The 56815-nt window shown below is 66.6% G+C and carries 53 protein-coding genes, 1 tRNA gene and 1 riboswitch (2 of these 55 cut by a window edge); of the genes, 24 read left to right on the plus strand and 30 right to left on the minus strand.

Features of this window, described 5'->3' with window-relative positions; translation table 11 throughout:
- The 4 genes from blaOXA to MFF01_RS12075 form a co-directional block, all read right to left on the minus strand.
- Window positions 1–285: the beginning of a class D beta-lactamase gene (gene blaOXA, locus MFF01_RS12060; RefSeq protein WP_238225650.1), read on the minus strand. 546 nt of this gene lie to the left of the window's left edge; the window shows 285 of its 831 coding nt (coding positions 1–285); the start codon lies at window positions 283–285; its stop codon lies beyond the left edge, outside the window.
- A complete protein-coding gene (locus MFF01_RS12065; protein WP_238225651.1) occupies window positions 282–557 on the minus strand; it encodes a hypothetical protein in 276 nt (91 codons plus the stop codon). Before MFF01_RS12065 ends, blaOXA begins: the two co-directional genes overlap by 4 nt.
- Before the next feature lie 150 nt (window positions 558–707).
- A complete protein-coding gene (locus MFF01_RS12070) occupies window positions 708–1172 on the minus strand; it encodes a response regulator (RefSeq protein ID WP_238225653.1) in 465 nt (154 codons plus the stop codon).
- The gene (locus MFF01_RS12075; protein ID WP_373319738.1) at window positions 1169–2302 is read right to left on the minus strand and encodes a sensor histidine kinase; all 1134 of its coding nucleotides are present in this window, start codon (window positions 2300–2302) and stop codon (window positions 1169–1171) included. The genes MFF01_RS12070 and MFF01_RS12075 overlap by 4 nt, the downstream gene beginning before the upstream one ends.
- A gap of 154 nt (window positions 2303–2456) precedes the next feature.
- On the opposite strand from MFF01_RS12075, the gene MFF01_RS12080 reads away from it, so the two are divergent.
- From MFF01_RS12080 to MFF01_RS12090, 4 genes are all read left to right on the plus strand, one after another.
- On the plus strand, window positions 2457–2852 hold the full coding sequence (locus MFF01_RS12080) for a hypothetical protein (protein WP_238225655.1): 396 nt from the start codon (window positions 2457–2459) through the stop codon (window positions 2850–2852).
- A gap of 138 nt (window positions 2853–2990) precedes the next feature.
- Entirely contained in the window at window positions 2991–3863 is an 873-nt protein-coding gene (locus tag MFF01_RS12085) for a DUF4336 domain-containing protein (protein WP_238225657.1), read from the plus strand.
- 313 nt (window positions 3864–4176) lie between these two features.
- A complete protein-coding gene (locus tag MFF01_RS22165; protein ID WP_353959553.1) occupies window positions 4177–4689 on the plus strand; it encodes a DUF4365 domain-containing protein in 513 nt (170 codons plus the stop codon).
- A 95-nt stretch (window positions 4690–4784) separates the two neighbouring features.
- On the plus strand, window positions 4785–5831 hold the full coding sequence (locus tag MFF01_RS12090; RefSeq protein WP_238225658.1) for a hypothetical protein: 1047 nt from the start codon (window positions 4785–4787) through the stop codon (window positions 5829–5831).
- A gap of 397 nt (window positions 5832–6228) precedes the next feature.
- Here MFF01_RS12090 and MFF01_RS12095 read toward each other — a convergent pair.
- The 3 genes from MFF01_RS12095 to MFF01_RS12105 form a co-directional block, all read right to left on the minus strand.
- A tRNA-Leu gene (locus tag MFF01_RS12095) sits at window positions 6229–6315 on the minus strand.
- Between the two features lie 37 nt (window positions 6316–6352).
- A complete protein-coding gene (locus MFF01_RS12100) occupies window positions 6353–7543 on the minus strand; it encodes an FAD-dependent monooxygenase (protein WP_238225660.1) in 1191 nt (396 codons plus the stop codon).
- 5 nt (window positions 7544–7548) lie between these two features.
- A complete protein-coding gene (locus tag MFF01_RS12105) occupies window positions 7549–7803 on the minus strand; it encodes a zinc-finger domain-containing protein (RefSeq protein WP_238225662.1) in 255 nt (84 codons plus the stop codon).
- A 195-nt stretch (window positions 7804–7998) separates the two neighbouring features.
- Here MFF01_RS12105 and map point away from each other — a divergent pair, with 195 nt between their 5' ends.
- From map to MFF01_RS12135, 6 genes are all read left to right on the plus strand, one after another.
- On the plus strand, window positions 7999–8829 hold the full coding sequence (map, locus tag MFF01_RS12110; RefSeq protein WP_238225664.1) for a type I methionyl aminopeptidase: 831 nt from the start codon (window positions 7999–8001) through the stop codon (window positions 8827–8829).
- Window positions 8830–8839: 10 nt separating this feature from the next.
- Window positions 8840–9574: a RadC family protein gene (radC, locus tag MFF01_RS12115; RefSeq protein WP_238225666.1), complete on the plus strand. Its 735-nt coding sequence runs from the start codon at window positions 8840–8842 to the stop codon at window positions 9572–9574.
- A 207-nt stretch (window positions 9575–9781) separates the two neighbouring features.
- A complete protein-coding gene (locus tag MFF01_RS12120; protein ID WP_238225668.1) occupies window positions 9782–11221 on the plus strand; it encodes a circularly permuted type 2 ATP-grasp protein in 1440 nt (479 codons plus the stop codon).
- Between the two features lie 127 nt (window positions 11222–11348).
- Entirely contained in the window at window positions 11349–12293 is a 945-nt protein-coding gene (locus tag MFF01_RS12125; RefSeq protein WP_238225669.1) for an alpha-E domain-containing protein, read from the plus strand.
- 36 nt (window positions 12294–12329) lie between these two features.
- A complete protein-coding gene (locus MFF01_RS12130) occupies window positions 12330–13157 on the plus strand; it encodes a transglutaminase family protein (RefSeq protein WP_238225671.1) in 828 nt (275 codons plus the stop codon).
- Window positions 13158–13195: 38 nt separating this feature from the next.
- Complete coding sequence (locus tag MFF01_RS12135; RefSeq protein WP_238225673.1) at window positions 13196–13948, plus strand: proteasome-type protease; 753 nt, start codon at window positions 13196–13198, stop codon at window positions 13946–13948.
- Between the two features lie 127 nt (window positions 13949–14075).
- On the opposite strand, the gene MFF01_RS12140 is transcribed toward MFF01_RS12135, so the two are convergent.
- The 9 genes from MFF01_RS12140 to MFF01_RS12180 form a co-directional block, all read right to left on the minus strand.
- Window positions 14076–14636: a thiamine phosphate synthase gene (locus MFF01_RS12140; protein ID WP_283207185.1), complete on the minus strand. Its 561-nt coding sequence runs from the start codon at window positions 14634–14636 to the stop codon at window positions 14076–14078.
- 317 nt (window positions 14637–14953) lie between these two features.
- Window positions 14954–15745 carry a thiazole synthase gene (locus tag MFF01_RS12145; protein ID WP_238225675.1) on the minus strand — a complete coding sequence of 264 codons (792 nt, stop codon included), beginning with the start codon at window positions 15743–15745 and terminating at the stop codon, window positions 14954–14956.
- A gap of 4 nt (window positions 15746–15749) precedes the next feature.
- Window positions 15750–15962 (minus strand): sulfur carrier protein ThiS, encoded by a 213-nt coding sequence (gene thiS, locus MFF01_RS12150; RefSeq protein WP_238225677.1) that lies wholly within the window; start codon window positions 15960–15962, stop codon window positions 15750–15752.
- Window positions 15959–17188, minus strand: a complete 1230-nt coding sequence (gene thiO, locus MFF01_RS12155; protein ID WP_373319739.1) for a glycine oxidase ThiO — start codon at window positions 17186–17188, stop codon at window positions 15959–15961. The genes thiS and thiO overlap by 4 nt, the downstream gene beginning before the upstream one ends.
- A 73-nt stretch (window positions 17189–17261) precedes the next feature.
- A riboswitch (TPP riboswitch) is annotated at window positions 17262–17390 on the minus strand.
- Between the two features lie 48 nt (window positions 17391–17438).
- Window positions 17439–18689: an adenylate/guanylate cyclase domain-containing protein gene (locus MFF01_RS12160; protein WP_238225679.1), complete on the minus strand. Its 1251-nt coding sequence runs from the start codon at window positions 18687–18689 to the stop codon at window positions 17439–17441.
- A 145-nt stretch (window positions 18690–18834) separates the two neighbouring features.
- Window positions 18835–20832 carry an RNA polymerase sigma factor RpoD gene (gene rpoD / locus MFF01_RS12165; RefSeq protein ID WP_238225681.1) on the minus strand — a complete coding sequence of 666 codons (1998 nt, stop codon included), beginning with the start codon at window positions 20830–20832 and terminating at the stop codon, window positions 18835–18837.
- A 198-nt stretch (window positions 20833–21030) separates the two neighbouring features.
- Entirely contained in the window at window positions 21031–22941 is a 1911-nt protein-coding gene (dnaG, locus tag MFF01_RS12170) for a DNA primase (protein ID WP_238225683.1), read from the minus strand.
- Between the two features lie 100 nt (window positions 22942–23041).
- Window positions 23042–25042 carry a methyl-accepting chemotaxis protein gene (locus tag MFF01_RS12175; RefSeq protein WP_238225685.1) on the minus strand — a complete coding sequence of 667 codons (2001 nt, stop codon included), beginning with the start codon at window positions 25040–25042 and terminating at the stop codon, window positions 23042–23044.
- A gap of 410 nt (window positions 25043–25452) precedes the next feature.
- On the minus strand, window positions 25453–25914 hold the full coding sequence (locus tag MFF01_RS12180) for a GatB/YqeY domain-containing protein (protein ID WP_238225687.1): 462 nt from the start codon (window positions 25912–25914) through the stop codon (window positions 25453–25455).
- A 218-nt stretch (window positions 25915–26132) separates the two neighbouring features.
- On the opposite strand from MFF01_RS12180, the gene carA reads away from it, so the two are divergent.
- Window positions 26133–27380, plus strand: coding sequence for a glutamine-hydrolyzing carbamoyl-phosphate synthase small subunit (gene carA / locus MFF01_RS12185; RefSeq protein WP_238225689.1), 1248 nt, complete (start codon window positions 26133–26135; stop codon window positions 27378–27380).
- A gap of 170 nt (window positions 27381–27550) precedes the next feature.
- A complete protein-coding gene (locus MFF01_RS12190; protein ID WP_238225691.1) occupies window positions 27551–27928 on the plus strand; it encodes a hypothetical protein in 378 nt (125 codons plus the stop codon).
- 52 nt (window positions 27929–27980) lie between these two features.
- Here the strand turns inward: MFF01_RS12190 and MFF01_RS12195 are convergent, their stop codons facing one another.
- Window positions 27981–28406, minus strand: a complete 426-nt coding sequence (locus MFF01_RS12195; protein WP_238225693.1) for a type II toxin-antitoxin system VapC family toxin — start codon at window positions 28404–28406, stop codon at window positions 27981–27983.
- A complete protein-coding gene (locus MFF01_RS12200) occupies window positions 28406–28663 on the minus strand; it encodes a type II toxin-antitoxin system Phd/YefM family antitoxin (protein ID WP_238225695.1) in 258 nt (85 codons plus the stop codon). Before MFF01_RS12200 ends, MFF01_RS12195 begins: the two co-directional genes overlap by 1 nt.
- Before the next feature lie 259 nt (window positions 28664–28922).
- Here MFF01_RS12200 and carB point away from each other — a divergent pair, with 259 nt between their 5' ends.
- From carB to trxB (MFF01_RS12230), 6 genes are all read left to right on the plus strand, one after another.
- Window positions 28923–32408, plus strand: a complete 3486-nt coding sequence (gene carB, locus MFF01_RS12205; RefSeq protein WP_238225696.1) for a carbamoyl-phosphate synthase large subunit — start codon at window positions 28923–28925, stop codon at window positions 32406–32408.
- A 125-nt stretch (window positions 32409–32533) separates the two neighbouring features.
- Window positions 32534–33010 carry a transcription elongation factor GreA gene (gene greA, locus MFF01_RS12210; RefSeq protein ID WP_177232445.1) on the plus strand — a complete coding sequence of 159 codons (477 nt, stop codon included), beginning with the start codon at window positions 32534–32536 and terminating at the stop codon, window positions 33008–33010.
- A 7-nt stretch (window positions 33011–33017) separates the two neighbouring features.
- On the plus strand, window positions 33018–33530 hold the full coding sequence (locus MFF01_RS12215) for a hypothetical protein (protein WP_238225698.1): 513 nt from the start codon (window positions 33018–33020) through the stop codon (window positions 33528–33530).
- A 44-nt stretch (window positions 33531–33574) separates the two neighbouring features.
- Window positions 33575–34609 (plus strand): mitochondrial fission ELM1 family protein, encoded by a 1035-nt coding sequence (locus MFF01_RS12220; protein ID WP_238225700.1) that lies wholly within the window; start codon window positions 33575–33577, stop codon window positions 34607–34609.
- A 9-nt stretch (window positions 34610–34618) separates the two neighbouring features.
- Window positions 34619–35554, plus strand: coding sequence for a thioredoxin-disulfide reductase (gene trxB, locus MFF01_RS12225; protein WP_238225702.1), 936 nt, complete (start codon window positions 34619–34621; stop codon window positions 35552–35554).
- A gap of 46 nt (window positions 35555–35600) precedes the next feature.
- On the plus strand, window positions 35601–36605 hold the full coding sequence (gene trxB, locus MFF01_RS12230; RefSeq protein WP_056378856.1) for a thioredoxin-disulfide reductase: 1005 nt from the start codon (window positions 35601–35603) through the stop codon (window positions 36603–36605).
- A gap of 217 nt (window positions 36606–36822) precedes the next feature.
- On the opposite strand, the gene MFF01_RS12235 is transcribed toward trxB (MFF01_RS12230), so the two are convergent.
- The 11 genes from MFF01_RS12235 to MFF01_RS12285 all read right to left on the minus strand — a co-directional run bounded on the left by MFF01_RS12235 (window position 36823) and on the right by MFF01_RS12285 (window position 51888).
- Window positions 36823–39138 (minus strand): AAA family ATPase, encoded by a 2316-nt coding sequence (locus MFF01_RS12235; protein ID WP_056378854.1) that lies wholly within the window; start codon window positions 39136–39138, stop codon window positions 36823–36825.
- Window positions 39135–39635: a hypothetical protein gene (locus tag MFF01_RS12240; RefSeq protein ID WP_238225704.1), complete on the minus strand. Its 501-nt coding sequence runs from the start codon at window positions 39633–39635 to the stop codon at window positions 39135–39137. Before MFF01_RS12240 ends, MFF01_RS12235 begins: the two co-directional genes overlap by 4 nt.
- Window positions 39635–40273 (minus strand): hypothetical protein, encoded by a 639-nt coding sequence (locus tag MFF01_RS12245; RefSeq protein ID WP_056378850.1) that lies wholly within the window; start codon window positions 40271–40273, stop codon window positions 39635–39637. Before MFF01_RS12245 ends, MFF01_RS12240 begins: the two co-directional genes overlap by 1 nt.
- 2 nt (window positions 40274–40275) lie before the next feature.
- Window positions 40276–43857, minus strand: a complete 3582-nt coding sequence (locus MFF01_RS12250; RefSeq protein WP_162245226.1) for a site-specific integrase — start codon at window positions 43855–43857, stop codon at window positions 40276–40278.
- Between the two features lie 689 nt (window positions 43858–44546).
- Complete coding sequence (locus tag MFF01_RS12255) at window positions 44547–46007, minus strand: tyrosine-type recombinase/integrase (RefSeq protein ID WP_162245225.1); 1461 nt, start codon at window positions 46005–46007, stop codon at window positions 44547–44549.
- A 185-nt stretch (window positions 46008–46192) separates the two neighbouring features.
- Window positions 46193–46438, minus strand: coding sequence for a hypothetical protein (locus MFF01_RS12260; protein ID WP_056378844.1), 246 nt, complete (start codon window positions 46436–46438; stop codon window positions 46193–46195).
- A complete protein-coding gene (locus MFF01_RS12265; RefSeq protein WP_238225706.1) occupies window positions 46431–48431 on the minus strand; it encodes an AAA family ATPase in 2001 nt (666 codons plus the stop codon). Before MFF01_RS12265 ends, MFF01_RS12260 begins: the two co-directional genes overlap by 8 nt.
- Before the next feature lie 481 nt (window positions 48432–48912).
- Entirely contained in the window at window positions 48913–50436 is a 1524-nt protein-coding gene (locus tag MFF01_RS12270) for a DUF2326 domain-containing protein (protein WP_238225708.1), read from the minus strand.
- Window positions 50361–50693: a hypothetical protein gene (locus tag MFF01_RS12275; RefSeq protein ID WP_238225710.1), complete on the minus strand. Its 333-nt coding sequence runs from the start codon at window positions 50691–50693 to the stop codon at window positions 50361–50363. Before MFF01_RS12275 ends, MFF01_RS12270 begins: the two co-directional genes overlap by 76 nt.
- Window positions 50690–50944, minus strand: a complete 255-nt coding sequence (locus MFF01_RS12280) for an ABC-three component system middle component 6 (protein ID WP_056378839.1) — start codon at window positions 50942–50944, stop codon at window positions 50690–50692. The genes MFF01_RS12275 and MFF01_RS12280 overlap by 4 nt, the downstream gene beginning before the upstream one ends.
- On the minus strand, window positions 50941–51888 hold the full coding sequence (locus tag MFF01_RS12285; protein ID WP_056378837.1) for an ABC-three component system protein: 948 nt from the start codon (window positions 51886–51888) through the stop codon (window positions 50941–50943). Before MFF01_RS12285 ends, MFF01_RS12280 begins: the two co-directional genes overlap by 4 nt.
- Window positions 51889–52158: 270 nt before the next feature.
- Between MFF01_RS12285 and MFF01_RS12290 the strand changes: the two genes are divergently transcribed.
- Window positions 52159–52713 carry a metallophosphoesterase gene (locus MFF01_RS12290; protein WP_238225711.1) on the plus strand — a complete coding sequence of 185 codons (555 nt, stop codon included), beginning with the start codon at window positions 52159–52161 and terminating at the stop codon, window positions 52711–52713.
- 39 nt (window positions 52714–52752) lie between these two features.
- Here MFF01_RS12290 and arsH read toward each other — a convergent pair whose 3' ends face one another.
- A complete protein-coding gene (gene arsH / locus MFF01_RS12295; RefSeq protein WP_238225713.1) occupies window positions 52753–53505 on the minus strand; it encodes an arsenical resistance protein ArsH in 753 nt (250 codons plus the stop codon).
- Window positions 53506–53555: 50 nt separating this feature from the next.
- On the opposite strand from arsH, the gene MFF01_RS12300 reads away from it, so the two are divergent.
- The 5 genes in view from MFF01_RS12300 to MFF01_RS12320 are tightly spaced (at most 36 nt apart) and all read left to right on the plus strand, a layout consistent with a single transcriptional unit that may run on beyond the window.
- Entirely contained in the window at window positions 53556–53915 is a 360-nt protein-coding gene (locus MFF01_RS12300; protein WP_181017412.1) for an ArsR/SmtB family transcription factor, read from the plus strand.
- Window positions 53908–54435, plus strand: coding sequence for an arsenate reductase ArsC (locus tag MFF01_RS12305; RefSeq protein WP_238225716.1), 528 nt, complete (start codon window positions 53908–53910; stop codon window positions 54433–54435). Before MFF01_RS12300 ends, MFF01_RS12305 begins: the two co-directional genes overlap by 8 nt.
- Window positions 54435–54860: an arsenate reductase (glutaredoxin) gene (arsC, locus tag MFF01_RS12310; RefSeq protein ID WP_238225718.1), complete on the plus strand. Its 426-nt coding sequence runs from the start codon at window positions 54435–54437 to the stop codon at window positions 54858–54860. The genes MFF01_RS12305 and arsC overlap by 1 nt, the downstream gene beginning before the upstream one ends.
- Window positions 54861–54896: 36 nt before the next feature.
- Entirely contained in the window at window positions 54897–56192 is a 1296-nt protein-coding gene (locus tag MFF01_RS12315) for an arsenic transporter (protein ID WP_238225720.1), read from the plus strand.
- A 7-nt stretch (window positions 56193–56199) separates the two neighbouring features.
- Window positions 56200–56815 carry the 5' portion of an MFS transporter gene (locus MFF01_RS12320; RefSeq protein ID WP_238225721.1) on the plus strand. The gene runs 548 nt beyond the window's last position, so 616 of the gene's 1164 nt are visible here — the first part of the coding sequence; it begins with the start codon at window positions 56200–56202; its stop codon lies off the right edge, out of view.

Raw genomic sequence — 56815 nt, forward strand, 5'->3', positions numbered from 1 at the left:
TGGATCGGTGGGCACGTGCCACGCCGCTCCGCCCCAATCGGGATAGCCCGCCTTGAAGGTGTGAACCGGATGGTGGGCGTCCCTGAGGAGGCCCGCTTCGAAGGCGATCACCGCCAGGGGAATCTTGAACGTCGAGGCCGGCGTCACCCGCGTGCGGCAGTCGCCCTCCTCCAGCAGGACGGCGCCATCGGTCGCTTCCGCCACGATGGTGCACAGGCTCCGGGCGGCCACGGGCGTCGTGACGGTCAAACCGGCCAGGAGCGCGAGACCGAGCGGGCGTCTCATGGGCTCGGACGATCGCAGCGATAGGCGCGCCCGTCGGCCGAGGCGTGGACGATCCGGCCCCCCGCCGCCCGGCACTCGGCGGCGCGCGCCTCCATCACCCACTTGTCGGCCAGGGCGAGACTGAGGGGCACGAGGGTCACGAGACCGAGGAACACCGCCACGGCGGTGATGGCCCAGCCGGTCCCGCGGGGCGGATCGGGAAAGGCCGGCCGTTCCGCCGGGGCGGGGAACAGGAACGCGAGGGTCGTGGCCCCGAGGAGGGTGACGCTCATGGGACATCCCGTGCTGCCGAGCCGGGATCATAGCAACCGACGCCGGCCTTTGCAGCGGGGCGGGCGGGCGACCGAAGGAAGCGCCGGTCTCCTGCCGATCCCGTGCGCATCGTGAACCGACAGCCGGAATCCCGCTTCGGTGACGGGACTCTACGCCGGCGAATCGGCGCGGAACGTCGGCCCCGCGGGCGGCACCGGGGCCCCGCAGGTGCAGCCGGTGGCGACGGAGGGAACGGTCCGCTTGCGGGGCGGCACCTCGCAGGTGAGCAGATGGTGGAGCATGTGGCCCATCGGCCGCTGCTGGTAGGGCTTCTGCAGCACCGGAACGTCCTGGTAGGTCGGCTCGAGCCCCTGCACGCCGTAGCCGGTGGCGAACAGGAATGGCAGGGCGCGCTCGAACAGCACATCCGCCACGGGATAGCTGCGCGCATCGCCGAGGTTCACGTCGAGCACGGCGGCGTCGAACGTCCCCGTGCGCGCCAGGGCGAGGGCCTTGTCGAGGCGCATGGCGATGACGACCTCGCAGCCGAGTTCCGTCAGCATGTCCTCGGCGAGCATCGCCACCAGGCTCTCATCCTCGACGAGGAGGACACGGCGTCCGTGAAGCATCGTCATCGGGACACGTGCCCGGTCATCGCGTCCTGTCCCATCCACCCCAACGCCGTCAGGGGGATCCGGAGCCTGCACACCACCCCTGCGCTGCGGTAATCGATCTCCGCCGTGCCGTCGAACTCGAGGGGCAGCTGACGTTCGATCAACCGCGAGCCGAATCCCTTTCGCGTCGGAGGAGCGACCTCGGGGCCGCCGGACTCCTCCCAGGTGAGGGCGAGCTCCTGCCGCTCGTCCGCCATGGCCGTGAGGGTCCATGTGACCGCAACGCGGCCCTCGGGCACCGAGAGCGCACCGTATTTCGCCGCGTTGGTCATGAGTTCGTGCAGCGCCATGGACAGGGTCACCGCCACCTTCGGATGCAGCCGGGCATCGGGACCGTCGATCCGGAACCGCTCCGGATCGATCTCGGCGAGGTAATGCGGTGCGAGAGTGCGCTCGACGACGCTGCGCAGGCTGGCGCTCTCCCAATTGTCCGCCACGAGGACGTTGTGGGCCGTCGACAGGGCCGCCATCCGCGCATCGAACACCTCGCGCGCGGCCACGTCGGTCTGACCACGGAAGGTCTGGGCGGCGATGGATTGCACCGTCGCCAGGGTGTTCTTCACCCGGTGGTTCAGCTCGTTGAGGAGGAGGCGCTGCCGCTCGGCCGCCGCCTTCTCCTCGCTGATGTCGCGCACCTCGATGATCGTGCCGATGATGTTCGCCGCGTCGTCCCGGATCGGGCTCGCCGTGAAGCCGACGGGATAGAAATGTCCGTCCGCGTGGACGAACACCTCCTCGCCCCGCTCATGATTGTTCTGCGGGAAGGCCCGGTCGATGGCGCATTCCTCCAGGGGGAACGGCCGACCGTCCGGATAGGTGTGGTGCACGATGTCGTGGAGCGGGCAGTCGCGCTCGATCACCTCGGCGAGGGTGAAGCCGGTAAGATGCTCGGCCGCGCGGTTCATGTAGATGCAGTGCTGCCGGTCATCCATGAGGAAGATCGACACCGACGCGTTGTTCAGAACTGCATTGAGCCGGCGCTCCGTCTCGAACAGCTGGTCGCCCCGGCGCAGGGTCGCCAGGGAGGCCGCGGCTTCGGCGGAAGAACGCAGGGGTTGCCGGGAGTGCGGCACGGCGGTGATCCTTCCCATGAAGCCTCCCCCATGCCCGTGCACCGGCGGAAAGCCGGCGTCAACGCCCGGTTGCGCGTTCCCGATCCCGTGATCGTAGCCGAATGCCGTTAACGGAACGGTCCTGGCTCTGAACGGTTGGTGAGACAATCGTCACAACAGCAGGAGATACCGAATGCGGACCCTCGCACTCGTCTCGACGGCCGTTCTCGGCCTTGGCATCCTCGCCTCCGCCCCGGCCGAGGCCCGTGGTTACGGCTACGGCCACGGTGGTTACGGACACGGCGGTTACGGCTACGGCCACGGTGGTTACGGTCGTGGCTACGGACGCTTCGGTGGCGGATATGGCCGTGGCTATGGACGTCGCGGCATCGGCACGGGCGCCATCGTGGGTCTCGGCATCGCCGGCCTCGCGGCAGGCGCCATCGCGGCGAACTCCTATGGCGGCGGCTACGGCGGTTACGGCTACCCCGCTTACGGTGGATACTCCTACGGCGGTCCCCGGGCCGTCGGCTACGGCTACGCCCCGGCCTACGGGTACGGCGGTGGTTATTACGGCTACGGCTACTGAGCCGGGTTCACCATAGCGTTGCGAAGGGGGTCGCCGAGGGGCGGCCCCTTTTGCATTCGGGTCCCCGGCGCATCGGTCCGCAGACCCGGACGCTTCTTTTCGAGACGAAGCCCTGAGCAGCGAGGCGAGAGGTTCGGCATGGCGCACGCAATCAGCTATCCACCCCTGAACGTGCCGAAGCCCGTCGCCGACGGGGTCTGGATCGTCGATGCACCGCCCCTCCATGCGGGCGGGATTCCCCTGCCCCTCCGGATGACGGTCCTGCGCTTGGCGGGCGGCGAGCTGCTCCTGCATTCGCCGATCCCGTACGAGCCCGGCCTCCAGCGCGCCGTGGAGCGCCTGGGCCGCATTGGCCATCTCGTCGCGCCGAGCGTCGGCCACTGGCTGTTCCTGCGCGACTGGCAGGCCGCCTGCCCCAACGCCATCACCTGGGCGGTGCCGGGGTTGAAGGATCGGGGCCAGGTTCGCCGCTCCGGCGTGCGGATCGACGCCGAGCTCGGCGACCACGCCCCCCGCTCCTGGGCGGACGAGATCGAGAGCGTGCTCGTGGCGGGCCCGGTGTTCCGGGAGGTGGCCCTGTTCCACCGCCCCAGCCGGACGCTGCTCCTCACGGACCTCGTCATCAACCTCGAAGGCGACCTCCTGCCGCCGCCCGCCCGCGCCCTCGCCCGGCTCCTCGGCATCGTCGCGCCCGACGGCAGAGCCCCGCTCTACCTGCGGCTGCTCCTTCGTCTGAACCACCGGGCGGCGGCCGACGCGGCGCGGCGCCTGATTGCCCTCGCGCCCGACCGGGTGATTTTTTCGCACGGTCAGTGGTTTGACCGCGATGCGGCGGGGGAGTTACGGCGGTCGTTGGCGTGGTTGGTGGGACCGGACGAGGAGACTGCCGGCCGGGCGTCCCACCCGAACCATCGGGCGCCCGCCGCGCCGCGTGCTTCGACGGCGCTGGCGAGCGTCGCCGTCGTGGGCGTGATCGCGGCTCTAGCCTATGCGGGGAGACGGCGGCGATAATAGCTTTGGTGCGGACGATGGGAGACTCTCGGAACCACTGCAAATCTTCGTGATATCGAGCATTTTTCTGGCGCTGGCGGGGGGGCGGTCTTTGTAGCGGCAGGCGAGGGGAAACGCGGAGGTCCCTATCTCGCTCCGGCCGAGTTGCGCACAACTTGGTCGAACACCGTCTGCGATCTGGCAGTTCAGAACTACGGGACTCAACCTTAGCCGAGTCTTCTGGTAGCTTGCCCTCCCAGGCTCTTGGCCTGCACCGAACCCGGCATGAAAAGTCAGTGATTCGACGCCGCTCTGAACAACGCCGAAGCGTGTGATGAAGACGGTCCAGCACACGCAGGAAAGTCTCTCGGTCGCGTATGTACACGCGTTAGCCGGCATGGCGGGGGTGAACCTCGTGGACTCACGAGCGCATGATTGCGGGGTCGATGGTTCCTTCAGGCCCGTAATCATCAGGGCAAATGGACGTCGCGTTGAGTCAGGTGAAGCTTTAGATTTCCAACTAAAATCCAGCACTCGTTGGCGGGGCAGCGATACTCATATCGCTTATGATTTAGAGGCGGAAACTTTCAATGATTTTGTAACAAGGTCGCCGGCTGCGGTTCCGTTTGTTCTTTTGCTTCTTTGTTTGCCCAAAAGTGAAATGTTTTGGTTTCGGGCGACTGAGAGGGAAACGTCAATACGACATGGGTGCTACTGGTTTAAGCCGTCCGGAGCATCGACCGTCAACTCGCGCACAGTCACGATACAAATTCCTCGCACCAACTTGCTTTCGGTTGGTAGTTTATTGAATCTTTTGTCTGAGGGAAGAGCGGGGGCTGGGCTATGACCAATCCAGTCGAGCCCCCTACAGCCATCTTACCCTACTTGCGGCGCTATCTTCGCTCTCGTGGCTGGCAGCAGAGAAGCCTAGCAAGAGAGGGCGTGATCCTCTTTGTATTCACTGAAGCTGACTCTCCAGATGTTACTATCGTACTACCTGATGTTCCCCAACGGCAGGACGCTTCTAAACGTATTCACTTCGCTCTGCGCACCCTCTCTGATCTCGATGGGATTTCTATAAACGAAGTGCTCGCGGCTGTACGCAGGATCGGCTCCGATGTGATTCGCACGCGTTTGCCTGACTCAGTTGTTTGGCGAGGGGAAAGCATCAATCTGAAAACTGCAGAAGCATTTATCCGAAGGATGCGGCGATTACTTCTCACTGCAGCGGCAACTGAAGTCAGGCCAGAACGAACGGTTCAAGTTATTACATCTGACTGCGAAGATTTTGTTGATCGATGCCGATTTGCCCACACATTTGAGGGCAGCTTTGGCTTTGTCGTGGAGGCACCGGTTGGCGCCCCACCAGACGTCACGCTCCTATCGGAGGAGGAGCATCCTGCACCGTTTGAACGGGCGGTTGTTCGACGCATCGCTACGGGCTTTCGTTCTGTGAGGAGGGCCGAAGTCGCACAAAACTCACGGCCACTGCAGGCAACCTTTCAGGGGGGCTGGAGCGCTGACATGTGCGATCAAGTCGTTGGGATGTACGAGGAGATCGGCGCTGAAAGTCTTAGCTTTGGTATAGAGCTTTCAACGGAATGGACACTGCCGGAAGACCACCTGGATATGTGGAGCTTTACCCTTAGACCTGTAAATATACGTATGATAAAAGAAGCTTCTGAGATTTTGAAGGAGCGCCAGGAAGAAAATGAAGTTCCAGTTATCATCTCTGGACCTATAGTCAGGTTGGCCTCTAAGGAAAACCCCGCAGACCTGCTGCATAACGTGAGCCCACGTGAGGTGGTGATAAGGTGGGAGTCGCCAGATAGAGGCGACATATCAGTTTCAACCCGAGTTGCGCCAGAGGATTATCTTGCCGCCCTCGAAGCGCATAGAGCTGGACGGGCCGTTCGCGTTTCTGGGAACTTAGTGCGGGCTGGAAAGCGATGGATACTATATCCCATTACTTCCCTGAAGGTTGAATGAATCCTTCCCCATTGCCCTTGTAAGAGCTATTCGCGAGGTCAATCGACGGATTGCCCATGATCGTCGAAGCCGCCCCCAAGGCCCTCGTATCGAACAGGTGGGGGAACCCCGTGAGGTCCGCCCCGCTGTCCAGCACCCTGGGCAGGATGGACGACCACTCGCCTCTCTGGATCCACGCCGCAGCAATGGCCTTGAGCGACAGGCGCTCCTTCAGGACCTTCTCACGGTGGCTTCGGCCAAGCGCGTCGAGGGGCTGTTGGCCGATATGGACCCCTCGGTTAACGACATGACCCACGTGAGGAACGTCGAGAAGTCCACTTGTGAGCCTTCTGCGACAAGCGCCGAAAAACAAAGGATTGCCAGCATCTCGCTGGCACCGCTCACGATTTCAATGGATTGGTGCGGACGGCGGGACTCGAACCCGCACAGCCTTGCGGCCGCAAGATTTTAAGTCTCGTGCGTCTACCGGTTTCGCCACGTCCGCATGCCGATCCCTGCGGTAGCGGGGGCGGGCCGCGAGATCAAGGCGTCCAGCCGTAGAGCCAGCGGTAGCGGCGGGTCATGCCGGATGGGCCGAGGCGGTGCATCACGGCGTTGCGGACCCGGCCGACGAGGGGGCCGGCGTGGTAGGTGCGGCCGTTGGCGCGGGCGGCCGCGCGGACCTTTCGCGCGCGGCCGGCGCGGGCTTTCGCGTAGGCGGCCAGGGCCTCGGGTACGGAGCCGGTGCCGAGGGCGTCGGCGAGGACGGCGGCGTCCTCGATGGCGAGGGCCGCCCCCTGCGCCAGGAACGGCAGGATCGGGTGGCCGGCATCACCCAGGAGTGCGAGGCGCCCGCGGGCCAGGGGCCGAGCGGGGGCGCGATCGACGAGGGACCAGACCAGCCACGAATCCGGTTGGTTCAGCAGGGCGGCGAGCGGCGGCGCGGCATCGGGGAAGCGCGCGCGCAGAACGGCGGTCTCGCCGAGTTGGCCCCAATCGTCGGTGCCGGCGCGCTCGGGCACCACCGCGACGACGTTGAGGTGGCTGCCGCCCCGGATCGGATAGTGCACCACGTGGCGGTCGCGGCCGAGCCACAGGCCCGTGGCCTCGGCGTCGAGGTCGGGCGGCACCGCCTCGCGCGGCACCAGGGCCCGCCACGCCGCCGCGCGCCAGGGCCGCAGGGGTGCCGCGTCGAGGTGCCCGCGCAGGCGCGAGCGCACCCCGTCAGCCCCCACGGCGAGATCGGCCGTGAAGGTCTCTGACCGGGCGCCCTGATGGCTCTCCAGGGTGAGGCTGACGCCGTCCGCCGCCTCCACGAGGCCGACGACGTCGCGGCCCATGAGGAGGCGGATGCCGGCGCGGCCCCGCACGGCGTCGAGGAGCAGGGTCTGCAGGTCGGCCCGGTGGATCACGTAATAGGGGGCGCCGAAGGCCTCGCGGTGCGCGGCCCCGAGGGGAATGGCGCCGAGCGTCCGCCCGGTGGCCATGGCCCGCACCACGACGCCCGGCGGCTCGCTCGCCGCCCGGCGCAGGGCCGCGCCGAGGCCGAGATCGATGAGGACCCGGCTCGCGTTGGGGGAGATCTGGAGCCCCGCCCCGACCTCGCTGAAGCCCGTGCGGCGCTCGATGAGGGTGACGGTGTGCCCCGCCGCGTCGAGGGCGAGGGCCGCCGTGAGGCCGCCGATCCCGGCGCCCACGATGGCGACGTGGCAGCCCGTCGAGGGGGGAGGCACGGGGCTCAGGCGGCGGCCGTGGTCCGGTCGTCCCAGACGCAGGCCGCCGGATCGGCGGTCCCGGCCTTCAGGCTCGGCCGATACCGGTAGAGCGTCGAGCAATACTGGCAGATGATCTCGTCGTCCGTGCCCATGTCGAGGAACACGTGCGGATGATCGAAGGGCGGCCGGGCGCCGATGCACATAAATTCCCGCGATCCGACATGGATCACGGCCACGCCCGCATCGTTGTGGAAGTGCGGCACCGCCTTGTCAGCCATCGTCCCGTCCTGCCTGCCGGCCCGGCACTCACCCGCCCGGACCTCCGTCGTCGCCTAGCTGTCTAGCCCCTCCCCGCCCCGGCGCCTAGCCCGGACCGCCTCCGCGCCCGGTGCAGGGCCCGCGCGGCCAGGGTTGGCCTCGCGCGCGCGGGGTCGTACAGAGGGCCTTTCCGGCCAGCCACGAAACGCCCGCCCATGACCCAGAACGATCAGGCCGTCTCCGACAGCGGACGGCGTTCGCCCGAGCCGCCCATCCACGGGCCGGAGGGGTTCGAGGGCATGCGCAAGGCGGGCCGTCTCACGGCCGAGGCCCTCGACGTGCTGATGGAGGCGACGGCCCCTGGGGTGACGACCGAATACCTCGACCGGCTCGCCTACACTTTCGCCATGGACCACGGCGCCTATCCGGCCTCGCTGCTGTATCGCGGCTATCCAAAGTCGATCTGCACCTCCATCAACCACGTGGTCTGCCACGGCATTCCCAACGACAAGCCCCTGCGCGAGGGCGACATCGTCAACCTCGACATCTGCCTCATCGTCGACGGCTGGCACGGCGATTCGAGCCGCATGGCCTATGTCGGCGAGGTGTCGCGCAAGGCCCAGCGCCTGTGCGAGATCACCCACGAATGCCTCATGCGCGGCATCGCGGCGATCAAGCCCGGCGGCTCGACCACGGATATCGGCCGGGCGATCCAGGCCTATGCGGAGGCCGAGCGCTGCTCCGTGGTGCGCGATTTCTGCGGCCACGGCCTCGGGCGGACCTACCACGACGCCCCCACGATCCTGCACTATGCCGAGCCGAGCTACGACGTGACGTTCAAGCCCGGCCAGTTCTTCACGGTCGAGCCGATGATCAATCTCGGGCGCCCCGCCGTGAAGGTACTGTCCGACGGCTGGACGGCGGTGACGCGGGACCGCTCCCTCTCGGCCCAGTTTGAGCACACGGTGGCGGTGACGGAGACGGGCGCGGAGATCTTCACCTTCTCCCCCAAGGGGCTGCACCAGCCGGTCAATCCGGCGGCCTGAGGCGTCCGCCGTGCCGCGCCGTGCCGCACCCGCCGCGAGCCCGTCCGCCGACGGAGACGCGCCGTCCGAGGCCGAGCCGCACTATCTCGGCCACCGCGACCGCCTGCGCGCGCGCTTCGCACAGGCTGGGGCCGATGCGCTGCCGGACTATGAGCTTCTTGAACTTGCCTTGTTTCGCGCCATTCCCCGGCGCGACGTGAAGCCTCTCGCGAAGGCACTGATCCGCCGTTTCGGCAGCTTCGCCGAGGTGATCTCCGCCGAACCGGCCCGTCTTGCCGAAATCGAAGGCATCGGCGGCGGCGTCATCGCCGATCTCAAGCTCATCGAAGCGGCAGGCCAGCGTCTCGCCCGTGGCGCCATCGCCGACCGGCCCCTGCTGTCGTCGTGGAGCGCGGTGCTCGAATATTGCCGCGCCACCATGGCGTTCGCGGCGCGCGAGCAGTTCCGCGTGCTCTTCCTCGACCGGCGCAACCACCTCATCGCCGACGAGGTGCAGGGCCGCGGCACCGTCGATCACACCCCGGTCTATCCCCGCGAGGTGGCGCGCCGGGCGCTGGAACTCTCCGCCACCGCCATCATCCTCGCCCACAACCACCCGTCCGGCGACCCGACTCCGTCGGCGGCCGATATCCGGATGACGCGCGAGATCGTCGACGTCCTCGATCCCCTCGGCATCGTCGTCCACGACCACGTGATCCTCGGCCGCGAGGGCCATGCGAGCTTCAAGGGCCTGAAGCTGATCTGACCCGGTGCCCGCGCGACGGGCCTGCGCGCCTGGCGTGAACACGCAGACGTTTTCTCTCCGCCCGCGTGTTTCACCAGAGACCGCGTGTCGGCGTGCGCCCGGCGTGTTAGCGTACGCTCCAAGGGGTCCGGCCGAGACCTCGAACGGCCTGCCGGCCCGCCCCTGGCGCGCCTCTTGCCTGGAACCTGGCGTTTAAGGGAGGCGCGTATGGCGCTCGCTGCGTTCGACGAGATGACCGGTTTGCCTGACGGGGCGCTCGACGACGCCGCCGTGCGCGAGGCCTACAGCAGCCTGAAGTCGTGGCTGGAGACCACGCCGCCGGAGCATTTCAACACCCGCCGCAGCCAGGCCGAGATGCTGTTTCGGCGCATCGGCATCACCTTCGCGGTCTACGGGGCCAACGAGTCCACCGAGCGGCTGATCCCGTTCGACATCATCCCCCGGGTCATCACCAAACCGGAATGGGGCTTCCTCGAGCGGGGCCTGAAGCAGCGCGTCACCGCCATCAACGCGTTCCTGAAGGACATCTACGGCGCGCAGGACTGCATCAAGGCCGGAATCATCCCGGCCGACCTCGTTTACCGCAACCCGCATTACCGCATGGAGATGCGCGCCTTCCGGGTGCCGCACGACCTCTACGTCCACATCGCCGGGATCGACATCGTCCGCACGGGCGAGAACGATTTCTTCGTGCTGGAGGACAATGCTCGCACGCCGTCCGGCGTCTCCTACATGCTGGAGAACCGCGAGGTGATGCTGCGGCTGTTTCCGGAACTGTTCTCGCGCCACCGCGTGGCGCCCGTCGAGAATTATCCCGATGCTCTGCTCGCCACCCTGCGGTCCCTGGCGCCGGCGAGCGCGACGCGCGACCCCACCGTCGCCCTCTTGACGCCCGGCCGCTACAATTCGGCCTTCTACGAGCACTCGTTCCTGGCCGACAAGCTCGGCGTCGACCTGGTGGAGGCGTCCGACCTCTTCACCAAGGACGACGTGGTGTACATGCGCACCACGGAAGGCCCGCGCCGGATCGACGTGCTCTATCGCCGCCTCGACGACGACTTCCTCGACCCCCTGGTGTTCCGCCCCGACTCGGTGCTGGGCGTGCCGGGCCTCATGAACGCCTACGAGCGCGGCACCGTGACCCTCGCCAACGCGGTGGGCACCGGCATCGCCGACGACAAGGCGGTCTACAGCTACATGCCGGAGATCGTGCGGTTCTTCACCGGCGAGGATCCGATCCTGCACAACGTGCCGACCTATCGCTGCCGCGAGAAGGACGCCTTCGCGTACGTCATGGACAACCTGAAGGACCTCGTGGTGAAGGAGGTCAACGGCTCGGGTGGCTACGGCATGCTCGTCGGCCCGCATGCGACCAAGCGCGAGATCGAGGAGTTCGGGCGCAAGCTCCGCTACGCGCCGGACGGGTTCATCGCCCAGCCGACGCTCGCGCTCTCCACTTGCCCGACCTTCGTGGCCTCCGGGGTGGCGCCCCGCCACGTCGACCTGCGCCCCTTCGTCCTGTGCGGCTCCGACGAGATCCGCATCGTTCCGGGCGGCCTCACCCGCGTCGCCCTCAAGGAGGGTTCCCTCGTCGTCAACTCGAGCCAGGGCGGCGGCACCAAGGACACCTGGGTGCTCGACGCCTGACGACGCGCGCCGTTCGCTGCCGGACCGGGCCCTCGCGGCCCGATCCGGCGCCGCCTCCACAGACTTCCCCCTTCAGCCCAACGGCCCCGTCGCGTCTCGCGGGTGTCCGGCGTCTCAACGGAAGCCCATGCTGTCCCGGACCGCAGACAACCTGTACTGGCTCTCGCGCTACGTCGAGCGGGCCGAGTTCGTCGCCCGCATCCTCGACGCGGCGCATCGGCTCGCGGCCCTGCCGTCGAGCTACGGCGGCGGCGAGACCAACGAATGGGCCTCGGCGCTGGCCTCCGCCGGAGACCCGGAGGTGTTCAAGCCCCTCTACGGTGGCGTGACCGAGGCCACGGTCTGCGACTTCCTGGCATTCAGCCCGCACAATCCGTCCTCGATCCGCTCCTGCATCGAGACGGCCCGGGAGAACGCCCGCAGCGTCCGCACGGCCCTCACCACGGAGATGTGGGACGCCATCAACGGCGCGTGGCTGGAACTGCGCAACTACGAGGGGCGCGAGCTGAACCGCGACGAGTTCTCCCGCTTCCTCGAATGGGTGAAGGGCGTGTCCCTGGCCTTCGACGGCTCGGCCTACCGGACGATGCTGCGCAACGACGCCTACTGGTTCACGCGGCTCGGCACCGCCATCGAGCGGGCCGACAACACCGCCCGCATCCTCGACGTGAAGTACCGCATCCTGCTGCCCGCCACGGAGCGGGTGGGGGGAAGCCTCGACTACTTCCAGTGGACCACGATCCTGCGCGAGGTCTCGGCCTTCAACGCCTATCACTGGGTCTACCGCGAGAGCGTGAAGCCCCTGCTGGTGGCCGATCTCCTCATCCTCAACCGGCAGATGCCGCGCTCCCTCGCCAATTGCTACGGCATGCTCGTGGAGAACCTCGACCTCATCGCCGACGCCTACGGCCGGCGCGGTGCGAGCCAGAGGTTGGCCAGCAACACCCTGGCGCGCCTGGAGGGCGAGAACATCAATCGGATCTTCACCTCGGGCCTGCACGAGTTCGTCACCGCCTTCATCGCCGAGAACAACCGCCTCGGCGCTGCGGTCATCGCGCAATATCTGGTGTAGGGGCTTTCGGGTCGGAACCCGCGAAAAGGTCGCCGCATGCGAATCCGCGTCTTTCACGAGACCAACTACACCTACGAGCAGCCGGCCCGGAACCTGATTCAGGTCCTGCGCCTGCGCCCCCGGGACCATGACGGGCAGTATGTCCGGCGCTGGCGCATCGAACCCTCCGTCGACGGACGCATCAGCGAGCGTGAGGACGGCTTCGGCAACGTGGTGCACTGGTTCACCGCCGACGAACCGGCCGAGGCCCTGACCATCCGCGTCATCGGCGAGGTCGACACCAACGAGATGCACGGCGTGGTGCGCGGCACCGTCGAGCGCCTGCCCGATGAGTTCTACCTGCGCGATTCCGATCTTGCCCTGGCGAGCGAGCCGATCCAGGCCTTCGCCCAGGAGGTTCGCGGAGCCGGCGACGCCTCCGCCCTGCCCTGCCTGCACCGTCTCCTCGCCGCCGTGCACGAACGGGTGGTGTTCGAGCCGGGGCCGACGAGCGCCAGCACCACGGCGCCCCTGGCGTTCGAGGCGGAAAAAGGCGTCTGCCAGGACGTCGCCCACGTCTTCATCGCCGCCGCCCGCCACCTCGAGATTCCGGCGCGCTACGTCTCGGGCTACTTCCATCACGCCGACGGGATCGTCGGCCAGGAGGCGGGCCATGCCTGGGTCGAGGCCCTGGTTCCGAATCTCGGCTGGGTCGGCTTCGATCCGGCCCACGGCATCGCCACCACGGAGGCCCATGTCCGCGTCGCCGTCGGCCTGGATTACCGGGGCGCCGCCCCGATTCGCGGCAGCCGCATGGGTGGCGGCACGGAAACCCTCGACGTGACGCTCCGCGTCGAGCAAGCACAGGCGACGGTCCAGTCCTGATCCCCCGGGGTGATCGGACGTGAGGAAAGCTTGAGACGATGACCTACTGCGTCGGTGTCCTGGTGGAGGACGGCCTGGTGATGATCGCCGATACCCGCACGAATGCGGGCCTCGACGACATCTCCACCTACCGCAAGCTGCATCATTTCAACGTGCCGGGCGAGCGGGTGATGATGCTGGCCTCGGCCGGCAACCTCTCCATCACCCAATCGGTCCTCAGCCTGCTCTCGGAGGGCGTCGAGGGCGAGGCCGGCGAGCCGAAGATGCGCCTCGTCGAGGCGCCGACCATGTTCCAGGCGGCGCAGCTCGTGGGCCGGGCCATCCGCCGGGTGCGCGAGATCGAGAAGGCCGGCTTCGAGGCGGCGAATCTCCGCTTCTCCGTGTCGCTCCTGTTCGGCGGACAGATCGGCACGGACCCGATGAAGCTCTATCTCATCTATTCGGCCGGCAACTTCATCGAGTGCAGCGGCGACGCGCCGTTCCTGCAGATCGGCGAGCACAAGTACGGCAAGCCGATCCTGGACCGGGCGGTGAAGTACGAGACCGATCTCTACGACGCCCTCAAAGTCGGCCTCGTGTCCATGGACTCGACCATGCGGTCCAATCTCGGCGTCGGCCTGCCCATCGACATCGCGCTGGTGCGCCGCGACGCCCTCAACCTCGAGGTCAACCACCGCATCGAGGCCGGCGAGGGCTATTTCCACGATCTGCGCGAACGCTGGTCGGCGGCCCTGCGCGCCGCCCACCGGGCGATTCCGCGCCCGCCCTACGGCCCGGCCGACCCGAAATAGCTTTTTCGCCGTTCAAGTCCGTCGCCGGGCGAACAGTTGGATCGCTATCGAGCGCGGGTCCCCTCTCCTTCCAAGAGAGGGAGCCTGGCGCGCTCGCTCGACCCGAAGCGATCATCCGGACCTGAGATCAGCCCGAGAGCAGGGCGCGAAGCGTCGGTGCGGGATCGGGGCTGCGCATGAGATCGCCCATCACGGCGATCCCGCCGGCCCCCGCCTCCCGGCAGGCGCGGGCCGTCGCCGGGGTGATGCCCCCGAGGGCGAGGACCGGCAGGCCGTGGACGCAGGCCGCCGCGATGGCCTCAGGACCGAGCGCCGGACCGTAGCCGGGCTTGCTCGCCGTGGCGAAGATCGGGCTCAGGGTGGCGTAGTCCGCGCCGTATCGCGCCGCCGCCGCGACCTCCGCCACGGAATGGGCCGAGACGCCGACGAGTCCGTCCGGCAGGAGTCGGCGCGCCTCCTCGATCCCGGCGGGTGGCGTGCCGCCGGGCAGGTGAACGCCATCTGCCCCGAGGTGGGCGGCCAGGGCGGCGTCGCCGCCGAGGGTGAAGGCCGCCCCCCGGGCATGGGTCCGTTCCAGTACCGCGCGGGCCAGGACCGCGCGGGGCTCCGGCGCCATGTCGCGCTCGCGGAACCACACCCAACGGGCGCCCTCCGCCAATAGGGTATCGATGCGGGCGAGGAGAGCGATGTTTCGGGGCTCGGATTTATCGAACCCATCATTTGCACTGCCGGCCGCGAAGTCGGGTCGATGACCCGATCGAGCCTCGACGGGCTCCCTCTCCTGGAAGGAGAGGGTTGGGGTGAGGTGTGGTCCCTCTCCGGACAAGTCACACACCTTACCCTGGCCCTCTCCTGGAAGGTGTGGGGACCCGTGCTGTCCGGGCGGTCGGGCGAAAGGGTCGCCTTTCGAAGCGGGACATCCACCGTCGCCGTTGCCCGCATCGTGTGCGACGTGGGCGACAGACGCCTGGTCCGTCACCACCAGCAGCCACGACGGCAGCGGCCTCACGAGCCGACGAGGCCGAGCTGAGGACTCGACGGCTCGGCCCGGCCCCGCCTCGGGATGCGGCCGGCCCGGTGCGCGAGGCGGCCGGCTTCCACGGCGTGGCCCATGGCGCGGGCCATGCGCACGGGGTCGTCGGCCTTGGCCACCGCCGTGTTGAGAAGGCAGCCAGAGGCCCCCAGTTCCATGGCGATCACGGCGTCCGAGGCCGTTCCGATGCCGGCATCGACGATGACGGGGACGGGCGAGCGCCGGCAGATGAGTTCGAGGTTGGCGGGGTTGGCCACCCCCATGCCCGAGCCGATGAGCGAGCCCATGGGCATCACGGCGGCGCAGCCGAGATCGGCCAGCCGCTGGCACACCACCGGATCGTCGTTGCAGTAGGGCAGCACCGTGAACCCGTCCTCGACGAGGTGGCGGCAGGCTTCGAGCAACTCGGCCACGTCGGGATAGAGCGTCTCGCGGTCGCCGATGACCTCGACCTTGATCCAGGTGGTGTCGAGGGCCTCGCGGGCGAGTTCGGCGGTCATGATCGCGTCGCGTGCCGTCTCGCAGCCGGCGGTGTTGGGCAGGAAGCGGTAGCCCTTGAGCTTCTGCACCGTGTCCGAGCCGTGGCCCTGCAGCGAGACCCGGCGGATCGAGGCCGTAACCACCTCCGCGCCTGAGGCCGCCACGGACTCGGCCATGATGCTTTGCGTCGGATAACCGGCGGTGCCGATGAATAGACGCGAGGCGAGGGTCACGCCGGCGATGACGAGGGCATCGTCGTGCCGATCGTCTTGGGGTTCGGTCATGGCGTCAGCCTCCCTGCATGGCGCGGACGATCTCCACGCGATCGCCGTCGTTGAGTGGTGTCGCGGCCCAGTCGCGGCGGCGGATCACCGCGCCGTTGAGGGCGATGGCGATGCCCTGCGGCCCTTCGATCCCGGTCTCCTCGGCTTCGCGGCGGAACAGGGTGTCGAGGTCCGGCGCGTCGCTCTCGTGCGGGCGTCCGTTGAGGACGAGTTTCATGCGGACGCCCTCTTGGACACAGGGGGGACCTTGGGCACGGGGGCGAAGCGGGCGCGGCCGAAGGCACGGGCGTAGTCCGGCAGGGTGCCGTCGGCGAGGAGGCTGGCCACGGCCTCGGCGGTGGCCGGCGCCAGGAGGTAGCCGTTGCGGTGGTGGCCCGTCGCCACCACGAGGCCGGGGGCCAGGGTGTCGATGATCGGTGCGTCGTCGTCCGAGGTCGGGCGGTAGCCGCTCCACACGGCCTCGACCGCCATCTCCTCGATGCCCGGCAGGACGCGGCGCGCGCCCTCCAGCAGGGCGTAGAGCCCGCCCGCCGTGACGCCTGGGGTGAAGCCGCAATCCTCCACCGTGGCGCCGACGATGAGATGGCCGTCGCTCTTCGGGGCCATGTGGACCTGCTCGGTCCAGACCATGTGGCTCAGCGTCCCCGTGCGGGCGGTGGTGCGTAGCGCCAGCGACTGTCCCTTGAGCGGCCGCACCGGCAGGCCGAGGTGATCCGGCAGGAGGCCCGCCTGCCCGCTCCAGGCCCCGGCGGCGAGGATCACCGTCTCGGCGGCAATCCGGCCCTGGGCGGTCGCCAGACCCGTGACCCGGCCGCCCGCCCAGTCGAGGGCCTCGACGGGACACGCTTCCACCAGAGTGACGCCCGCCCCCTCGCAGGCACGCACGAGGGCGGCCATCACGCAGGCGGGATCGACCTGATGATCGTGGGGGCAGAACAGGCCGGCGGTGACGGCCGGGCGCAGGGCCGGCTCCCGGGCGCGCACCTGCGACCCGCTGAGCCACGTGGCATCGAGGCCGGAGCGGACCTGCAGGTCGTGGCGGGAGCGCAGGCGCTCGACCTCGTCACGGCCGATGGCGAGCACCAGGGTGCCTTCCTCCCGGTAGTCGATGTCGAGGCCGGACGCGGCCTGGAGCGCGTCGCGGAACCCCGGCCAGCGGGCGAGGCTCGCGAGCGCCAGGGGCAGGAGGGGATCGGAGCCGGGTTCGTGTTCGGCGGCGGGCGCCAGCATGCCGGTGGCGGCCAGACTCGCGCCCGCCCCCACGGTCTCGCGCTCGACCACCGTCACGGTGCGTCCCCCCCGCGCGAGGTGCCAGGCGATGGACAGGCCGATGAGGCCGCCGCCGACCACCACCACGTCGCTGCGCGCCGGCAGGGCGGAGGGCGCGCGCGGGGCGGCGGGCGAGCGCCTCAGGTCGATGGGTTGGGTGGGGCTCGGGGCCAAGGCAACCTCCGCGACGGGCGCTCGGGGTTGGCGGGCCTGTGCGCGTCGGTTGCGCAAAGTGCCGGGTCCTTGCGGAACGCGGCGGTCCAATCCCTACGCCGGTATGAACCGGTTCAGGTTCGAAGGATTTCCGCGCCGCCGCCCGGCATCGGGCGACTCATCGGTTTCTCAGCCCCTTGCCGGGGATCTCCCTTGAACACCCCCGATGTGGGCCCGGATGGCGCCGGGGTCAACACCCCGCCGGTCCGGCTCAGGCCGTCGTGGGCGGGCGGCCGGGGCGAAACACGCCCATGGGCTCGGTAAAGCCGTCGAGGGGATGGGTTCCGAGGGAAACGGGGTCGCCCCACAGGAAGTCCACGAACGGCTTCGACATGAGGAGCGGTTCGCCCAGCGTCCGGTTGAGGCGGGCAAGGCGGCTCGCGAGGTTCACGTCGCGGCCGATGACGGTGAAGTCGAGGCGCGCGCCCGAGCCGACATTGCCGTAGGCGGCCTCGCCGTGGTGGAGGGCGATGCCCGCCGCCACGGGCTGGGCGAAATGCCCGAGGGCATTGGCCTCGTCGAGGGCCGCCAGCGCGCTCTGGGCCGCCGTCAGCGCCCCCTTGGCGGCACCGCCGAGGTCGTCGCCCCGTTCGCGAAAGATCGCCAGGAGGCCGTCGCCGAGATACTTCAGCACCTCGCCGCCCTCGCGCTCGATGGCCGGCACGAGGCAATCGAAGAAGATGTTGAGGAGGTCCACGGCCTCCTCCGGGGTCATCTCGGCGGAGATGCGGGTGTAGTCGCGCATGTCGGCGAACAGAATCGCCGAGCGGATGCGCTGAACGTGGCCGCGCCGGATCGAACCCGCCAGGATCGCCTTGTGCGGCTCGTCGCCGACATAGATCCGCAGAACGTGGTCGAGCTGCTTGTTGATGCTGCGCATCTCCATCACGGCGGCGAGCGTCGGGATGACGAAGCGCAGGATCGCCACGTCCTCGTCGCGAAACCCTTCCTCAGACCTGGTGGCGAAGGTGATGCCGTTGCGGGTGCCGTTGGTGAAGAACAGGGGCGCCACGATGTAGTGGCGGTAGCCCTCGGCCTTGAGGTCTGGGATCACCGCGAAGGCGGCGTCGGGCGTCTCGGAAAGGTCGAGGATCAGCCACTCCCCGGTCTCGTGGACGGTCTGGAACGGGCTCTCGCGATAGGCCTTGTCGGACGCCTCCCCGTGCGGGAACAGCCGCACCGTCGAGCCGGTCTCCCGGGTCCAGAACCGGCCGACCCCGGAATACTCGGAGTGCAGGGCGTCGATGGCCGTGGTCGCGCGGTCCACGGGGACGCCGAGGTCGATGAGGCGTTCGGCGAGGCCCGCCAGCAGGTCCTCGGCGTTGGGCATCCGCGCGCCCTCGCTCAGCAGCCAGTCGCGCAGGGCCACGCATTGCTGCAGGGCGCCGAAGGGCACGTCGTTGGCCTCGGAGCCATCGGCTTCGGCGGTGGGCGCGGATTGGGGCGGACCGCGATCGAGCATGAGGCCTCGGTGAGTCACAGGGCCGGGCGGGCCGCCGGGTCTTCTGCATCGCCCGCGAACCGGGGTCGGATCATGGCGTCGATCGGTCTCGTGGGCGAGCCCTCCGCGGCGCCGTGGTGCCGCGAAGGATCTTGGGTGGGGGTCTTCAGTTGTCGAGGAAGCTGCGGAGCTTGCGCGACCGGCTCGGGTGCTTGAGCTTGCGCAGGGCCTTCGCCTCGATCTGACGGATGCGCTCGCGGGTCACCGAGAACTGCTGGCCGACCTCCTCGAGGGTGTGGTCGGTGTTCATGCCGATGCCGAAGCGCATGCGCAGGACGCGCTCTTCACGGGGCGTGAGCGAGGCCAGCACCCGGGTCGTGGTCTCGCGAAGATTGCTCTGGATCGCCGCGTCGATGGGCAGGACGACGTTCTTGTCCTCGATGAAGTCGCCGAGATGCGAATCTTCCTCGTCGCCGATGGGCGTTTCGAGGGAGATCGGCTCCTTGGCGATCTTCAGCACCTTGCGCACCTTCTCCAGGGGCATGGCCAGCTTCTCGGCCAACTCCTCCGGAGTGGGTTCACGCCCGATCTCGTGCAGCATCTGACGCGAAGTACGGACGATCTTGTTGATCGTCTCGATCATGTGCACCGGGATGCGGATGGTGCGGGCCTGATCGGCGATGGAGCGGGTGATCGCCTGCCGGATCCACCACGTGGCGTAGGTCGAGAACTTGTAGCCGCGGCGGTACTCGAACTTGTCGACCGCCTTCATCAGGCCGATGTTGCCCTCCTGGATGAGGTCCAGGAACTGCAGGCCGCGGTTGGTGTACTTCTTGGCGATGGAGATCACGAGGCGCAGATTCGCCTCGATCATCTCCTTCTTGGCCTGACGGGCTTCGCGCTCGCCCTTCTGCACCATGTTAACGATCTTGCGATACTCGCCGATCTCGAGGCCGGTCTCGGAGGCCAGCGTCAGAATCTGCTCGCGCAGGCGCACCACCTCCTTCTGACCCTTCTCGACGAGGTTCTTCCAGCCGCGCCCGCCAAGGGTGCCGACACGCTCCATCCAGTTCGGATCGAGTTCCCAGCCCTGGTAATGACGCAGGAACTCGTCGCGGGCGACACCGTGGGTCTCGGCGTAGCGCATCAGGCGCCCCTCGTGGGAGATGAGGCGCTTGTTGATGTCGTAGAGCTGCTCGACCAGGGCCTCGATGCGGTTGGCATTGAGGGAGAGCGACTTCACGTCGGTGACGACGATGTCCTTCAGCTCGTCGCGCTTGGCGCTCTGCGCGTCCGTGAGCGCGCCGCCGCCGGCCTTCACCTCGGCATGCTCGCTCTGGATCTTGCGCAGCTTCTTGTAGTTGTTGGCGATGTTGTCGAACGTCTCGAGGACGCGCGGCTTGATCTCGGTCTCCATGGCCGCCAGGGAGACGTTGTTCTCCATGTCGTCCTCGTCGTCGCCTTCGGGCGCCGCCGGCGTGTCGCCCTCGCCGTCTTCCGTTTCCTCGGCGCCCTCCGCGATCTGCATCGCGTTCTTGGCGTCGGGACCCGCATAGGTGGCCTCGAGGTCGATGATCTCGCGCAGGAGCACCCGGCCGTCGACGAGTTCGTCGCGCCAGATGATGATGGCCTGGAAGGTGAGCGGGCTCTCGCACAGACCGGCGATCATCGCCTCGCGGCCCGCCTCGATGCGCTTGGCGATGGCGATCTCGCCCTCGCGCGACAGGAGCTCCACGGAGCCCATCTCGCGCAGGTACATGCGCACGGGATCGTCCGTGCGGTCGGTGGGCTCCTTGGCCGTGGTCTCGCGGACCGCCGGGGCCTTGGTCGGCGCGATCTCGGCGACCTCGGTCCCCTCGGCGCCGTCCTCGTCGTCGCCGGCCTCGCCGTTGGCCTTGGCCTCCGTCGTCTCCTCGGTCTCCTCCGCCTCGACGACGTTGATGCCCATCTCGGAGAGCTGGGACAGCACGTCCTCGATCTGGTCGGGATCGGACTGGCCGTCGGGCAGGACCTCGTTGATTTCCTCGTAGGTGATGTAGCCGCGTTTCTTCGCCAGCTTCACCATCCGCTTGACGGAGGCATCCGTCAGATCGAGGAGCGGCCCGTCCGTCTGTGCCTCGGGGGCAGCATCGGTCTCGTCCCGTTCCGTTGCCTTCGTCGCCATGATCCGCCTATGGTTGTCGTAGCCGTGTCGCGCGGGAGCGTGTGGCCCACTCCGCGTCGCCGACGCTGCAATACATATGGTGTGCGGAGCGCCGGAAAGCGCCCGCGTCGATCTCAGATTCCGGTATGCAAGCGAGACGCTTGACCGAATGTTAACCATGCGCCGTTTCCGACGCGCGAATTTGGTGGCCTCGAGGACCTACCCCGCCGCCTCGTCCGCGGCCGGCTCGTCCTCTTCCGCTCCGGCGACAACGGCCATACGTTGCTTCACGTCACACAGCCAAGCGAAGTTCGCCTCCGTGAAATCCTCCGCGAGCGCCCGTTCGGCGAGGCGAAGTTCGCTATTTAGCGCGCCCGACTTGCGGTGCAAGATCACGGCCTGCCCCAACGCATCTTCGAGACGCATAGGATCGGCATGCGCGTCAAGGGCTTTCGGATCCTTCCGGCGCCCGAGGGCGCAGACGCGCTCGGCCGCCGCCGTCAATCGGGCGCGCTCCAGCCGCGCGGCCAGAACCGTCGCGTCGATGGGCGCCGCATCCGCGACGGTATCGAGGAGAAACGTCTGGATCACCCGCGCATCCTCGGTCTCGAAATCGAGTTCGGAGAACGGCTCCGCCCAGTCCTCGAGGAGGGCGGGATGCGTGAGGAGGGTGCCGACGATCATCCCCTCCCGCAGGGCCTGCGCCCCGGTGAAGCCGGCCGATTGCGCCAGATGGTTGCTGGCCTTGCCGTGGAAGACCGGCGACGGCGGCGGATCGCCGGGGCGCGGCGCGCGCTGGAAGGCCGGGCGGTTTGCACCGCCCTGGCGCGGTTCCCACGGCCCCCGGCGGCCTTGGGCCCCCTGCGGGGACAGGGCGCGCAGGCGCCCCTCGATCTCGTCGCGGTAGAAGCCCCGCACGGTCTCGTCGCGAATGCCGCTCACGAGCTCGCGCAGGGTCTTGGCGAGGCCCGCGCGGCGCTCGGGGGTGTCGAGGGGGGCGCCCTCGGTGGCGCGCGACCACAGGACCTCGACGAGGGGGCGGGCCCCGTCGAGCACCCGGTCGATGGCGGCCTTGCCCTCGGAGCGCAGTAGATCGTCCGGGTCCTGTCCCTCGGGCAGCATGGCGAAGCGGAGCGACTTGCCCGGCGTCAGCCCCGGCAGGGCGACGTCCAGCGCCCGGAACGCGGCGCGCTGGCCCGCGCCGTCGCCGTCGAAGCACAGGATCGGCTCGTCGCCGTGGCGCCAGAGCAGTGCCACCTGCTCCTCCGTCAGCGCCGTGCCGAGGCCCGCCACGGCGTTGGGATGCCCGGCGAGCGTCATGGCGATGACGTCGACGTAGCCCTCCACGGCGATGATGGTGCCGCGATCATGGGCGGCCTTGCGGGCACCGTGGAGGTTGTAGAGCAGCTGCCCCTTGTGGAAGAGCGGAGTCTCGGGCGAATTCATGTACTTCGCCTTGGCGTCCTTCTGCATCGCCCGGCCGCCGAAGGCGATGACCCGCCCCCGCGTGTCGGTGATGGGAAACATCACCCGGTCGCGAAACTTGTCGTACGGGACCTTGATGTCGTCGCCGGTCACCAGCAGGCCGAGTTCGGCCATCATCTCCTTCGGGACGTCCTTGGCGGCGAGATGATCGCGCAGGGCATAGCGGTCGTTCGGCGCGTAGCCGAGGCGGAAGCGCGCCCGGGTGTCGAGGCCGAGCTGGCGCCCGTCGAGATACGCCCGGGCTTCGATCCCGGCCCGGCCCGTGAGCTGCGCCTCGTAGAAGGCGGCCGCCATTTCCATCACCTCGAGGGCGCCGGCGCGCTTCGTCTCCATCTCGCGGGTGTCGGCGCTCGGGGTGGGCAGGCTCACCCCCGCCTCCGAGGCGAGCCGCTCGACGGCCTCGGGGAAGCTCAGGCCCTCCGTCTCCATGAGGAAGGTGAAGACGTCGCCGTGCTTGCCCGACGAGAAGCAGTGATAGAACTGCTTCTGGTCGTTGACGTAGAAGGACGGCGACTTCTCCGCGTTGAACGGCGACAGGCCGCGCCACTCGCGCCCGGCCTTCTTCAGCCGGACGCGCCGCCCGACCACGTCGGAGGCGGGCAGGCGCGCGCGGATCTCTTCGAGGATATGGGGCGGATAACGCATGGGACCTCTGCGGCCGCCCACTCTAGCCCAGGGGGCTTAAGGAGTCCCGAACCGGGCGATCGGCGTCGCCCGGTTCCGCCTACGGACCCATCGGCGCGGATCAGGCCGCCCGGATCTCACCGAGGAAGCCGTCGATGTCGCGTTTGACGTTCAGGGACTGGGCCGCCACTTCGCCCGCGGCGGCCAGGACCTGCGAGGCGGCAAGGCCGGTCTGATCGGCCGAGCCGAGGACACGGGCGACGTTGGCGGAGACGTCCTGGGTGCCGTGAGCGGCCTCGCTGGCATTGCGGGATATCTCGCTGGTGGCGGCGGTCTGCTGCACCACCGTCTCGGCGATCAGGCCGCTGATCTCGTTCATGGTCGCGATGGTGTGGGCGATCTGCCGGATCGCCGCGCTCGCCCGCTCCGTGCCGGCCTGGATCGCGACGATTTGGCCGCCGATCTCTTCCGTCGCGCGCCCGGTCTGGGTCGCGAGTTCCTTCACCTCGGCGGCGACGACGGCGAAGCCGCGTCCCGCTTCCCCGGCCCGGGCCGCCTCGATGGTGGCGTTGAGCGCCAGGAGGTTCGTCTGGCTGGCGATGGCGGCGATCGTCGTCACCGCCGCTCCGATCTGGTTGGCGGCAGCACCCAGGCTCGTCATCGCGGTGTTCGTGGCCTCCGCCTCGCGGGCGGCTTCGATCGCGACCTTGCGGGAATGAAGCACCTGACGCTCGACCTCCTGAAGAGAGGAGACCATCTCTTCGGCCGCCGCCGCCACGGTCTGGACGTTGGCGGAGGTTTCCTCGGCGGCGGCGCTCGATGCGACGGCCTGGCTGTTGGTGCTGCCGGCGACCTGGCTCATGGACCGGGCCGTGGCGTCGAGTTCCGCCGTCGCGGACGAAACGATCGCGAGGGAACCGGCGACCTTCTCCTGGAAGCTCCGCACGAGCTGGTCGACACGGTCGGCGCGGCGCTGCCGGGCACTCTGCTGATTCGCCTGATCTGCCTCCAGTTCGTCGCGGGCGATGGCGTTCCGCCGGAAAACCTCCACCGCCTTGGCCATCTCGCCCATCTCATCCACGGCGTCCTGGGAGGGAACGGTCAGGGCCGTCTCGCCCGCCGCGAGGCGGCTCATGGCCTGGGTCATGCCGGCGATTTGCCGGATGATGCTGCGCGCGATGAGGACCGCGCCGGCGACGCCGATGACGAGGATCAGCGCGAGCAGCCCGGACTGGACCGTGCGTGCCATCGACATCGTGCTCCGGCCCTGGGCGATGATCTCCTCGACGGCATCCTTGAGCTTGCCGCGGGTCAGCAGGCCTGTCTGGTAGATGGCGTTGGCCTTGCTCTTGAGAGTGCGCTCGAAGAGTTCCTCGCTCTCCACCATGGCGCCCGAGGCGGCCTTGAAGCTCGCATCGAGGTTCTTCAACGCCTCCTCGACGGCCTGCACGCCCTGGCGCTGGGCCGCCGAGAGGGGGGCGGTCTTGAGGGTGTTGACGGCGGTCTCGGCGTTCGCGAACGCCGTCGCCGACAGGCCCCGACCCTTCGGATCGCGGGTCGCCAGGAAGCGCCAGTTCATGACGCGGAACAGGAGGACGGTCCGCTCGACCTCCGCGGCCGGCGGCGCCAGCACGGATGCGTTCTCACTGGAGCGGAGCTGGGTCGCGAGGGCCGTGGCGGCCTGTGTCAGCTGGTCGCCCCGCGCGAACACACCAGCCTTGTTGTCGCGGATCCGCGTACCGAGTTCGATGAGGGCCGGCACCTGTGCGCCCAATTCGTCGGATTGCGTGCGAAGCTGGGCATAGAGCGCGCGCCGCTCCTCGCTGACCGCCGTGTTGTGAAGCTCGTTCGCCAGAGCACGCATCTCGCTCAGGCTCGCCTTCATGCCGGCCGTGGTTTCCGGTGTCGGATTCGTCCGGTAGTCGCTGCTCTGAGCGATAAAGCGCTCGGTCAGAGCATTGAAGGTATAGAGGTTGAGCGCGTTGCGCTCGATCCGGTCCTTGAGGTCGCTTTGGTCGCTCAACTGGCCGAGCTGTATGTTCGAGAATCCGCCGAGCATCCCTGCCAACACGACCAGCGCCGCGAAGCCGCCGTAGAGCCGGAACCGAATACCGAGTTTCATGAGTGTCGACCGTAATGTCTTAGAATTACACTTGTTGATGCTATAATATATTTAAAACACTGTTAAAATTTGAGCTTCTCATCCAGGATTTGCCATGGAGGGCGGCATCGAGCCCGGCAAGCCGCGTAAGATGTTGAAGTTTGCCCGTGTATCCCAAGAGCAGTCATCGCATGATCGGAACGATCTCGCTGATGCAATGATTCGAGTGTCGTCTGGTCTTGGCGGGGAAAGTCGACCCGCATTCCGATCTGGTCGTCTTTAGCGGAGACAAGTCTTCTGCTGACGTGGACCGGGTCTCTGCGACGATGAAACAGCCTTCGACCCCCATCCGCTCTCCTGGCGCGCACGGGGCTCGATCCTCTTCGACCGCCGCGCGCTGGTCGGTTTCGTCCTCGCGCGGCGGTGGAGTGTCACGCCTTGGCGTTGAGCACGTCCTTCACAAGCCCGCTCGCCTTGCCGAAATCCATCCGGCCGGCATATGCGGCCTTCAGGGCGGCGATGACCTTGCCCATGTCCTTGGGACCGGCCGCACCCGTCTCGGCGACGGCGGCCTCGATGGCGGCGCGGGTCTCGGCTTCGTCCATCTGCTGCGGCAGGTAGCCGGCGATGATAGCGGCCTCGGCCCGCTCGTTCTCGGCCAGTTCGGGGCGGCCGCCCTGGTCGTAGACTCCGGCCGATTCGTTGCGCTGCTTGATCATCTTCTGCAGGAGCGCGAGGATGTCCTCCTCGGAGGGCTGCTCCTTACCGAGGCCGCGGGCCTCGATGTCCTTGTCCTTGAGGGCGGCCTGGATCATCCGCACGGTGGCGAGCTTCGCCTTGTCGCCGGCCTTCATGGCCTCCTTCATGTCGGTAGTGAGGCGTGCGCGTAGCATGGGGGACTCCTGAATCGGATCGGTCTGAGACTTGCTGGGCTGTGAAAATGCCGAGTGGTTCGCGCAGCTTGAGCCGGACGGCGCCCGAGGCCACATTGACCCCGTCGCCGCCCGCTCGGTATGAGCGGCGCACGACAAGCCACCCGCGTGCGCCGTGTCGCACGGTATGCGCCGTGTCGCGGCGCCGGGATCGGCCGGACATAAGCGAGATCACGCCGATGCTGCAAGATGAAGGCGCCCGCGCGCCCGCCGCCAACCCCGCCGCACCCCCTGCCCCTTGGGCCGAGCCCATCGCCACCGCCCTCCTCGTCCTCGCCGACGGTACGATCCTCGAAGGATTCGGCATCGGCCGCACCGGGGCGGCGGACGGCGAGGTCTGCTTCAACACGGCGATGACGGGCTATCAGGAGATCCTCACCGATCCGTCCTATGCCGGTCAGATCGTCACCTTCACCTTTCCGCATATCGGCAACACCGGAACCAACGACGAGGATCTCGAAAGCCTCGACGCGGCTCCGGCCTCCGGCGTGCGCGGCGCCGTCATCGCCTCGGCGGTGACGAACCCATCGTCCTGGCGCTCGTCGAGCCACCTCGACGCCTGGCTGAAGGCGCGCGGCATCGTCGGCATCACCGGGATCGACACGCGGGCGCTCACCGCCCTCATCCGCGACCACGGCATGCCCAATGCCGTCATCGCCAACAGCCCCGACGGCAGCTTCGACCGCGATGCCCTCAAGGCCCGCGCCGCGGCCCTGGCCCCCATGGAGGGCCTCGACCTCGTGCCGCCGGTGACCAGCCGCGAGACCACCGCATGGTCCCAGACGGCCTGGGGCGTGAAGACCGGCTACGGTAGCCGGCCGGCCGGCGATGGCCTGCGGGTCGTGGCCATCGATTACGGCGTGAAGCGCAACATCCTCCGGCTCCTGGCAGAGGCCGGCTGCGACGTGACCGTGGTACCCGCCACCACGAGCGCCGCCGAGATCATGGCGATGAAGCCCGACGGGGTCTTCCTCTCGAACGGTCCCGGCGATCCGGCCGCCACGGGCGAATACGCCGTGCCGGTGATTCGCGAGCTGCTCGCCGAGAAGGTGCCGACATTCGGCATCTGCCTCGGGCATCAGCTCATGGGCCTCGCGCTTGGCGGGCGCACGGTGAAGATGGCGCAGGGCCACCACGGCGCCAACCATCCGGTGAAGGACAAGACCACGGGCAAGGTCGAGATCGTCTCGATGAACCACGGCTTCAGCGTCGATCCGGAGAGCCTGCCGGAAACCGCCGTCGAAACCCATATCTCGCTGTTCGACGGCTCGAATTGCGGCCTGACCCTCACCGACCGCCCGGCCTTCTCGGTGCAGCACCACCCCGAGGCCTCGCCGGGCCCGCGCGACAGCCATTACCTGTTCGAGCGCTTCGTCGCCCTCATGCGGGCGGGCAAGCCCGAGACCATTCACGCCGTGGTCGACTGACGAAACGGAGCCTCCCTGCTTTCGCCCCGCCCCCGCCCCGATTGAGGCAGGGGCGGGTCACAAAAAGTCCGGCATTCCCGGGCATTTCCGAACCGTTGACGGCTCACGCGAACCGGCGTTCGGCGCCGTGTCGCGGGAGCAGCGCTCGAGACGGTTTCGGGGATATCCACATGACCTTCGACGACGCGCGCGACGATTTCTCGCGCCTGCATCGCCTCTTCACCTTCCATTTCGGCGTCGCCGTCGGCCTGTCGTGGATGACGACCCTTTATGCGGCCTGCTACGCGCCGTGGGTGCGCAACATCCGCCCCCTCATCGATCCCGCCGGCGGCCTCGATCGGGTCGAGAGCACGTGGTCGTTCCTGTTCGTCCTGCCCATCCTCCTCACCGTCGCCTGGGTGAGCCTGTTCTTTGGCCGCGAGCTCCTGCGCCGCAGCCAGACGCTCTCCAGCGCCGCCCTCGAATTCGCCGCCGCTGCCGTCGTGGCCTTCGGGGTGTTCACCCTCTCCATCGACCGGGCCGTGGCCGCGCTCTACGCCGGGATGTGAGCCAGGGAGCCGACGATAAGGACACCGTCCGCTCCAGGCGGATTGGCTTCCGTCAGGAGACGGCGATCCACGGATTGAGAATTGGAACCTGCATCGGCACGAAATCGCCGACGTTTCGTGTCACCACCGTCATGCCGTGGACGAGGGCCGTCGCCGCGATCAGCGCATCGCGGAACGGCCTCGGATCAGGAACGCACAGTGCGGCACTGCGGCGGGCAACAGCCGTATCGACGGGCAGGATGCGTCCAGCAAAGCCGGGAAGGACGTGTTCGTCGAGCCAGGTCCGAAGAAGTGTACCTTGTTGGCGGTCGCGCCGTTCCAACAGCATCGTGCCGATCTCGAGTTCCTGAACCACGATAGCAGACAGGAAGAGGCTCACGGCCGAGACGTCGCGTACCCAGGCCAACACATGCCCGTCGGCTTTTCCGGATCGGACTTTGCGCAGTTCCGACACCACATTGGTGTCGAGGAGAAACATCAGACGATCTCGGCCGGACGGGGCAGATCTCGGCTGGAGTGGAAATCGATCTCGATGTCCTCGACTCCGAGGGGCAGACCGAGGTCGTCGAGCAAATTGCCGGTCTGACGCGTGATTCGCCGATAGGCCTCGATGCTGAGAAGGACATGCGCCGGCTGGCCGTCATGGGTGATGAACACAGGCCCCGCCGCAGCGGCATCCCGTGCGCGGCCGGCATCGTGGTCGAACTCGCGGCTGGAAAACGTCGTCACCGTCATGGGCAAGGTCCTGGGGTAAGGTCTTGGGGCAAGCCGTCTCCGACGATTCCAGCGGGAAGATTTCCGTGAAACATCGATGTCGTCAACGCTTAACTCCCGTGCAAGGTATCCCCCACATCGCCGCTGTACCCTTCCAAAAGCGGGCGGCGGCGTGTAGACGCGACGCCTAACGACAATCCACGCCGCTCGCGCCCGCTCACGGCAGCCCCGATGGGGCGCCGTGCTTGCCTGGGCGCGTGCCCGCAAGCCAAGGCCCCCGATGCCGAAACGCACCGATCTCTCCACGATCCTCATCATCGGTGCGGGGCCGATCGTCATCGGACAGGCGTGCGAGTTCGATTATTCCGGCACTCAAGCCTGCAAGGCCCTCCGCGAGGAGGGCTACCGGATCGTGCTGGTCAATTCGAACCCGGCCACGATCATGACCGACCCGGACATGGCCGACGCCACCTACGTCGAGCCGATCACCCCGGAGATCGTCGCCAAGATCATCGAGAAGGAACGCCACGTGGTGCCGGGGGGCTTCGCCCTGCTGCCGACCATGGGCGGCCAGACGGCGCTGAACTGCGCCCTGTCCCTCAAGAAGATGGGCACCCTCGAAAAATTCGACGTCCAGATGATCGGCGCGACGGCGGAGGCCATCGACAAGGCCGAGGACCGCCACCTCTTCCGCGATGCGATGACCAAGATCGGCCTGGAGACGCCGAAATCGGCGCTGGCCAACGCCTCCGCCGCCAAGAAGGCCGACCGCGAGAAGTACCTCGCCGAAGTCGCCCGCATCGAGGCCGCCAATCCGGGCGAAGCCCGTGGCCCGGCGCTCGCCGCCTTCGAGAAGACCTGGCACCGGGGTGAATCCGATCGGCGCAAGCGCTACGGCGAGCACGCCATCGGCCAGGCCCTCATCGCGCTGGCCGAAGTCGGCCTGCCGGCGATCATCCGCCCCTCCTTCACCATGGGCGGCACCGGCGGCGGCATCGCCTACAACCGCGAGGAATTCCTCGACATCGTCGAGCGCGGCATCGATGCTTCGCCAACGAACGAGGTGCTGATCGAGGAGTCGGTCCTCGGTTGGAAGGAATACGAGATGGAGGTCGTTCGCGATAAGAACGACAACTGCATCATCGTCTGCTCCATCGAGAACATCGATCCGATGGGCGTTCACACCGGCGATTCCATCACCGTCGCGCCGGCGCTCACCCTGACCGACAAGGAGTATCAGGTGATGCGCGACGCATCGCTGGCGGTGCTCCGCGAGATCGGCGTCGAGACCGGCGGCTCGAACGTGCAGTTCGCCATCGATCCGGCCACGGGCCGGATGATCGTCATCGAGATGAACCCGCGCGTGTCGCGCTCCTCCGCCCTGGCGTCGAAGGCCACGGGCTTTCCCATCGCCAAGGTCGCGGCCAAGCTCGCCGTCGGCTACACCCTCGACGAGATCGCCAACGACATCACCGGCGGCGCCACCCCGGCCTCGTTCGAGCCGACCATCGACTACGTGGTCACGAAGATCCCCCGCTTCGCCTTCGAGAAGTTCCCGGGCGCCGAGCCGACGCTCACCACGGCCATGAAATCCGTGGGCGAGGCCATGGCCATCGGCCGGTGCTTCGCCGAATCGCTGCAGAAGGCCCTGCGCTCCCTCGAGACGGGCCTCACGGGCCTCGACGACATCGAGATCGAGGGCCTGGGCAAGGGTGACGACCACAACGCCATCAAGGCGGCGCTCGGCACCCCGACCCCGGACCGCCTGCTCAAGGTCGGCCAAGCCCTGCGTCTGGGCATCAGCCACGAGGAGGTGCATGCCTCCTGCAAGATCGACCCGTGGTTCCTCGAGCAGCTCCAGGCGATCATCGACCTCGAGAACCGGGTGCGGGCCCACGGCATCCCGACGACGCCCGGGGCGCTACGCCAGCTCAAGGCCGCCGGCTTCTCGGATGCGCGCCTTGCCGTGCTGGCGAAGACCGACGAGGCGTCCGTGCGCGCCGCGCGCCGGGGTCTGGGCGTCCGCCCCGTCTTCAAGCGCATCGATACCTGCGCCGCCGAGTTCAAGGCGCCCACCGCCTACATGTACTCCACCTACGTCGCGCCTTTCGCCGGCACCGTCGTCGACGAGGCCCGGCCGACGGACGCGAAGAAGGTCATCATCCTCGGCGGCGGCCCGAACCGGATCGGCCAGGGCATCGAGTTCGACTATTGCTGCTGTCACGCCTGCTTCGCCCTGACGGAGGCCGGCTACGAGACCATCATGGTCAACTGCAACCCGGAGACGGTCTCCACCGACTACGACACCTCGGACCGCCTCTACTTCGAGCCCCTGACCGAGGAAGACGTCCTCGAGATCATCGAGACGGAGCGCCAGGCCGGTACGCTCCACGGCGTCATCGTCCAGTTCGGCGGCCAGACGCCCCTGAAGCTCGCCCGCGCCCTCGAGGCCGCCGGCGTGCCGATCCTCGGCACCTCGCCCGACGCCATCGACCTCGCCGAGGACCGCGACCAATTCAAGCGCCTCCTCGACAAGCTCGGGATGAAGCAGCCGAAGAACGGCATCGCCTATTCCGTCGAGCAGAGCCGGCTGGTCGCGGCCGATCTCGGCCTGCCCTTCGTGGTGCGTCCGAGCTACGTCCTTGGCGGACGCGCCATGGCGATCATCCGCGACGAGGCCCAGTTCGCCGACTACCTCCTCGACACCCTGCCGAGCCTGATCCCGTCGGACGTCAAGGCGCGCTACCCCAACGACAAGACCGGGCAGATCAACACGGTGCTGGGCAAGAACCCGCTCCTGTTCGACCGCTATCTGTCAGACGCCACCGAGATCGACGTCGACGCCCTGTGCGACGGCACTGACGTGTTCATCGCCGGCATCATGGAGCACATCGAGGAGGCGGGCATCCATTCGGGCGATTCCGCCTGCTCGCTGCCGACCCGCTCGCTCTCGCCCGAGATCGTCGCGGAACTCGAGCGCCAGACGAAGGCCATGGCGCTGGCCCTCAAGGTCGGCGGCCTGATGAACGTGCAGTACGCCATCAAGGACGGCGTGATCTACGTGCTGGAGGTGAACCCCCGCGCCTCGCGCACGGTGCCGTTCGTCGCCAAGGTGATCGGTGAGCCCATCGCCAAGATCGCCGCCCGGGTGATGGCCGGCGAGCCGCTTGCCGGATTCGGACTGGTGCCGAAAGTGCTCGATCACATCGCCGTCAAGGAGGCGGTGTTCCCGTTCGCCCGCTTCCCCGGCGTCGACGTGCTCCTCGGCCCCGAGATGCGCTCGACGGGTGAGGTCATCGGCCTCGATTCGAGCTTCGGCGTCGCCTTTGCCAAGAGCCAGCTCGGCTCGGGCACCCAGGTGCCGAAGGGCGGCGCGGTGTTCGTGTCCGTGCGCGATGCCGACAAGGCGCGCATTCTGCCCTCCATCCGCCTCCTGGCCGAGCTCGGCTTCACCATCGTGGCGACGAGCGGAACACAGCGCTTCCTCGCGGATCAGGGCGTGGCGACGGAGCGGGTGAACAAGGTCCTCGAGGGCCGGCCACACGTGGTCGATTCCATCAAGAACGGCGACATCCAGCTGGTGTTCAACACCACCGAGGGGGCGGGTGCGCTGTCGGACTCGCGGTCGCTGCGCCGTGCCGCCCTCTTGCATAAAGTGCCGTACTACACCACTCTTGCTGGGGCGATGGCGGCGGCCGAGGGGATCAAGGCCTACCTCGAGGGCGATCTTCAGGTTCGTGCCTTGCAGGAATACTTCGCGGTCTGAATCATCGCGTTGCGGGTGACTTGAATCACGGGCGCGACGCTGAGATTCTTGCCGATCTTATTCTGGCCCGGGGGGAGCGATGCCGCTTCCTTCGGGCCTCTTCATTGTGGCGCGAGACGATGACGATAGACAAGGTTCCGATGACCGTTCGCGGCTACGCGGCGCTGGAGGAGGAGTTGAAGCACCGCCAGCAAGTGGAGCGTCAGCGCATCATCCAGGCGATCTCCGAGGCACGGGCGCTAGGCGACCTCTCGGAGAACGCCGAGTATCATGCCGCCAAGGAGGCGCAGTCCCACAACGAGGGCCGCGTCATGGAACTGGAGAGCATGATCGCGCGCGCCGAAGTGATCGACGTGACGAAGCTTTCGGGCACCAAGATCAAGTTCGGCGCCACGGTGAAGCTCGTCGACGAGGACACCGAGGAGGAGAAGACCTATCAGCTCGTCGGTGAGCCGGAGGCGGACGTGCGCTCGGGCCTCGTCTCCATCACCTCCCCCATCGCCCGCGCCCTTATCGGCAAGGGCGTCGGCGACACCGTCGAGGTGACGACACCCGGCGGCGGCAAGTCCTACGAGGTCGTCGCCGTCCAGTACGGCGCCTGATTTCACCATGCGCCGCCCGATGCGCTGGCTCGGCGGGCTGGGTCTCCTCGGCCTGCTCGCCCTCGCCGCCCCGGCATTTGCCGAAGGGCTCCCGGATCTCGGTGGAGAGCGCCTGTCCGGCATCCGCGTCGATGTCGGTCCTCTCCTCGCCCGGGGCGATGGTCTCCGTGCCCAAGCGCTTCAGGCCGACCTGACCCGGGCCCTCGCGGCCGAGTTCGCCGACGTGTCGGGCGGTCGCGGCCCGACCCTGGTGGTGCGCCTCAACAGCCTGTCCATGAACCCGTACGTGGGCAACCAGGGCCGCAGCGGCTTTGGCGGCAGCATGGACTCGGACTACCTCGACGGTGAGGCCCTGCTGATCGGGCGGCGCGGCGAGGTTCTGGCTCGGCATCCGCAGCTCTCCGTGGTTCCGGCGAGCTCGGGCGGCGCCTGGTACGACCCGAAATCCGAGCGCCGTCGCGTCACCGCCATCGCGGCGCATTATGCGGGCTGGCTGCGCCGGGCCCTGCCGTCGCGGTGACGGGCGGCATTGACGTGGCGTCGCCGATGGCGAATGCGTGCGCCATGACCGCACTGTCCGACCGTCCGGCGTCGCTCCCCTCCCCCGACATCACCCTGGCCCGGACCTGGATCGTCACTGACGGCAAGGCGGGCGACGAAAACCAATGCCTCGGCCTCGCCGAGACCCTCGGGCTCGCCTTCGAGACCCGCCGCATCGCTCCCCGCCCCCCCTTCGGCTGGATGGCCCCGTGGGGGCCGGTGGACCCCGGCGACCGGCCGGGCCGGACACGTGGCGTCCTGTCGGGCGCGATGCCCGACATCCTCATCGCCTCCGGGCGACGCGCCGTGCCGTACCTGCGCGCCGTGCGCGAGGCCTCGGGGGGGCGCACCTTCACGGCCTTCCTCAAGGATCCCCGCACGGGACCGGAAACCGCCAATTTCGTCTGGGTGCCGGATTACGACGATCTGCGCGGGCCGAACGTGTTCACCACCCTGACGGCGCCGCATCAGGTCTCGGCGACGCGCCTCGCCGCCGCGCGGGCTGCGCCCGATCCGCGCCTCATCGGCCTGCCCTGGCCGCGGATCGCCGTGCTCATCGGCGGCGACAGCCGCCACCTCACCTACCGCAACGCCGACATGCGGCGCCTCGTGCGCGATCTCACGAAGCTCGCGGAGGGCGGCTGTTCGCTGATGATGACGGTCTCGCGCCGGACGCCGCCGGCCCTGCGCGACGCCCTGGAAGGGCTGGTCGCGGCCAAGGGCGGGTTCTTCTGGGACGGCAGCGGCGCGAATCCCTACGTCGCTATGCTGGCGCTGGCCGAATCCATTGTGGTGACTTCGGATTCGGCCAACATGGTCGGCGAAGCGGTGAGCACCGGCGCCCCCGTCCTCCTGTTCGACCTGCCGAAGACCTATATCCGGCACCGGCGGATGTTCGCCGGCCTCGCCATGGCGGGGGCGCTTAAGCCCTTCATCGGGCGTTTGGAGACCCTGCGTTATCGTCCCATCGACGCGACGCCGTCCATCGCCCAGGCGATGGCGCGGTCCTACGAGGCTCACGCGGCACGCTTCGCCGCCGAAGCCCCCGGCCACCCTTAAGGAGACAGCATGGCACACACACATTCCAAGCTCGTCATCATCGGCTCGGGGCCGGCGGGCTACTCCGCCGCCATCTACGCCGCCCGCGCCATGGTCGAGCCGCTCATGATCTCCGGCTTTCAGCCCGGCGGCCAGCTCATGATCACCACCGACGTCGAGAACTATCCGGGGTTCGCTGAAGCGATCCAGGGCCCGTGGCTCATGGAGCAGATGCGCGCCCAGGCCGAGCATGTCGGCACCAAGATCGTGTCCGAGTACATCACGAAGGTCGATCTCCAGACGCGCCCGTTCCGGCTCGAAGCGGATTCCGGCGAGACCTATTCGTGCGACGCGCTCATCATCGCGACGGGTGCCCAGGCCAAATGGCTCGGCCTGCCGTCGGAAGCCGCCTTCCAGGGCTTCGGCGTCTCGGCTTGCGCCACCTGCGACGGCTTCTTCTTCCGCGGCAAGGAGGTCGTGGTGGTCGGCGGCGGCAACACCGCCGTGGAGGAGGCGCTCTACCTCGCCAATCTCGCTGCCAAGGTGACGGTGGTCCACCGCCGGGGCGAGTTCCGGGCCGAGCGCATCCTGCAGGAGCGCCTGTTCAAGCACCCCAACGTCGACGTGCTGTGGCACCACGCCGTCGAGGAGGTGTGCGGAACGCAGAAGCCGCCGTCGGTGACGCACCTGCGCCTCAAGGACGTGCGCTCGGGCGAGATCGTCGAGCGCAAGGCCGACGGGGTGTTCATCGCCATCGGGCACCAGCCGGCAACCGCGATCTTCGAGGGGCAGCTCGCCCTGCGCGAGGGCGGCTACATCGAGACCAAACCCGGCACCACCCACACGGCGATCCCGGGCGTCTATGTCGTTTTCTCTGTACCAGGTGCCCCCCGGATGTGTGTGTATTCAACCACTTCCGTCTCGAACGATAACCGGTCGCAGCTGCTCCTTGAAGCTGCAGCCTAGAGCGCATTCAAGGCCCCCCCGCTTCATCGACACATCAAGGCTGGCCATGACCACGCATAAGACGAAGGTTCTCATTATCGGTGCCGGGCCGGCCGGTTACACCGCGGGCATCTACGCAGCCCGAGCGAACATGAAGCCCATCCTCGTGACGGGCATCCAGCCGGGCGGCCAGTTGACCATCACCACTGACGTCGAGAACTACCCAGGCTTCGCACAGGCCGTTCAGGGCCCGGACCTGATGGAGCAAATGCGCCTTCAAGCCGAGCACGTCGGGACCCAGATCCTCTACGACACAATCGTATCGGTCGATCTGTCGAAGCGGCCGTTCGTGGCACAGGGCGACGGTGGGGACACATACGTCGCCGACACACTCATCGCGGCCACTGGAGCCCAGGCGCGGTGGCTGGGACTGCCCTCCGAGATGGAATTCAACGGTGCGGGCGTGTCGGCCTGCGCGACCTGCGATGGCTTTTTCTATCGCGGAAAGCAGGTTGTCGTCGCCGGCGGCGGGAACACCGCCGTCGAGGAAGCGCTCTACCTAGCCAACCTGGCCTCGAAGGTCACCGTCGTCCATCGGCGCGACCGTTTCAGGGCGGAGCCTATCCTGCAGGACCGCCTCTTCGCCCACCCTAAGATCGAGGTCATATGGAACCACACGGTCGATGAGGTCCTTGGGCGGCGGGAGCCCGTGAAGTCGATGACTGGCCTCCGGCTCAGGGATGCGGTCAGCGGTTCAACGAGGGAGATGGCAGCCGACGGCTTGTTCGTCGCCATTGGTCACGATCCCGCGACGAAGTTGTTCGCCGACCAGCTCGAACTTCTGGAAGGCGGCTACATCAAGATCGTCCCCGGCACTACGAAGACGACGGTGGAGGGCGTCTACGCGGCCGGCGACTGTGCGGAATTCGTTTACCGACAGGCGGTGGTAGCAGCCGGGATGGGGTGCATGGCGGCGCTTGAGTCCGAGAAATTCCTGGCCGAGCATTCCTCAAATCCCAAGGTCCGGAACGAGGAGGCACATGAGGTCGAGATGATCGGCGCTTACGACTAGGCTCGGTCGAACCCCGGGCCTTCACCGCCGACGTTCCAGGGAGAGGGCTCCGCCTCTTCCGCATGCCAGGCACCGTCTCTATTCCGCCGAGGGGACGGGGCCCTCCACCTTGCGTGCCGTTGGCTTAACCAGGCCGGGGGATACCCCTTCCGCCTCCTCGCCTTGGCACCTGCTACCCTCGTCGTCCTGGACTCCGCAGCGGTGCGGTTCCGGCACCTCATGCTTGATCAAGTGCCTGGACGTCCGGGAGCGACAGGTCGAAGGTACAGCCGACCATGCGCCGGGCATGAGCGGGTGGACGGGACATGGCAGCCTTGAGAGCCTCTTCGGAACCGACGAGAACTACCGCCTCCTCGGCCCGGGTCAGCGCCGTGTAGACCCAGGTAGGGTCCATATTCCGGGCTTCGATCAGGGCGACCACCACGGTGCGTGCCTGGCTTCCCTGAGCCCGGTGGCAACTTACGGCGTAGGCTAGGGCCAGGTCGAACAGGTCCTTGTCCGTGAGGGTGACGGTTTCCCCATCGAACTCGCACGTCACCGTGCCCAGGTCCTCGTCGACGGCCGTGACATGTCCGAGGCTGCCGTTGCGCAACCCCTTCTCGTAGTCGTTTCGTAGGAACGTAACCGGCTCGCCGACGCAGAACTCGTTGCCCATGTAACCACGTACGCTCTCCACCTTTCCAGGATCGGCGGCCTCCAGCGACGCGACGTGGGCCGAGTGGAGGCGGTGATTGAGATGCCGGACCGTGCCGTCCGGCGCGGCGGCACGGCTGTTCACGGCCGAAAGCACCATCAAGCCCGTGGAATCCGGACCATGACGGCCCAGATCCGCGACGACACGCTCAACGGACTCGCTCACCTCGCCCGGTTCCACCACCAGAAAGCTCACTCCGGGACGTCCCGGCTGATAGGCGGGGAGGACCGGGATGCGACTTCCCCGTACCTCTCGGGAGATGGCCGGGATACCACTCCCATCCGACTGTCGGTGCACGGTCTCAAGCCGCGACGTGATGCCCCGCTGTTCCACAAGGTGATGGAAGATCAGGCCGAACCCGACAGGAGGCAGTTGGAAGGCGTCACCAACCAGGAGCAGGCGACAGCCTTGCGGCATCGCGTCGACGAGGCGGTGCATCTGACTGAGGTCGACCATCGAAGCCTCGTCGATGACCAGGAGCGTGCGGTTGGTGAGCAGCGGAAGCTCCCGTCCGGCATCGGGGGCAGCCTGCCGCTGGCTAGTCCCTCCCCACTGAGTTTGGCCGTCGACTCGCTTCTCCAAGCCGAGGATGAGACGATGAATGGTCACCGCGGGCGATTGCCCAGGTTCGCTGCGACCCGTGCCCTCCGTCAGCCTCAGCGCGGCCTTGCCTGACAGGGCGGCCATCTGGACGTGGCCACCCAGGTGTTCCCAAAGGTCAACGATGGCTCGGCAGGTGGCCGTCTTTCCCGTACCGGCTCCTCCGGTCAGACAGGCCAGTGGCCGGCCCATTACGGCAAGCACGGCGTCGCGCTGTTCGGGGTGAAGCGAACGACCCCGGTTTTCCACCATCGCGAGGAGCCGCCGCAGGTCCACCGCGGACGGGATCTTGACGCCGGTACGCTCGCGGCCGCCGGCGAGACGTCGGAAACGGACCAGGAGGTCTTCCTCAAGCACCGCGCAACCGGGAGAACGCCACAGGTCTCCGGACTCGATCAGCGCATGGTTCGCCATCCCGACACGTACCACCTCCTCGTCCAGTTCCATCTCCGCATCCAGCCCGAGCTTCTTGGCAACGCGGCTTCCCAGGACGGAACGGTGAACCGCCGTGTCTCCCTCTCGAATGGCGTCCAGCATGACGGCGTCGATTGCACCGACGATACGTGTCGGGTGGGTATGCGCATCCCCGATGCCGCCACGGGCCTTGAGGATGCGAAGGGCGAGGGGATCGACCTTCGACCAGGGCAAGGGGCCTGACAGCACGTAGGGATTACGCTGGAGGAGGGGCAGCGCCTCGGGACCGAACAGGCGCAGGATACGCCGTACCGTTCCGCCGTCCTCCACCCCCTGCTCCTCAAGCCATCGAACCGTCTCGTACTCGCCCTTGGTTTCCGCCAGGGTGCGGAAGACGGCGACGGCGAGCCGGGCGGCCAGGTTCGGACGCTCGGGGTCGATGATCTCCGTCAGCTGTTCCAGCGTCACGGACCCATCCAGGAGCCCGTCGAGCCGCCCCCGCAGGGCTTGCGCGATACGCTTGGCACGCGCCGGGCCCAGGCCGCCCACGACCTGAAGCCAGGGAACGACCAGCTTCCCGGATGGCATGAGACGAACGAATCCGTCCGGGCGCCCGTAGAATTGGAGGCCATGACGCACGCTTTCGTGCCACTGGCCCTCGATCCGGTAGACCTCCCCGTCAACCGGATGGAACGCCTCCCCCTTCGCGACCACCCTGACGCTCTCGCGCCCGGTCGTGATGCCCGAGAAGATGGTGGCCCTATCGCCGGCCCAGACGATGGACGTGACCTGGACGGTCAGATGCTGGACAGGTTGGGTGGTCATTGAACGTCGTCCGTACGCAAGACCATGCCGGTGCGTTGGATGAACGCGAAGCGTTCACGAAGGCGGGCGTTCTCGGCTTCCTTCTCGGCAAGCTTACGTTCGAGGTGAACGATGCGCGCCCTTGCGAGGGCATGTCCCTCGCTCTGGTTCTTCACGTCCTTGCTCAGCCTGACGATCCGATCCTCCGCCGCATCGCTGGACTTCGCGGTCTCGGTCGTCTTCGTGGCAGTCAGTCCCTGGTCCTGCGCCGCGACGTCGATCAGCGCTCCCCACTCGGCCTCGTTGTAGACGTACTGTCTCACGCTCTCGGGAACCTCGACGCCCCGTTCCTCGCCCCATTGCCGGAACTCCTGCATCAAGGATCGAACGTTGATCCGGCCGCCCCGGCTGGGAAGGTTCGGGGATGCACGTCCGCCCTGATCGTATTCGGCGAACCTTTGGTCGAGGAAGGTTCTGAGTTCGTCCAGCAACTCTGGCACCGTCGCGGTCCTGGGCATCAAACATCCTCATTGAGCTGATTGCGTGTCCGTGGCTGCTTCCGGAGCCACTCGACGAAGGGCGTCGTGTCGGGCGGTCCCGCGATGAGGCTCTTGGAGCCGACCTGTGCGGTGTTCCTGATCTCGCCCTTGTCGAGGACGATGCCGAATTCTTCCTCGGTCAGGTGGGTCAGCAATCGCCCCAACACCGTCGCCGTGCGCTCGAAAGCGATCCGGTACGCCCTGCCCTCACCGTCTCCGTCGGTCGTCGGCGCCGGCAACTCCGCATTGACGCCGTTGCGCTCGATCAGCTTCCGTAGCCTCACGTTGTCTCGCCGGAGCAGGTTGGTGTTGATGTCGGCGTCGAGCGCCTTGGCGGCCAGCGCCGCGCGCGGCCGCACGTCATCCTCCGGAGCTGGGATCAAGCGAGGATTCTCGGCGACGAACCGCAGGATCTCCGCCCGGTAGCGCTTGTTCCGTGACAAGGTCGTGGCGTGCAGACCGCTGCCCATGGCAACCGCGTTGCGCAGGGCATGGAACGTTTCGTACTTCGTACGGCGCGGGAGGGCCTTGAGGGCACGACGCACCTTCACGAGGTTGGCTTCCGTCACCTCCCGCTGGTGGAGACCGAAGTTGTTTTGGCCCTTGCGCGCGCCCACAGTCACTCCTCCGGCGGGGCGGCTAGGCGCGGGCTTGCGCCCGTACCCGCCAGGGAGCTGACGCTGGAGACGGCCTCCAACGCAGATGCAAACGTCGGGGCAATGCCGTGAGCCTTTAGGGCAAGGTGTAGCCCCGACACAAAAGCTCGAACCGGATCGACCTCGTAGAGCTCAATCTCCGCCTCGATGGCCCTCATTGATGCGAGTAGCCTCTGCCGCAACTGGATCGCCTGCGCCCGGAGGACTGGTGTCTCGAAGCCCGGGTGGCCGCTCGCGTCAGTGAGCCTATGCAGGATGAACTCGGCCATGCTCGCGTCGCGCGTGACCATCCTCAAGTGCAGGCGAACGGCGTCGGGCATCCCGACGTGGAACAAGTCCACTGACGCGTGCCCGAGTTCGTCCAGGCTCCGTGTCAGCGCGAGGAGCGATGTGCGCCAGCCCTCGTACTCCGTGGCGTCGAGGCGGCGTCGATGCTGCACCGCGTCGACCGTGGCGTCGGGTTCAGACTTCGCCTTGAGACGCTCCACCAGACGGCCGCCCTCACGGACCTGTTCCAAAAGCTGGCGCATCTTTGCGCCGATAGACGGCAAGTGGTCGACGGACTTGACCGCCAAGGGGCAAACGCCGCACCGCCGCGGCTCCACGATGACGTCCATGACGTCGCTCGGGCACATCTCCCCGACAGGACAGATGTGCGTCTCGCGGAAAATCACCTGCGACATCGGTGTGGAGCGCAACCTCATGATGCCATCGACGTCCTGGAGATCCTCGTTAAGGAGGGACAGCGTCTGCAGCCCAAAGGCCGCCTCCGTCCTCACCCGATCCGCCTGGAAGCTCTTCCGCAGGGCGCTGTTCGCGTTGTCGGCCCGGATGTGGACGGGGTTCTCAGGATCTGGCTCCCAGACAGAGTTCGAGGCGGCGAGCACACGCGCGCCGACCTGCTCCTGGTTCTCGACCGTGTAGTGGTAGGTTGTCGCCGTGTTGGTGTGTCCCACCAACCACCCCGTGATCTCGATGGGCAGCACGCCGGATCGAGAGGTGATGAAAGTGGAACGTGCCGAATGGGGCGTATGCTTCAGGCGAACCTTGATCGGCGAGCAAGGACGGCTTTCCTCGCCGTCCAAGTGCATCACGACCTTCGGCATGCCCGTGAGCGGATCCATTTCGGGAACGTATCGCCACATCCCATTAGAGGCCTGCGAGTTCAATGCTCGCCGATGCCAGAGACAGAACGAGACGAGGAAACGATCCCACGTCGTCGTATAGGCTTGGTTTGATACCGGGTATTCCTGGTATGGCGACCGGAACAGGGGGAAGACTGGGGCGAACCGCGTGTACTCCCGTCTCTCGTACTGAACGGCGACTTCCTGAAAGTCGTCGACCATTTGATCTTGGAATGCCGCCTCGCGCATCAGAACCTCAAAGGCCCTACGCACGATCAGCGTATTCCACGGACGGTCCCGAACCTTGTCGGTATTGACCTGCAATGGCATGAGCTCCGCCCCAGCCATGTTGCCGGCGGCCAGACGGTGGAATGCCTTCTTGCAAAGCCACTGGACTCCTTGGAAACGAATGCCCGTTTCCAAGGCGACGATGATCATCCGCAGGCTCGAAAGGTGCGGAAGGACGACCTTGCTCACCTCCTGGGCACCAAGCTTCACGGACCGCTCCGCCCATGTGGCGAGTTGTGGTACCTCCGAGATGGTGTAGCTATTGCCATCGTATTCAAAGGTAACGTTCAGTCCGTATTCTGATGCCTTGAAGGCCTCGCTCTTGCGTACCCTTCTCCAGATGCCCTTCACGTCTGACTTAGTAAGCTTCCCCGCGAGAATTTGGTTTGAGATCTCGATGAAGAAGCTCTCGCAAGCATAAGCGTATCGCAGGATGAACGGCATGAGAGCCTTGGGAATGGGCGTCTTATTCGTCTTCTGCGGGGACCGGCTGATGTTCCTGTCAAACTCCGGCATCACTGGATTTACGAAATCTTGTCGTGAAAAATTGAGCTTCGGCGCCTGTGCCCTGCAGAACTCAAAGAAACGAAAGGCAAACGAGATAAAGGCGTTGAGCCCATTATCTCCCTTGCTCATGCGGATGTCCCGGTAGAAATCCAGGAGCGGAACGGGGGCCGCGCCGTTTTCCATGCCCTCGACCCAGTTGCCGAAGCGCGTGAACTGGGACGGGTCTGTAGGGAGACTGACGTCCAGACCCGGGTGGAGCTCGATCCACCACGGAAGGTAGCAGCATAGGTAATCCTGGATAAGATGACGGCGGGTTTCTGCCTTCCCGAGGGACTCGTATCCTTGTCGCACCCGGTGCGCAAAGAACTCGTCGAGCGCTGAAGACCATGTAGACCAAAGGTCGACCGGGAATGCATGCATCCGCGTCGGATACGGGTTTCCCTTGTTGCGGAACGTCCCGCGCATCCTCAACGCCTTCATGTAGACGAGGATATCCTCAGGAGCGTTGACCTTGTTAGCCAACAACTCGAACTTCACGTCCTGTAGGACCTTCTCGCCATCAAGGACCGCATGCCGGAAGTCCTCACGATTTTCGTCGTCGATGAGGTCGAGTTGGGCGGCGGCAAGGCGCCGGGCATAGGCTTGGTTCGGTACGCTCGCTTGAGCACGACGAACGCTCTCGGGATCGGCAAGAAGTTCGGAAGGCGTCATATCGCCGACGCCCCTGAGGTGAAGATGGACCCAGTAGCGATAGCTTCTGATATCATCCAGGGAGTACGCGAACCCGTGTCCCTGACCAGACTTTGCGATGTGCGCGAGGGCTGCCAAGATCGCAGTCGACGGCTGGCTGTCGCGTACTCCCGGAAGTCCACCCGAACGGATCTTTCTAACGACCTCCATTGTCGATGGGCCGAACAAGTCCAGGTCAATGTCTGAGAATGAACGCCAGCCCGACGCAAGGACAAGGCTTAGTCCCAGTGTGCTGCTTTGAGCGTCGGGATTATCGAATTGACAAGTTGCCAGGGCAGGTGCGAGCTTTCGGAATTGCTCGTTCCAGACGTCGGTTCGAAGTCTGAATGTCAACGGAAGACGGACCAAACCGTCACTCCACATCATAAAATAAGCATACTTGAACCACAAAGTGATAACTCCGCGCGTCTTCTGCGCCATCGGAGGAATTCTAAGGGCACTTTCCACCTTTCTAAGCTTTTCCTTAGGTGGATTGTTTGTATCAAGACGATCCAGCATCAGAAATGCATCGATGAATTCATGGACGCTCATCACCTTGGCTGCGGCCAGTAGCTGCTTGCGAATACGCAGCATGGTGCTGACGCGAGTCGTGATCTCGCCGCGACGACCCCGAGCAATGTCGATTTCCGCGGCCTCTTGAACGCGTTGTGCGAACTGGGTTTGCAGTTGCTCCGTCTTGCCCACGACGATCAGACCATCCGTGAGGTTGATGACCGGGATGTCGAACCGAGGGTGCCGCAACTCATCCGGCGGGCTGATTGGAACACTTTGCGGCCCAGCGGCAGCCGACGGGTCGTAGGTAGTGCCTTCGGAGGAAGGAAGCTCAACCGACGTGGCAATGGCGACTTGGGCATTCTCAGGTACATGCTTGTTCATTTGAGGCTCCTCGGGCTGGCGTCCGAGGCGCTGGGGCTTTCCCCGGCGGTCGTCGGACAAGGCATCGCCATCCCGGGGAGCGCCTCGGGCCGGACATCGACTGTGCTGTGGGATTTCAGTCCGCTTGATCGGCTGCCGCGCGGGGCGCGGCGCCTGTTCGGACGTGACCATCAGGCAGTCGGGGACCGGAGAACCGAGGACCCGACGCCATCAGGGCGGTCGTATTCGCGATAAAACAATCATGGGTTGGGCTCCGGGAGCCGCCGAGACACAGCTGAAGCGCAAGTGAGACTGCGCGGTGCCCATGGCGGTGGTTGGGTTCTGCAAGGGAGAGGGAGCAGGTTCCGCGTAACCTCGAACAAGGGCGCACCCCTGCAAGGCTGATCTCGGAACAGGTGGTAATTCCAGCCTTCCAGGCACCGGTTGCATCCGGGATGCGGGAAGGTTCTTAAGCGGCCAGGTCCACCAGCCGCAGGTCAGCAGCGACCCTAGGCTATTAAGCCGGTTTTGCTTAAGGCCTGCGCGAACGCGGCCTGAATTATTGCGAAGCTGCTCATGTGTGCCAGCTGAACATATCGGAGGGGCCTGCGTCCAGGAAAAGCGTCCGCTATACGGAACCTCTTCATGGCCAAGGTTTACGGTCCCTAATTGAAAAACGAGAAATTGCGAAAGACGGGACCTTACGAAGCTTAGTCCTCCCTCCTGCCCGGTGGCAGTCGACGTTGGAAGGCCCCCTCCTTCTCGATCCGGTCCGCCGTCTTACGCAGTCGCTCGGCGATGCTGGTTGGCAGGAAATGCCTTCCAGCATCCGCGGAGGCGTCCATGCCCGCGAAGACGACCTCATCTGCTGCCTCGACCCTCGCCTGGACGATATGCGTGTCATGCCGGGCATAGACCTTCGTGCTCTCGATGCTCTTATGACCCATCAGCATCTGGACCTCGGTGAGCTTCAGGCCGGGCCCGCCAGGGACGGGAATGAAGTTCAGCATGTAGATGCCATAGCTGTGCCGTAGGGAATGCAGCGTCCAGACGTGATCGGGTGCTTCCGGAGGACCTTGCACGTCGGCGCGGAGTACGGCCCTCTTGAACTGCTTCTGGTGGGCGGCGTCGCTGGCCTCCACCAACGGACGTGCCCTATCGCGGCTGTCCAGCTTCTGGAAAAGGAAGTCGTTCTCGTGGTCGGTCGTCCCGACGAACTCTTGACTAAGATAGGCGCGAAGGGCCTCCCAGAAGCTGGTCTGAACCGGTTCATACATGTAAACCCGGCTCATGGTGCGCCCCTTGAAGCGCAGGAACTCTCCCTTCGGCATCTCACGACCGAATCGGCTCAAGTTGGGGTCATGAACCCAGATCTCCCCGGTCGAGGGGTCTACGTCATCGAACCGAAGATTGAGGGCTTCGTGCAAGCGAAGGCCTCCACCGGCAAGGAGAGACCACAGTGCTCGATCCCGATGACTCGTCGCGCAGGCCAGCAGGTCTGCCAGCCTGTCCAGAGGAAACTCCTTGTTCTCAATGCCGACCCGCGTCTGGCGGCCGAGGGGCGCTTCCAGGTGCCTCGGTCGGTCAATTCGATTGAGAATGCGGATGTTGCCGCCAAGCAAGGATTGCTTCAGGCGCACCCTGTCGAAGTGCGACCATCGCCGCACACCGTCGATGGCTGCATAGGTCGTGCGCAGGTCCAGCCAGTCCACGGCCACGTTCTCGTCGCTCAGGGCGGACATTGCCTTCAGCGCCTCATTCCGCGCAAACGCGAGGAAATGGTTCACCGCGGCCAGGGTCGGGAGGAAGCTGGCTGGCGCGAGTCCGGCGAAGCCGATCTCCCCGGCGTAAGTAGCGAGCGTTGGGAACTCGGCCCACGCGACCCTAGGTCCATCCCTGAGAAAGATCGGGTAGGCTGTGAAAGCCTCGGAGATGTCATCGGGCCGGGCTGCCTGGCCGAAAACCTCGCATTCGATGAGGTAGTCGACAAACCGCGCCGCGGACTCGACGTAACGCTTCAGGCTCGTCGCGCGATTGCCGCGGCCGTCGATATAGCGCCTGAACCGTAGCAGCGCGTCGATCTCATAGCCGTCGTCGTTGACGAAGATCTCCTCGGACTTGCCGGTATCCTGTCGCCGGATCACGGTCCGGGTGAGATGCTTCAGTGGCATCGCCATCATCTCCTGAACGGTTGGCGTCGCACGAAATTCGAGCCTGTCGCGGCGTCGTGAAGCTTCATCTGCAGCGCCGGCGCATGCGACGGGTTCGACTTCGACAGATGTCGGCCGGGTCGCTTAACGCGCCGGCTCCGCCTCGGCGGCCTCGTCCAGGATCTGGACGAGGCCGCACCACCCGATCACGGGGTCTTCTGGATCGATCCCGGCCGCGCCGGCGGCAGGGGGAATTTCACGACATTGCCGACCGCACGTGGTCGCATGGCCCGCTCCAGGGCGGCCTCCTCGGCCAACTGCAATCCGAGTTCGATCTCGACCATGACGGCTCCCAACATCGCATCGAAGCTAATGGGATCAAGGTCACGACGAACCCTGAGGATTCCCTTCATCAGGAGGGCGACCTGGTCGTCAAGCTCGGACTCATTCATGACGGCCTCCGGAAATCGTCACGGCTGATTCGACCGGAGAGGCATCCGGGGTAGAGGGGCCGATCATGCGTCGGAGGGTCGGACCGTCGAGGATGCGGGACTCGGCAAGGACGTGCGCTACGCGGTCGATCACGTCCGCGTTGGCTGCAACATGCGCCAAGGCCTGGGCATAAAGGTCGGCGAGATCGCGCTCCACGACGGCCCTGAAGGCGGCGTCGGTCCGGACCAGGTCAAAGGCCTGTTCGTCCGTCGCGCGCATCGCGATATTCCCCCCGAGGCCCAGGGACGCGTGGCAGGACGCGACGGTGCGGGTCGCGATGCCGAGATCGGACGAAGGATGTCCTCCGGCGCCCGCGGAGACGCCACCCCAAAACTCGTCCGCCGCCCGACCGGCAAGGGTCGTCACAACGTAGGCATCGAGTTCGGCTCTCGTGGGCGAAGCCCCGCACAGCATGCGCGCACGCATGCTGCCTGCCATCGCACCGGTAGGAATGATCGAGACCTGAGAGACCTCGGACACGCGAAGGAGCTCAGACAGACAAGCGTGGCTCGATTCATGGCGGGCGGTCGCGAGGATCTCGGCCCAGGGTCGTACGTCTGGCGGGGCGATCTCGGCCAGCAGGTCCGATGCGGCCAGGGAACGTTCGGCGATGCGTGCGGTGCGCCGCGCCGCCTTCACCCATCCTGCGATCTCGGCACCCGTAGACCCGGCTCCCAGGGTGGCGAGGCCCGACAGGTCGAACCCTGGCAGGTCATCTCCGAGATGGTGCCGGAGGATGCCGGCGACCGCAGTGGCATCCGGTGGCATAATGGTGATGACGCGATTGAGCCGACCCGGCCGGATGAGCGCCTCATCCAAGGAAGAGGCATGATTGGTCGCGCCGATGATCACCAGCTTTCCCGCATCACCAGAGACGGCGCTGTCGAGAGCTAGGAGAATATGCCCAACAATCGGAGCCCAGTAGTCTGCGTTCCGACCGAGGGCGGAGCGTCGGGGCAAACCGTCGAGTTCATCCAGAAGTAGTACCGCTGGACCGTTTGCAACCGCCTGGGCGAGCAGGGTATCGACGAACTTGATGATTTCATTGATGTACCCGGCGGTCGAGGAGAACCAGTGCGCAACCGAAGTCGGAACGAGGGGCATTCCCAAGGACTTGGCTACAGAGCGCGCAAAGGATGTCTTTCCTAGTCCAGGAATACTTGCCAACACGACTGCGCGGTCGATCTGGCTCCAGGGGATCTCGCCCCGGCGCCATGACTCGACGTCGTCGACGAGCTTGATCGCCCATTCCTGTGCACCGCCCGCGTATCCATGAAGGTCACGAACGAGCGGAACGTCGTCGAGATGGGGATCGCCCATCGACCTGGATCGCGTCATGGCAGTTAGCCGGCGGACGCAATCGACGGGGGAGGATTGGATGCGGATGGCGGTACAAAGGTCGTAGAACCCAAGTCCCGACGCGACCCTGGGCGGAAGCTTGCGCGGACGGCCCTTCGTGACCTCCAGGATCACGTTGGAGATGACCTTGTTGGACGGCGTGGTGATTTCGATGCGGATGTCGGCGCCTGCCACCAGCGCCGATGGCAGGTAGCGTTCCGGTGAGGTGCTGATCCCGCAAACGTTGTGGTTGGCACCAAGGTACCGACCGATTTCCTCGTTCCCGACCTCTGCGCGGTCCTGGAGCCTCGCACTGCCATTGCGAGCTACGATGTGGGGGAAGGGTCCGTGCCGCCTGATGGCCCGCTTGATCGGTTCGATCCAGTCGGCCGAGGGCACCTGAACGACGACGCCGACCGCCAGGAAACCCCGGATTCTGGCGCGGGCCCGGATCGGGAGCGCCTCTTCGAGGATCGCCCGGGCCAGGACATCCGAAACCTGGCGGGATTGATGCGGTTCGAGTTCGTCCTCTTGGGCCCCGTCGAGAAATTCGTCGAGGCAGCCCTGCTGCTCGACCTTCGGGGGCTTCGTAAGCGATGGAGACTTCTTGGCCATGAATGCCTCGCGTCACGAGGCGGCCGGGCTCGCGTCATGGCGCGCCGGTCAGGCCTCGTAAAGTGTTTCCGGGATGGGCGCTGATCTGCCTGTCGGCAGCAGGGCTATCCCTATGAGGCAGCGGTGAGCGGTCACGGGCTGAACCTTGGCGGGGGACGTGTGCGCGGATGGTCGAACCCGCGATATCGGGAACGAACGAAGAACGCATAAGGAGTGAACGACCCGAAGGTCAAGCCGGATTGGGCGTAATCCGATGTCCGGGCGCTTCCTCCTTGGCGGCAACTGTGGATCCGTGTGGACGGTTAAGAAGTCCTTATCGCCGAGCGCCCCCTACAAGCCTCAGGGCGTCCGGCGCAACCTTTGGGATCGGATATGATAGCCTGAAGCGTGCAGCGCGCGTCGCCGTGGTTATCGAGCGTCGAACTGTGCATGCCGGAGGCTTCTACCGCTCCAGGAACGCGTCGGTAGCCGGTACGTCCGCTCACCTCGCGTCGAACCGGATTCCGAACAGGCCGCCGGTCTCGTCGTCGGACAGGCGTGGTCGGAGCACGGCAGCGTCGAGGTCGATTTCGCTTCCGAGGTCGAGGACGTCGAGCACTTCCGAGTTCAGGGCGATGATGTATTGCCCGCCCCGAGACACGGTCGTTCGGTGGCCGAGGGCGATGGCGGTGCGAACCTGGCGGGGGTCAACGCCGTCGAAAAGGTGGCTGTCGTGGACGAGGAGCCCAGGACCTCCGTTGAACCGTTCCGCGGCGGTCTCGTAGAGCATCAGGTCGAAGCAGAAGATCTCCATGCGGTCGATCCCGCCCCGGTTCCCGTCGCCCTGGATGCTGATGCGGAACTCAGGCCCCTTGGGCGTCGCCTCGACGATGAGGTTGCCGTACCGGTCGTCGTAGAGCTCGGTGATCGATCGGTCGATCATGAGGGTGGCCGAACGAAGGGCATCGCCCCGCTCCCGATGATCGGCCTGGAGACGTTGCAGGAGGGATGCGCGCTCCTGCAGCAGCAGGGACTTTTTGCCTTCGAGGACTTCCGCGTTCCTGAGCTTTTCGCGCAGGAGCTCGACCTCGCTGCCGAGGGTGCCGATCTCCTCGGCCATCATCGTGAAATCTTCCAGAGCGCCCTTGCCGGCTATTTCGGCCATGATCGCGCCCTGGCTCTCGTCCAGAGCGGTCATCTCGGCGTCGACCAAGGCCAAGCCCGCGCGGGTTTCCGAGATCTGCCCCCCGAGATGGACGCGGCGATTCTCGGAAACCGACCTCTGGAAGCTCGCGACGTCGTCCATCTTGGCCAGGACGATGCCGGGCAACTGGACGTCGGCGGCGCGGTAGAGGCGTTCGAGGGCGGCGTATTCCGGGGCCCTTTCCTCGGCGACCGCCGCCTCAAGGTGGGCGATGGTCTGAAGTGCGCGCATACGCTCGAAGCCGAGCGACTGGATGCGGCGTCGGGCGGTCGCGGCTTCCGCGGCGCGTTCCCGGTAATTCTCGGCGACCTCGAACGCGGCGATGGCGGCCCTGAGGCGTTCGATCCTGGCCTCGATCCTCTGGATCTCGGGCCGGATCTCCCCGACGCTTCCAAACAGCTTGCCGAAGGCGCCTTCCTTGATCGCCTTCCGTAGGTCGGCCAGGGCGGCGGTGGAAACCTTAAGCTGTTCGATGGCCCGCGGGATGCGCCAGTCCAGGCCGATGAGGTAGGACAGGTTGACTTGCCAGTCGTAGGCGTTCTGCTTCTCGTGCTGGCGTACAGGCACAGCGAACGCGCCTCCGGCGTTGCGGCGGATGAAGTAGCTTACGAGCGAGCGGAAGCCCGGCACAAAGGATTGCTCGAACTCGGTGCCCTTTGGGTCCCTGGGCAGGTCAAACCAGTAGTGGCCGAGGATCTCGCGCCACCGCTCCACGGGAAGGTAGACCGCCCCCGACTTGTCCCGCGTCAGCGGGGCGGCGATCTTGGCGGCATCCTCCTCCAGGAGAAGTATCCGGTTTGCGTCGGCACCGCTGCGCGACACGGTGATTTCATGATGACCGAGCCGGAGTCTGGCGTGGAACGTGAACGCGACAAGGCGGGCGACTGGAAGATCGACGACTTCCCGGCGGCCGAGCCAAGCAGGAAGTGCATGACCTCGATCACGCTGGTCTTGCCGGCGCTGTTGCGGGTCTGCCTTTCCGTGGACGCGTCGGTACGGTCGGCGAGGACGACGTTGAGACCTTCGTGGAAGGTGAGCCCCTTGAAGCCCGGAAGGTCGCTGGTGAGGGATAGGATCATGGCTTGCGCTCGGCCCGGACGAGCAGGCCCTCGTCGTTCAGGTCGAGGGCGCCAAGGGCCCTGAGCAGGCACATGGCCAGCACGAACCAGTCGAACGGCAGCACGGCGCTGTCGGGGCGCGAGGCGCGGTTCTTCCGTACCCCGTCCCACGCCTCGGAAACGGTCATCGGTCGGGTGAGGACTTCGAGGATGTCCGCGCCGACGCCGATGAGGGCCCGATCCTGGCTGAGATGTTTGCTCGGCAGGATCATCCGAACACCCCTTCGTCGACAACTTTGTCCTTGAAGATGGTGCACCGGACGAAGAGGTAGGAGAGCAAGCTCCAGGCGGCCACGTCCATCTCGACCGCGACCGGACCGTGGCCGACGATGTTGCCGTAAAGCTTCATCATGATGTCATCGGGTTCGAGGCCCTGGAGGTCGAGATCGACGTACTGTCGCCTGAACTCGTTGGCGATGGTCATCGCCATCAGCGGGACCGGGTGGCCCTCGATCTCCCTCTTTACGATGCGCTCGTTCAGGCCGCCCATGGCGATCTTACGCTGGATGGCGCCCGACAAGCCGTTCGTCCGGAGCTTGCCAACCGGCACGTCACGTCGCTCGTCGTCTTCCGGCAGTTCCTCAAGGGTACCCTGGGCGATGGCATCGATGACGGCGACCACCTCAGGAGCCTGGATATTGCGGAAGTCCTCGGCCGTTACCTCGCGTCCGAGCAGGCCGGTCACCTGGTAGGACTCCAAGGACATGATGTGGGCCTCGAAGGTCGCCCAGCCGAAGACCGCGATACGGTGATGCGGGTTGGCGGCCTGCAGCGCGTCGATCCGGGCAAGCGGCGTCGTGCCCATCCCGAGGATGAAGTTGTTGACGATGTGCCAGACCTTCATGTCGGGCCAATGCCCTGCCGCTCCGACGTAGTCCTCGTCGATCTTGGCCGCCAGTCGGGCATTCACGGCCTTGACCTTCGCACCGCCGTTCTCGGCCCCGTAGCACTGGAAGATCTCGTGCCCGGGGCGAAGGTAACCATCGCACTTCCGATCACCGAGCGAGCCCTCAAGCGCGGGCCTCATGAAGGCGTCGGGGTGACGGAGTTCCATCATCCGACAGAAGAACTCCTGGAAGTGGTTGCCGGTCAGGCGCCGCAGCGTGAGCTCCAGCATGTCCGAGAGGGCGAGCCGTTGCTCAGGAGGGATCGGCATGGCTGCGTTCGTACAATCACGGGCGGATTCGTTGGGGGTCAAGCGTAGCAGCCGGCGTTGAAACCCGCGAGCGCGGGATACACCGACGGGCGGGATGACGGCCATTCCCGTGGATCTCGTCGGACGAACCCTTGCGAAGGGACGCAAGCGGTGCGATCGACACTGCGCAACAGGAGCGCCGAGCCGATGAAAACCAGGGACGTCCACCCTTCCCGCTGACTTCGGAGCGCTGCGTCCCGTACGAGGCCTCCGTCATTTCGGAGGCAAAGAATGCCTAGGACGCTCTTCTGCGCGGACACCCATTTCGGCCATCGAAGCCTGCTCAGTTCCCGCATGGCTCGCCCCCGTCCGTTCGAGACCATCGAGGCGCATGACGAGGCCTTGGTCGCCGCCTGGAACAAGGCCGTCCGACCCGACGACATCGTCTGGCACCTCGGGGACTTCGCCTACCGGTGCAGCCTCGACTACGCCGCCTCCATTCGGGCGCGCCTACACGGCCGCATTCATCTGGTCCGGGGCAACCATGATTTCGGGCTGGGCGAGCGTCTCGAATGGGCGGGACCCGTCGTCGACGTCCAAAGGGTCTTCGTCCAGGACCCGGGCATGCCCCGGCGGGTCGCCCTGTGGGTGAGCCACTATTCGCACGTGACGTGGCCCCATGCCTGGCACGGCGACCTTCACGTCTATGGCCACTCCCACGGCAGCATTCCGGCGACCCGGGCGAGCCTCGACGTCGGCGTTGATTGCTGGGAGTGGGCTCCGGTCACGTTGATCCGGATCATGGAAAGGATGGCGGAAGCCCCGGCATCCCCCCCGTCAGGCTGATGTCACGCACGAGATAGGCGGCCCATCCGTCCAACCCGGTCACGAAGGTCGTTTTACGAACCCGATGTCGACCGCCACGGCCTTGAGGCGCTCAGGCTCGCGCTCTTTCCGTTCGGAGTAGCGGTCGACGAGATAGGAGGAACGCTCGCGGGTCAGGAGCGTGAACCTGACCAGTTCCTCACAGACGTCGACCACCCGGTCGTAGAGCGGCCCCGGCTTCATCCGACCGGCGTCATCGAACTCCTTGTAGGCCATGGGTACCGAGGACTGGTTGGGGATGGTGATCATCCGCATCCAGCGCCCGAGGATGCGTAGGCCGTTGACGGCGTTGAACGACTGCGAACCGCCCGAGACCTGCATCACCGCTAGGGTCCGGCCTTGTGTCGGGCGCACCGAGCCCTCCGACAGGGGGAGCCAGTCGATTTGGCTCTTGATCACCCCGGTCATGTTGCCGTGACGCTCGGGACTGACCCAGATATGCCCCTCGGACCAGATCGAGAGGTCGCGCAGTTCCTGGACCTTGGGGTGGTCGGCGGTCGCGTCGTCAGGCAACGGCAGGCCGTGCGCGTCGTAGATCCGCACCTCGCCGCCCATCGCCTCCAGGAGGCGTGCGGCCTCGTAGGCTAGGAAGCGGCTGAACGACCGCTCCCGGAGCGAGCCATACAGGATCAGGAAGCGTGGGGCGTGGGTGAACGGTGCCTGCACCTGCAGGTCGGTCGCCGTCGGCACTACGAAGTGCCCCTCGCTGATGTTGGGCATTCCGTCGGCGAAGAGCTGTTGGGGCTTGTCCAAGACGTTTCGTTCCTCTACGTTTCAATGATGGTTGAGATATTGACATCATGATGGACGAACGGCAAGCCGTCGCCGCCTTTGCAGCCCTCGGCCAGGAGCACCGCCTGCGCGTCGTACGCCAACTCGTGACCGCCGGCCCCGAAGGCATGGCGGCCGGCGCGCTGGCCGAGGCGGTCGGCGTGTCAGGGACCAACCTGTCGTTCCACCTCAAGGAGCTCTCGCATTCCGGGCTGGTCACGTCCCGGCGCGAGGGTCGCTCGATCATCTACAGCGCGGCCTACCCGGACCTGTCGGAACTCATCCAGTTCCTGATGCGCGATTGCTGTCAGGGGCGTCCCGAGGTCTGCGCCCCCGCCGTCGCGGCCCTGGCCGCCTGCTGCTTGCCCACCGGAGACACCGCCCATGCCTGATCGCGTCTACAACGTCCTGTTCCTCTGCACCGGCAACTCCGCTCGCTCGATCCTGGCGGAGGCCATGCTCAACAAGGAGGGCCAGGGACGCTTCCGGGCCTTCTCCGCCGGCAGCCAGCCCAAGGCAGACGTGAACCCGCTCGCCGTTCAGGTTCTGAGCGAGACGGAGTACCCGACTGAGGGGCTGCGCTCGAAGTCCTGGGACGAGTTCGCCCGCCCCGACGCGCCGGTCATGGATTTCGTCTTCACGGTCTGTGACAACGCCGCCGGCGAGGCTTGCCCGTACTGGCCCGGCCAGCCGGTGACGGCGCACTGGGGCATCGAGGATCCCGCCTCGGTCGAGGGCACGGACCTGGAGCGCAAGACAGCCTTCGTAACTGCGCAGCGCTACCTCAAGAACCGCATCTCGGCCTTCGTAGCGTTGCCGCTGGCCAGCCTCGATGGGGTCGCCCTGTCCGCCAAGGTGCGCGAGATCGGCCAGCAGGCCGGCGCCACCTCACCCCGCCCGGAGGTCGCGTGATGGACGTCGTCATCTACCACAACCCGGATTGCGGCACGTCCCGCAACACCCTGGCCCTGATCCGCAACGCCGGCATCGAGCCGCATGTGGTCGAGTACCTCAAGACGCCGCCGAACCGGATCCTGGTTCGCCAGCTCGCCGAGCGTGCCGGCGTCTCGATCCGTGACCTCCTGCGCGAGAAGGGCACGCCCTACAGTGAGCTCGGCCTTGCCGACGAGAGCCTGACGGACGACCAGCTTCTCGATGCCATCGCCGAGCACCCGATCCTGCTGAACCGCCCCCTGGTGGTGAGCCCGAAGGGTGTCACCCTGTGCCGCCCCTCCGAGGCGGTCCTCGATCTCCTCCCGGCCCAGCAGGGCGAGTTCGTGAAGGAAGATGGCGAGCGCGTCATCGACGAGCACGGGCGCCGCGTCGCCACCGCCTGATCCACTCCGCGTACCCAAGAACAAGAAACGGTCCCGATGCTTGCGCTCGCCATCTTCGTGGTCACCCTCGTCTTCGTCATCTGGCAGCCGAAGGGGTTCGGGATCGGGTGGAGCGCGCTGATCGGGGCCGCCGTGGCGCTGGTCACGGGGGTCATCAGCCCCGGTGACATCCCGGTGGTCTGGCACATCGTCTGGGACGCCACCTTCACCTTCGTCGCACTCATCATCATCTCGCTGCTCCTCGACGAGGCCGGCTTCTTTCACTGGGCGGCGCTCCACATCGCCCGCTGGGGCGGGGGCCGCGGGCGCTTGCTATTCCCGCTGGTGATCCTGCTCGGTGCAGCCATCGCCGCGGTGTTCGCCAATGACGGCGCGGCCCTGCTGCTCACCCCCATCGTCCTCGCGATCCTGCTCCGGCTGAACTTCAAGCCGGCCGCCGCCCTGGCCTTCATCGTCGCCTGCGGGTTCGTCGCGGACTCGACGAGCCTGCCCCTGGTGATCTCGAACCTCGTCAACATCGTCTCAGCGAACTTCTTCGACATCTCCTTCAGCCGATACGCCGCTGTGATGGTGCCGGTGAACCTCGTCTCGCTGGCCGCGACCCTGGTGGTGCTGTGGCTGTTCTACCGGCGCGACCTTCCGGCCACGTACCCGGTGGCCGAGCTCGAAGCGCCCCACCACGCGATCAAGGATCCGCTGGTCTTCCGGGCGGCCTTCCCGCTCCTCGGGCTGCTGCTGGTCGCCTACTTCGTGACGGCGCCGTTCGGCGTGCCAGTCTCGGTGGTCACTTGCGCCGGCGCACTGGTCTTGCTGGGGCTGGCCAACCGCAGCCGCGTCATTCCCATCCGCAAGGTCCTGACGGGGGCCCCCTGGCAGATCGTGCTGTTCAGCCTCGGCATGTACCTCGTGGTCTACGGCCTGAAGAACGCCGGCCTGACCGACTACTTGGCGCAGACGCTCGTCTGGCTCTCGGGCCATGGTCCGTTCGTCGCCACCATCGGCACCGGGTTCGCCGCCGCCATCCTGTCCTCGGTCATGAACAACATGCCGAGCGTGCTCGTGGGTGCGCTCTCCATCCAGCAGGCTCCGGATCTCTCGCCCCTGATGCGCGAGCTCATGGTCTACGCCAACGTCATCGGCTGCGACCTCGGCCCGAAGTTCACGCCCATCGGGAGTCTGGCGACCCTGCTCTGGCTGCACGTCCTCGACACCAAGGGCCAGCACATCACCTGGGGTCAGTACATGCGGGTGGGTCTGGTCATCACCCCGCCCGTGCTGCTCGTCACCCTGGCGGCCCTGGCGCTATGGCTACCGATGCTTGGGGCTCGGTAGCGCAGCGATGACCCCGTCGCGCCGCTGGCCCGTCATCTCGGCCCTGGGCGTGATCCAAATCCTGACCTGGGGCTCGTCGTTCTACCTCCTGTCGGTGCTGGCCGCGCCGATGTCGAAGGATACGGGATGGCCCTTGGGATGGGTCATCGGAGGCCTGTCCCTCGGTCTCCTCGTCGCGGGTTTAGTCTCCCCGCGAGTGGGAGCCTTCATCGGGGAACATGGGGGCCGGCCGGTGTTGGCCTTCGCCGCCGTGATCCTCGCCGTGGGCCTGACGGTCCTTGGCCTAGCCCCGAACCTACCAACCTACCTGGCAGGCTGGCTCCTCGTCGGCCTAGGCATGGGCACCGGCCTGTACGATCCCGCCTTCGCCACGCTCGGGCGCCTCTACGGCGCCGAGGCCCGGCCTGCCATAACGACCCTGACGCTTTGGGGCGGCTTCGCGAGCACGGTGAGCTGGCCGCTTTCGGCCTTCCTGATCGAGCAGGTCGGCTGGCGCAGCACCTGCCTAACCTACGCCGGGCTGCACCTTTCGGTCACGCTGCCCCTCGTCCTACTGGTGATCCCCCATCCGCCCGTACGTCCGGCAGCGCGGTCCGAAGGCCCGGTCCCGGCCGTCCGGCTCG

The organism is Methylobacterium adhaesivum (assembly GCF_022179065.1).
Taxonomy (GTDB): Bacteria; Pseudomonadota; Alphaproteobacteria; order Rhizobiales; family Beijerinckiaceae; genus Methylobacterium; species Methylobacterium adhaesivum.

Excerpts from the sequence above, each read along its gene's own strand:
- MFF01_RS12080 (WP_238225655.1), top strand. The coding sequence starts at position 2,457 with ATGCGGACCCTCGCACTCGTCTCGACGGCCGTTCTCGGCCTTGGCATC.
- MFF01_RS12195 (WP_238225693.1), bottom strand. The coding sequence starts at position 28,406 with ATGTTTCTCCTCGACACCAATGTGGTGTCGGAACTGCGCAAAGTCCGA.
- MFF01_RS12275 (WP_238225710.1), bottom strand. The coding sequence starts at position 50,693 with ATGATCCTATCCCTCACCAGCGACCTTCCGGGCTTCAAGGGGCTCACC.
- trxB (WP_056378856.1), top strand. The coding sequence starts at position 35,601 with ATGACCACGCATAAGACGAAGGTTCTCATTATCGGTGCCGGGCCGGCC.
- MFF01_RS12300 (WP_181017412.1), top strand. The coding sequence starts at position 53,556 with ATGGACGAACGGCAAGCCGTCGCCGCCTTTGCAGCCCTCGGCCAGGAG.
- carB (WP_238225696.1), top strand. The coding sequence starts at position 28,923 with ATGCCGAAACGCACCGATCTCTCCACGATCCTCATCATCGGTGCGGGG.
- MFF01_RS12085 (WP_238225657.1), top strand. The coding sequence starts at position 2,991 with ATGGCGCACGCAATCAGCTATCCACCCCTGAACGTGCCGAAGCCCGTC.
- MFF01_RS12190 (WP_238225691.1), top strand. The coding sequence starts at position 27,551 with ATGACCTTCGACGACGCGCGCGACGATTTCTCGCGCCTGCATCGCCTC.
- MFF01_RS12145 (WP_238225675.1), bottom strand. The coding sequence starts at position 15,745 with ATGACCGAACCCCAAGACGATCGGCACGACGATGCCCTCGTCATCGCC.
- MFF01_RS22165 (WP_353959553.1), top strand. The coding sequence starts at position 4,177 with ATGAAGACGGTCCAGCACACGCAGGAAAGTCTCTCGGTCGCGTATGTA.
- MFF01_RS12265 (WP_238225706.1), bottom strand. The coding sequence starts at position 48,431 with ATGGCCAAGAAGTCTCCATCGCTTACGAAGCCCCCGAAGGTCGAGCAG.
- arsC (WP_238225718.1), top strand. The coding sequence starts at position 54,435 with ATGGACGTCGTCATCTACCACAACCCGGATTGCGGCACGTCCCGCAAC.
- MFF01_RS12220 (WP_238225700.1), top strand. The coding sequence starts at position 33,575 with ATGACCGCACTGTCCGACCGTCCGGCGTCGCTCCCCTCCCCCGACATC.
- MFF01_RS12065 (WP_238225651.1), bottom strand. The coding sequence starts at position 557 with ATGAGCGTCACCCTCCTCGGGGCCACGACCCTCGCGTTCCTGTTCCCC.
- MFF01_RS12215 (WP_238225698.1), top strand. The coding sequence starts at position 33,018 with ATGCGCCGCCCGATGCGCTGGCTCGGCGGGCTGGGTCTCCTCGGCCTG.
- MFF01_RS12240 (WP_238225704.1), bottom strand. The coding sequence starts at position 39,635 with ATGCCCAGGACCGCGACGGTGCCAGAGTTGCTGGACGAACTCAGAACC.
- MFF01_RS12250 (WP_162245226.1), bottom strand. The coding sequence starts at position 43,857 with ATGAACAAGCATGTACCTGAGAATGCCCAAGTCGCCATTGCCACGTCG.
- MFF01_RS12175 (WP_238225685.1), bottom strand. The coding sequence starts at position 25,042 with ATGAAACTCGGTATTCGGTTCCGGCTCTACGGCGGCTTCGCGGCGCTG.
- MFF01_RS12070 (WP_238225653.1), bottom strand. The coding sequence starts at position 1,172 with ATGACGATGCTTCACGGACGCCGTGTCCTCCTCGTCGAGGATGAGAGC.
- MFF01_RS12075 (WP_373319738.1), bottom strand. The coding sequence starts at position 2,302 with ATGGGAAGGATCACCGCCGTGCCGCACTCCCGGCAACCCCTGCGTTCT.
- thiS (WP_238225677.1), bottom strand. The coding sequence starts at position 15,962 with ATGAAACTCGTCCTCAACGGACGCCCGCACGAGAGCGACGCGCCGGAC.
- MFF01_RS12125 (WP_238225669.1), top strand. The coding sequence starts at position 11,349 with ATGCTGTCCCGGACCGCAGACAACCTGTACTGGCTCTCGCGCTACGTC.
- MFF01_RS12290 (WP_238225711.1), top strand. The coding sequence starts at position 52,159 with ATGCCTAGGACGCTCTTCTGCGCGGACACCCATTTCGGCCATCGAAGC.
- map (WP_238225664.1), top strand. The coding sequence starts at position 7,999 with ATGACCCAGAACGATCAGGCCGTCTCCGACAGCGGACGGCGTTCGCCC.
- rpoD (WP_238225681.1), bottom strand. The coding sequence starts at position 20,832 with ATGGCGACGAAGGCAACGGAACGGGACGAGACCGATGCTGCCCCCGAG.
- MFF01_RS12105 (WP_238225662.1), bottom strand. The coding sequence starts at position 7,803 with ATGGCTGACAAGGCGGTGCCGCACTTCCACAACGATGCGGGCGTGGCC.
- MFF01_RS12200 (WP_238225695.1), bottom strand. The coding sequence starts at position 28,663 with ATGACGGTGACGACGTTTTCCAGCCGCGAGTTCGACCACGATGCCGGC.
- MFF01_RS12160 (WP_238225679.1), bottom strand. The coding sequence starts at position 18,689 with ATGCTCGATCGCGGTCCGCCCCAATCCGCGCCCACCGCCGAAGCCGAT.
- MFF01_RS12260 (WP_056378844.1), bottom strand. The coding sequence starts at position 46,438 with ATGAATGAGTCCGAGCTTGACGACCAGGTCGCCCTCCTGATGAAGGGA.
- trxB (WP_238225702.1), top strand. The coding sequence starts at position 34,619 with ATGGCACACACACATTCCAAGCTCGTCATCATCGGCTCGGGGCCGGCG.
- MFF01_RS12135 (WP_238225673.1), top strand. The coding sequence starts at position 13,196 with ATGACCTACTGCGTCGGTGTCCTGGTGGAGGACGGCCTGGTGATGATC.
- MFF01_RS12120 (WP_238225668.1), top strand. The coding sequence starts at position 9,782 with ATGGCGCTCGCTGCGTTCGACGAGATGACCGGTTTGCCTGACGGGGCG.
- MFF01_RS12315 (WP_238225720.1), top strand. The coding sequence starts at position 54,897 with ATGCTTGCGCTCGCCATCTTCGTGGTCACCCTCGTCTTCGTCATCTGG.
- dnaG (WP_238225683.1), bottom strand. The coding sequence starts at position 22,941 with ATGCGTTATCCGCCCCATATCCTCGAAGAGATCCGCGCGCGCCTGCCC.
- MFF01_RS12235 (WP_056378854.1), bottom strand. The coding sequence starts at position 39,138 with ATGACCACCCAACCTGTCCAGCATCTGACCGTCCAGGTCACGTCCATC.
- MFF01_RS12280 (WP_056378839.1), bottom strand. The coding sequence starts at position 50,944 with ATGATCCTGCCGAGCAAACATCTCAGCCAGGATCGGGCCCTCATCGGC.
- MFF01_RS12285 (WP_056378837.1), bottom strand. The coding sequence starts at position 51,888 with ATGCCGATCCCTCCTGAGCAACGGCTCGCCCTCTCGGACATGCTGGAG.
- carA (WP_238225689.1), top strand. The coding sequence starts at position 26,133 with ATGCTGCAAGATGAAGGCGCCCGCGCGCCCGCCGCCAACCCCGCCGCA.
- MFF01_RS12180 (WP_238225687.1), bottom strand. The coding sequence starts at position 25,914 with ATGCTACGCGCACGCCTCACTACCGACATGAAGGAGGCCATGAAGGCC.
- MFF01_RS12305 (WP_238225716.1), top strand. The coding sequence starts at position 53,908 with ATGCCTGATCGCGTCTACAACGTCCTGTTCCTCTGCACCGGCAACTCC.
- MFF01_RS12255 (WP_162245225.1), bottom strand. The coding sequence starts at position 46,007 with ATGCCACTGAAGCATCTCACCCGGACCGTGATCCGGCGACAGGATACC.
- MFF01_RS12130 (WP_238225671.1), top strand. The coding sequence starts at position 12,330 with ATGCGAATCCGCGTCTTTCACGAGACCAACTACACCTACGAGCAGCCG.